Source organism: Pseudomonas sp. 21 (assembly GCF_000955805.1).
In the GTDB taxonomy this organism is placed as follows: domain Bacteria; phylum Pseudomonadota; class Gammaproteobacteria; order Pseudomonadales; family Pseudomonadaceae; genus Pseudomonas.
Map to the genome: position 1 here is coordinate 402221 of NZ_JYOA01000005.1, position 55981 is coordinate 458201.

The 55981-nt window shown below is 67.2% G+C and carries 50 protein-coding genes and 1 pseudogene (1 of these 51 only partly in view); 22 read left to right on the forward strand and 29 right to left on the reverse strand.

From position 1 onward, the window contains the following. Window positions 1-77 precede the first annotated feature (77 nt). The 4 genes from UB43_RS14685 to UB43_RS14700 form a co-directional block, all read right to left on the reverse strand. Complete coding sequence (locus UB43_RS14685) at window positions 78-1691, reverse strand: inorganic phosphate transporter (protein ID WP_045212172.1); 1614 nt, start codon at window positions 1689-1691, stop codon at window positions 78-80. A gap of 181 nt (window positions 1692-1872) precedes the next feature. Beyond that, window positions 1873-2790 carry a polyphosphate kinase 2 gene (gene ppk2 / locus UB43_RS14690; protein WP_045212175.1) on the reverse strand — a complete coding sequence of 306 codons (918 nt, stop codon included), beginning with the start codon at window positions 2788-2790 and terminating at the stop codon, window positions 1873-1875. Window positions 2791-2980: 190 nt separating this feature from the next. Beyond that, window positions 2981-5260, reverse strand: coding sequence for an acylase (locus UB43_RS14695; protein WP_082085843.1), 2280 nt, complete (start codon window positions 5258-5260; stop codon window positions 2981-2983). Window positions 5261-5605: 345 nt separating this feature from the next. Next, window positions 5606-6637, reverse strand: a complete 1032-nt coding sequence (locus tag UB43_RS14700) for an AraC family transcriptional regulator (RefSeq protein WP_045212178.1) — start codon at window positions 6635-6637, stop codon at window positions 5606-5608. Window positions 6638-6760: 123 nt separating this feature from the next. Between UB43_RS14700 and UB43_RS14705 the strand changes: the two genes are divergently transcribed. Together UB43_RS14705 and UB43_RS14710 are read left to right on the forward strand one after the other, a co-directional pair. Next, complete coding sequence (locus tag UB43_RS14705; RefSeq protein ID WP_045212180.1) at window positions 6761-7654, forward strand: TauD/TfdA family dioxygenase; 894 nt, start codon at window positions 6761-6763, stop codon at window positions 7652-7654. Between the two features lie 11 nt (window positions 7655-7665). Then, window positions 7666-8448 (forward strand): 2-keto-4-pentenoate hydratase, encoded by a 783-nt coding sequence (locus UB43_RS14710; protein WP_045212183.1) that lies wholly within the window; start codon window positions 7666-7668, stop codon window positions 8446-8448. A gap of 40 nt (window positions 8449-8488) precedes the next feature. On the opposite strand, the gene UB43_RS14715 is transcribed toward UB43_RS14710, so the two are convergent. Beyond that, window positions 8489-9391, reverse strand: coding sequence for a LysR family transcriptional regulator (locus UB43_RS14715; protein ID WP_045212186.1), 903 nt, complete (start codon window positions 9389-9391; stop codon window positions 8489-8491). A 106-nt stretch (window positions 9392-9497) separates the two neighbouring features. Between UB43_RS14715 and UB43_RS14720 the strand changes: the two genes are divergently transcribed. Together UB43_RS14720 and UB43_RS14725 are read left to right on the forward strand one after the other, a co-directional pair. Continuing rightward, entirely contained in the window at window positions 9498-10568 is a 1071-nt protein-coding gene (locus UB43_RS14720) for an AbrB family transcriptional regulator (protein ID WP_045212188.1), read from the forward strand. Window positions 10569-10839: 271 nt separating this feature from the next. After that, window positions 10840-12084 carry an NAD(P)/FAD-dependent oxidoreductase gene (locus tag UB43_RS14725; protein WP_045212191.1) on the forward strand — a complete coding sequence of 415 codons (1245 nt, stop codon included), beginning with the start codon at window positions 10840-10842 and terminating at the stop codon, window positions 12082-12084. A 60-nt stretch (window positions 12085-12144) separates the two neighbouring features. On the opposite strand, the gene UB43_RS14730 is transcribed toward UB43_RS14725, so the two are convergent. Beyond that, complete coding sequence (locus UB43_RS14730; RefSeq protein WP_045212194.1) at window positions 12145-12699, reverse strand: TetR/AcrR family transcriptional regulator; 555 nt, start codon at window positions 12697-12699, stop codon at window positions 12145-12147. Window positions 12700-12787: 88 nt separating this feature from the next. Here UB43_RS14730 and UB43_RS14735 point away from each other — a divergent pair, with 88 nt between their 5' ends. Then, the gene (locus UB43_RS14735) at window positions 12788-13984 is read left to right on the forward strand and encodes an MFS transporter (protein WP_045212196.1); all 1197 of its coding nucleotides are present in this window, start codon (window positions 12788-12790) and stop codon (window positions 13982-13984) included. Window position 13985: 1 nt separating this feature from the next. Here UB43_RS14735 and UB43_RS14740 read toward each other — a convergent pair whose 3' ends face one another. Further along, complete coding sequence (locus UB43_RS14740; protein WP_045212198.1) at window positions 13986-14780, reverse strand: LysR family transcriptional regulator; 795 nt, start codon at window positions 14778-14780, stop codon at window positions 13986-13988. 112 nt (window positions 14781-14892) lie between these two features. On the opposite strand from UB43_RS14740, the gene UB43_RS14745 reads away from it, so the two are divergent. Beyond that, the gene (locus UB43_RS14745; RefSeq protein WP_045212200.1) at window positions 14893-15618 is read left to right on the forward strand and encodes an SDR family oxidoreductase; all 726 of its coding nucleotides are present in this window, start codon (window positions 14893-14895) and stop codon (window positions 15616-15618) included. 151 nt (window positions 15619-15769) lie between these two features. On the opposite strand, the gene UB43_RS14750 is transcribed toward UB43_RS14745, so the two are convergent. After that, window positions 15770-17002 (reverse strand): NADH:flavin oxidoreductase/NADH oxidase family protein, encoded by a 1233-nt coding sequence (locus UB43_RS14750; RefSeq protein ID WP_045212202.1) that lies wholly within the window; start codon window positions 17000-17002, stop codon window positions 15770-15772. Window positions 17003-17081: 79 nt separating this feature from the next. On the opposite strand from UB43_RS14750, the gene UB43_RS14755 reads away from it, so the two are divergent. Beyond that, window positions 17082-17591 carry a MerR family transcriptional regulator gene (locus UB43_RS14755; protein ID WP_045212205.1) on the forward strand — a complete coding sequence of 170 codons (510 nt, stop codon included), beginning with the start codon at window positions 17082-17084 and terminating at the stop codon, window positions 17589-17591. 102 nt (window positions 17592-17693) lie between these two features. Here the strand turns inward: UB43_RS14755 and glcC are convergent, their stop codons facing one another. Further along, window positions 17694-18464: a transcriptional regulator GlcC gene (gene glcC, locus UB43_RS14760; protein ID WP_045212207.1), complete on the reverse strand. Its 771-nt coding sequence runs from the start codon at window positions 18462-18464 to the stop codon at window positions 17694-17696. A gap of 228 nt (window positions 18465-18692) precedes the next feature. Between glcC and glcD the strand changes: the two genes are divergently transcribed. From glcD to UB43_RS14785, 5 genes are all read left to right on the forward strand, one after another. Beyond that, complete coding sequence (glcD, locus tag UB43_RS14765) at window positions 18693-20192, forward strand: glycolate oxidase subunit GlcD (protein WP_045212210.1); 1500 nt, start codon at window positions 18693-18695, stop codon at window positions 20190-20192. Beyond that, entirely contained in the window at window positions 20192-21232 is a 1041-nt protein-coding gene (gene glcE / locus UB43_RS14770; RefSeq protein ID WP_045212211.1) for a glycolate oxidase subunit GlcE, read from the forward strand. Before glcD ends, glcE begins: the two co-directional genes overlap by 1 nt. Continuing rightward, entirely contained in the window at window positions 21232-22506 is a 1275-nt protein-coding gene (gene glcF, locus UB43_RS14775) for a glycolate oxidase subunit GlcF (RefSeq protein ID WP_045212213.1), read from the forward strand. Before glcE ends, glcF begins: the two co-directional genes overlap by 1 nt. Continuing rightward, entirely contained in the window at window positions 22485-22883 is a 399-nt protein-coding gene (locus UB43_RS14780) for a heme-binding protein (RefSeq protein ID WP_045212216.1), read from the forward strand. The genes glcF and UB43_RS14780 overlap by 22 nt, the downstream gene beginning before the upstream one ends. A gap of 253 nt (window positions 22884-23136) precedes the next feature. Continuing rightward, a complete protein-coding gene (locus tag UB43_RS14785; RefSeq protein ID WP_045212219.1) occupies window positions 23137-24825 on the forward strand; it encodes a lactate permease LctP family transporter in 1689 nt (562 codons plus the stop codon). Window positions 24826-25103: 278 nt separating this feature from the next. Here UB43_RS14785 and arfB read toward each other — a convergent pair whose 3' ends face one another. Beyond that, a complete protein-coding gene (arfB, locus tag UB43_RS14790) occupies window positions 25104-25517 on the reverse strand; it encodes an alternative ribosome rescue aminoacyl-tRNA hydrolase ArfB (RefSeq protein ID WP_045212222.1) in 414 nt (137 codons plus the stop codon). Window positions 25518-25886: 369 nt separating this feature from the next. Between arfB and UB43_RS14795 the strand changes: the two genes are divergently transcribed. Beyond that, a complete protein-coding gene (locus UB43_RS14795) occupies window positions 25887-26681 on the forward strand; it encodes a nucleoside-binding protein (RefSeq protein ID WP_256205166.1) in 795 nt (264 codons plus the stop codon). Between the two features lie 131 nt (window positions 26682-26812). On the opposite strand, the gene UB43_RS14800 is transcribed toward UB43_RS14795, so the two are convergent. From UB43_RS14800 to hppD, 4 genes are all read right to left on the reverse strand, one after another. Then, window positions 26813-27190 carry an MliC family protein gene (locus tag UB43_RS14800; RefSeq protein WP_045212227.1) on the reverse strand — a complete coding sequence of 126 codons (378 nt, stop codon included), beginning with the start codon at window positions 27188-27190 and terminating at the stop codon, window positions 26813-26815. A gap of 92 nt (window positions 27191-27282) precedes the next feature. Beyond that, entirely contained in the window at window positions 27283-28698 is a 1416-nt protein-coding gene (locus tag UB43_RS14805; RefSeq protein ID WP_045212230.1) for an amino acid permease, read from the reverse strand. A 112-nt stretch (window positions 28699-28810) separates the two neighbouring features. Continuing rightward, complete coding sequence (gene maiA, locus UB43_RS14810; protein WP_045212232.1) at window positions 28811-29452, reverse strand: maleylacetoacetate isomerase; 642 nt, start codon at window positions 29450-29452, stop codon at window positions 28811-28813. 51 nt (window positions 29453-29503) lie between these two features. Beyond that, a complete protein-coding gene (hppD, locus tag UB43_RS14815) occupies window positions 29504-30586 on the reverse strand; it encodes a 4-hydroxyphenylpyruvate dioxygenase (RefSeq protein ID WP_045212234.1) in 1083 nt (360 codons plus the stop codon). 302 nt (window positions 30587-30888) lie between these two features. Here hppD and UB43_RS14820 point away from each other — a divergent pair, with 302 nt between their 5' ends. The 3 genes from UB43_RS14820 to UB43_RS14825 all read left to right on the forward strand — a co-directional run bounded on the left by UB43_RS14820 (window position 30889) and on the right by UB43_RS14825 (window position 33377). Next, the gene (locus tag UB43_RS14820; protein WP_045212237.1) at window positions 30889-31656 is read left to right on the forward strand and encodes a helix-turn-helix domain-containing protein; all 768 of its coding nucleotides are present in this window, start codon (window positions 30889-30891) and stop codon (window positions 31654-31656) included. 567 nt (window positions 31657-32223) lie between these two features. After that, window positions 32224-32385, forward strand: coding sequence for a DUF1427 family protein (locus tag UB43_RS29190; protein ID WP_082085844.1), 162 nt, complete (start codon window positions 32224-32226; stop codon window positions 32383-32385). 35 nt (window positions 32386-32420) lie between these two features. After that, window positions 32421-33377 carry a zinc-binding alcohol dehydrogenase family protein gene (locus UB43_RS14825; RefSeq protein WP_045212239.1) on the forward strand — a complete coding sequence of 319 codons (957 nt, stop codon included), beginning with the start codon at window positions 32421-32423 and terminating at the stop codon, window positions 33375-33377. 217 nt (window positions 33378-33594) lie between these two features. Here the strand turns inward: UB43_RS14825 and UB43_RS14830 are convergent, their stop codons facing one another. After that, window positions 33595-34386 (reverse strand): TenA family transcriptional regulator, encoded by a 792-nt coding sequence (locus UB43_RS14830; RefSeq protein ID WP_045212241.1) that lies wholly within the window; start codon window positions 34384-34386, stop codon window positions 33595-33597. A gap of 76 nt (window positions 34387-34462) precedes the next feature. Continuing rightward, entirely contained in the window at window positions 34463-36913 is a 2451-nt protein-coding gene (locus UB43_RS14835) for an EAL domain-containing protein (protein ID WP_045212244.1), read from the reverse strand. 374 nt (window positions 36914-37287) lie between these two features. Here UB43_RS14835 and UB43_RS14840 point away from each other — a divergent pair, with 374 nt between their 5' ends. Both UB43_RS14840 and UB43_RS14845 read left to right on the forward strand, forming a co-directional pair. Then, a complete protein-coding gene (locus UB43_RS14840; RefSeq protein WP_045212246.1) occupies window positions 37288-38391 on the forward strand; it encodes a helix-turn-helix transcriptional regulator in 1104 nt (367 codons plus the stop codon). 124 nt (window positions 38392-38515) lie between these two features. Next, window positions 38516-39403 (forward strand): class I SAM-dependent methyltransferase, encoded by an 888-nt coding sequence (locus tag UB43_RS14845; RefSeq protein WP_045212248.1) that lies wholly within the window; start codon window positions 38516-38518, stop codon window positions 39401-39403. Here the strand turns inward: UB43_RS14845 and UB43_RS14850 are convergent, their stop codons facing one another. The 5 genes and pseudogenes from UB43_RS14850 to UB43_RS14870 all read right to left on the reverse strand — a co-directional run bounded on the left by UB43_RS14850 (window position 39404) and on the right by UB43_RS14870 (window position 43861). After that, window positions 39404-41197 (reverse strand): ABC transporter ATP-binding protein, encoded by a 1794-nt coding sequence (locus tag UB43_RS14850; RefSeq protein WP_045212250.1) that lies wholly within the window; start codon window positions 41195-41197, stop codon window positions 39404-39406. Continuing rightward, the gene (locus UB43_RS14855; protein WP_177329800.1) at window positions 41190-41792 is read right to left on the reverse strand and encodes a DsbA family protein; all 603 of its coding nucleotides are present in this window, start codon (window positions 41790-41792) and stop codon (window positions 41190-41192) included. The genes UB43_RS14850 and UB43_RS14855 overlap by 8 nt, the downstream gene beginning before the upstream one ends. A 36-nt stretch (window positions 41793-41828) precedes the next feature. After that, entirely contained in the window at window positions 41829-42764 is a 936-nt protein-coding gene (locus UB43_RS14860; protein ID WP_045212254.1) for a rhodanese-related sulfurtransferase, read from the reverse strand. A 174-nt stretch (window positions 42765-42938) separates the two neighbouring features. After that, on the reverse strand, window positions 42939-43250 hold the full coding sequence (locus tag UB43_RS14865; RefSeq protein ID WP_045212256.1) for a BolA family transcriptional regulator: 312 nt from the start codon (window positions 43248-43250) through the stop codon (window positions 42939-42941). Between the two features lie 52 nt (window positions 43251-43302). Beyond that, a pseudogene (locus UB43_RS14870) lies at window positions 43303-43861 on the reverse strand (DUF2059 domain-containing protein). Between the two features lie 121 nt (window positions 43862-43982). On the opposite strand from UB43_RS14870, the gene UB43_RS14875 reads away from it, so the two are divergent. The 4 genes from UB43_RS14875 to aqpZ all read left to right on the forward strand — a co-directional run bounded on the left by UB43_RS14875 (window position 43983) and on the right by aqpZ (window position 47987). Next, window positions 43983-44996 carry a DUF2804 domain-containing protein gene (locus UB43_RS14875; RefSeq protein WP_045212259.1) on the forward strand — a complete coding sequence of 338 codons (1014 nt, stop codon included), beginning with the start codon at window positions 43983-43985 and terminating at the stop codon, window positions 44994-44996. Window positions 44997-45130: 134 nt separating this feature from the next. Beyond that, window positions 45131-46525, forward strand: a complete 1395-nt coding sequence (locus UB43_RS14880; RefSeq protein WP_045212262.1) for a class II fumarate hydratase — start codon at window positions 45131-45133, stop codon at window positions 46523-46525. Beyond that, window positions 46518-47141, forward strand: coding sequence for an NAD(P)H-dependent oxidoreductase (locus UB43_RS14885; protein ID WP_045212265.1), 624 nt, complete (start codon window positions 46518-46520; stop codon window positions 47139-47141). The genes UB43_RS14880 and UB43_RS14885 overlap by 8 nt, the downstream gene beginning before the upstream one ends. Window positions 47142-47303: 162 nt before the next feature. Next, window positions 47304-47987 carry an aquaporin Z gene (aqpZ, locus tag UB43_RS14890; protein ID WP_045212267.1) on the forward strand — a complete coding sequence of 228 codons (684 nt, stop codon included), beginning with the start codon at window positions 47304-47306 and terminating at the stop codon, window positions 47985-47987. A 237-nt stretch (window positions 47988-48224) separates the two neighbouring features. Here aqpZ and UB43_RS14895 read toward each other — a convergent pair whose 3' ends face one another. From UB43_RS14895 to ssuC, 8 genes are all read right to left on the reverse strand, one after another. Continuing rightward, a complete protein-coding gene (locus UB43_RS14895) occupies window positions 48225-50783 on the reverse strand; it encodes a TonB-dependent receptor (RefSeq protein ID WP_045212269.1) in 2559 nt (852 codons plus the stop codon). 289 nt (window positions 50784-51072) lie between these two features. Continuing rightward, window positions 51073-52023 (reverse strand): FecR family protein, encoded by a 951-nt coding sequence (locus UB43_RS14900; RefSeq protein ID WP_045212272.1) that lies wholly within the window; start codon window positions 52021-52023, stop codon window positions 51073-51075. After that, window positions 52020-52541, reverse strand: coding sequence for a sigma-70 family RNA polymerase sigma factor (locus UB43_RS14905; RefSeq protein WP_045212275.1), 522 nt, complete (start codon window positions 52539-52541; stop codon window positions 52020-52022). Before UB43_RS14905 ends, UB43_RS14900 begins: the two co-directional genes overlap by 4 nt. Before the next feature lie 187 nt (window positions 52542-52728). Further along, window positions 52729-53688 carry a DMT family transporter gene (locus UB43_RS14910; RefSeq protein WP_045212278.1) on the reverse strand — a complete coding sequence of 320 codons (960 nt, stop codon included), beginning with the start codon at window positions 53686-53688 and terminating at the stop codon, window positions 52729-52731. 93 nt (window positions 53689-53781) lie between these two features. Next, window positions 53782-54201 (reverse strand): MAPEG family protein, encoded by a 420-nt coding sequence (locus UB43_RS14915; protein ID WP_045212281.1) that lies wholly within the window; start codon window positions 54199-54201, stop codon window positions 53782-53784. A 248-nt stretch (window positions 54202-54449) separates the two neighbouring features. Beyond that, entirely contained in the window at window positions 54450-54665 is a 216-nt protein-coding gene (locus UB43_RS14920; RefSeq protein ID WP_017517652.1) for a molybdopterin-binding protein, read from the reverse strand. Window positions 54666-54709: 44 nt separating this feature from the next. Continuing rightward, a complete protein-coding gene (gene ssuB, locus UB43_RS14925) occupies window positions 54710-55522 on the reverse strand; it encodes an aliphatic sulfonates ABC transporter ATP-binding protein (protein WP_045212283.1) in 813 nt (270 codons plus the stop codon). Further along, window positions 55519-55981: the 3' portion of an aliphatic sulfonate ABC transporter permease SsuC gene (gene ssuC / locus UB43_RS14930; RefSeq protein WP_045212284.1), read on the reverse strand. It continues 332 nt past the right edge of the window; the window shows 463 of its 795 coding nt (coding positions 333-795); its start codon lies off the right edge, out of view; it ends in the stop codon at window positions 55519-55521. Before ssuC ends, ssuB begins: the two co-directional genes overlap by 4 nt.

The following is a 55981-nucleotide window of genomic DNA, read 5'->3' on the forward strand; positions in this document are numbered from 1 at the left end:
GGCCCGCTCCTACAAGGGGCTCGGTGCCAAAGAAAAAGCCGCTCAGAGGAGCGGCGTTTTCACTGCATCACCCAAGGTCAGAACAGGTGGGTGAACAGCCAATACAGCGAAGCGGACAGCACGATGGCCGCCGGCAGGGTCAGCACCCAGGCCATCAGCAGGTTGCGGATGGTGCGCATCTGCAGGCCCGAGCCGTTGGCCGCCATGGTGCCGGCGACACCGGAGGACAACACGTGGGTCGTCGATACCGGCAACCCGTACATGTCCGCCGCGCCGATGGTCATCATCGCCACCAGCTCCGCCGAGGCGCCCTGGGCGTAGGTCAGGTGGGTCTTGCCGATCTTCTCGCCGACGGTCACGACGATGCGCTTCCAGCCGACCATGGTGCCCAGGCCGAGGGCGATGGCCACGGCGACTTTCACCCAGAGCGGGATGAAGCGGGTCGACTCGTCGATCTTGCCCTTGAACGCGGCCAGCTTGCTGGTGGTGTCCGCGTCGAAGTTGCCGACCTTGTCCTTGTCCATCAGGCGGATCGCCTCGCTGGTCAGGTACATGTCGTTGCGCACGTTGCCCATGGCTTCGGCCGGCACGCGGGCCAGGCTGCCGTAGCCCTTCACTTCTGCGCCGATGGCGCCGGTCAGCGCCGCCAGGGACGGGATCAGTTCCGCCTTGGCTTCCTTGGTGCGCACGTATTCCGAGAGCACCGCGCGCGGGTCGGCCGGGGCCGGCTGCGGCGCGGCGCGGACCAGCGCCTGCTGGGTCACTTCGGCCACGGCGACGAACTGCACGGTCTGGTCCGCCGGCATGGTGCGGTTCAGCGCGTAGGCCATCGGCAGGGTGCCGACCAGGATCAGCATGATCAGGCCCATGCCTTTCTGCCCGTCGTTGGAACCGTGGGCGAAGGACACGCCGGTGCAGGTGAGAATCAGCAGACCACGAATCCACCAGGGCGGCGGCGTCTTGCCCTTGGGCGCCTTGTACAGCGCGCGGTTCCTTACCAGCAGGCGCAGCGCCAGCAGCAGGAGCGCGGCGCAGACGAAACCGATCAGCGGCGAGAGCAGCAGCGAGTAGCCGACCTTGGTCGCCTGCGCCCAGTCGACGCCGCTGGTGCCGTCGCGGCCGTGCATCAGCGCATTGGCGATGCCCACGCCGATGATCGAGCCGATCAGCGTGTGCGAGGACGACGCCGGCAAGCCCAGCCACCAGGTGCCGAGGTTCCACAGGATGGCGGCGATCAGCAGGGCGAAGACCATGGCGAAGCCGGCCGAGGAACCGACCTGCAGGATCAGCTCCACCGGCAGCAGGGCGATGATGCCGAAAGCCACCGCGCCGCTGGAGAGCAGCACGCCGAGGAAGTTGAAGCAGCCCGACCAGACCACCGCGAAGTGCGGCGGCAGCGAATGGGTATAGATGACGGTGGCCACCGCGTTGGCGGTGTCATGGAAGCCGTTGACGAACTCGAAGCCCAGGGCGATGAACAGGGCGACCCCCAGCAGCAGGAACGGCGTCCAGGTGGTGACCGCAGTGGTGACGTCGTCGACGTCGCGCACCAGGCTCCAGGCCGAGAACAGCAGGCCGACGGCGAGCACGGCAAAGAAGATGAAGGCGGTAATGCGGCCGGGCTTGTGTTCCAGATGGGGCCGTTCTTCGGCGACGGGAAGGTCGCCGGCGGCCAGGGTATCGGTGGTCATGCTGGGAGTCCGCGTGGAGGGATGTCCCGGTCATGATCGGCGGGGAATGTTACAAGTTATGTCTCAACGCCAGACACCGGACGCTGTAGGAGCGAGCTTGCTCGCGAACCGCCTGACACCGCGGCAATCGGCCAGGTTCGCGAGCAAGCTCGCTCCTACGAAAAGCTCTGCCCAACCAGTCTCAGTAAACCTCCGGCACCACGATTTCCCGCGGGGTCGGCGTGCGCGAGTAATCCTCGTTGCGCTGCCGCGCGGGCAGGATCACCGACGGATGCTCGACGTCCTCGTAGGGAATCAGGTTCAGCAGATGGCTGATGCAGTTGAGCCGCGCGCGCTTCTTGTCGTCGGCCTGCACCACCCACCAGGGCGCCTCGGGGATGTGGGTGCGCTCGAGCATGATTTCCTTGGCCTTGGTGTAGGCCTCCCAGCGCCGCCGCGACTCCAGGTCCATGGGGCTGAGCTTCCACTGCTTGAGCGGGTCGTGGATGCGGCTGAGGAAGCGCAGGTGCTGCTCGTCGTCGGAGATGGAGAACCAGTACTTGATCAGCTGGATGCCCGAGCGCGCCAGCATGCGCTCGAACTCCGGCACGCTGCGGAAGAACTCCTCGTACTGCTCGTCGTTGCAGAACCCCATGACCCGCTCGACCCCGGCGCGGTTGTACCAGCTGCGGTCGAACAGGACGATCTCCCCCGCCGCCGGCAGGTGCGAAACGTAGCGCTGGAAGTACCACTGGGTCTGCTCGCGGTCGTTCGGCGCGGGCAGCGCGGCGACCCGGCACACGCGCGGATTCAGGCGCTGGGTGATGCGCTTGATCACACCACCCTTGCCCGCCGCGTCGCGGCCTTCGAAAAGGATCACTACCTTGTGGCCGGTCTTCACCACCCAGCTCTGCAGCTTCACCAGCTCGCCCTGCAGGCGGAACAGCTCGCTGAAGTAGCGACGGCGGGCGAGCTTTTCCTCGTCGACGTCGGCGTGTTCGTCGAACAGCTCGTCGAGGTTGCGCACGTCTTCCAGCAGCTCCAGCTCCAGCTCTTCGTCGCTGTGGTCGAGCAGTTCGCGGTGGATGCGGCGGATCACGGATTCATTGGTCAGGGGCATGGCATCGGCCTGGGCGTCGGGGCTTTGCCGCCAGACTAGGACGCGACGGTGTCAGGCTGGTGACAGCCGGAGTCGATCCGTCATCTCGGCTTTGCCGGAATTCGCGGGCATGGCCCGCTCCTACAACAGCACCATCACCTGTAGGAGCGGGCCATGCCCGCGAACAGCGCCCACCAGGGCGCTCTCCCCCTTACTGCTCCCGCAACTCCATCACCTTCAGCTCCGGATCGGCCTTGATCTGCTCGTCGGTGAACGGCAGTTCCGGCCATTGCTGCCGGGCGAACAGCTCGGTCTGGTCACGGTGATGCGGCGAGCCGGGTTCACTGGACTGCGAGAACGCCAGCAGCCCCCGCGCCTTCGGCCCGTCGGCGCTGAAGTCCACCAGCTGGATGTAGCTGCTGCCGCTGAGCACGCGGTAATGGTCGCCCTGCCACTCCGAGGTGATGGCGTTGTAAACACCCTCGTTGCCGGTGCCGCCGGGAATGCCCAGCGGGTTGGCGACATCGCCGGTCAGTTGCAGCTCGCCCCACTTCTCGTCCGCCCGGATGCGGCGGCCGTCGATCTCCTGCGCGGCGGCGACCAGCGCCTGCTGCACCTGCTGGCGCACCTCCGGCTTGTCCAGGGAGATACCCGCGGGCGTGGCCAGCGGCAGCTTGGGATCGAAAGGCAGGCGCCAGCCGCCGTCGATCTTCAGGAAGCGCGCGACGAAGGCCTGGAAGTAGGCGAAGCCCGGATTGCTGTCGAGGTTGACGTGGCGGTCCCAGGAGCCCAGCGCAGCGCACGCCGCCTCGCTGCCCGCCGGGGCCGGCTTGCACAGTTGCAGCAGGTCGTCGAGGAGCATGTCGGCCACGTAGACGCGGTTGTCGGTAACCATCTTCTGCAGGTCGTCCGGGCCGATCTTGCCGTCGCCCTTCAGGCGCTCCAGGGCGAAGCGCGCGCGGGCGCTGACCGGGATCGAATCGCGGCTCACCAGCGGCGAGAAGCCGGTCAGCGGCTGCGCCGGGTTGCTCAGCCAGGCGCTGTCGTTGGAGTTCTGCACGAAGTCCTCGCGCTCCAGCGCCGGCATCTGCTCCGGCGGCGTCAGCCCGGCATGACGCGCCCCCGGTGCGCTCGACCAGTTGCAGGCGCGGCGCCCGCCCTGCAGCACCGGCAGGCCCTGCTTCTGGAACTCGGGGATCGCACAGTCGGCCAATTGCTGCTGGCTCAGGTAAGGCACCACCGATTGATTGAGGTAGAGCACCTTGCCCTTGGCGTCCGTGGCCAGGGTGTTGACCCACGGAATGCCCTGCACGTGCTCCACGCTGTCGCGCAGCTCATCCAGGCTGCGCGCGTGATCGATGGCGTACCACTGCTGCAGCACGCGGTCGTTGCCCAGGTTGGCGTCGCGCACGGCGAAGGCTTCGCTGGCGTTCCAGGGGAATTTTCCGGGCACGCTGAGCAGCGGGCCATACTCGGACTCGTACAGCGTATGACTGCGCGTACCGACTCGGCCATTGGGCTCCAGCACGCGAACGCGCAGGGTGATTTCCTTCAGCGGCCGCGACTGGCCATCGACGCGGTAGCTGTGCGGGTCCTGCGGATCGAGGTCGAGACGGTACAGGGTGAAGTGGCTGGAGGTGTCCACCGTGTGGCTCCAGGCCAGGTCCTTGCTGAAGCCGATGTTCACCAGCGGCATGCCCGGCAGCGAAGCACCCATCACGTCGAGCTGGCCGGGAATGGTCAGGTGCATCTGGTAGAAGCGCAGCGCGCCGGACCAGGGGAAGTGCGGGTTGGCCAGCAGCAGGCCGTTACCATCCGCCGAGCGTTCGCAGCCCACGGCGACGGCGTTGCTGCCGTGATCGCGATGAAAATTCTCGCGACGGTCCATTGCCGCCAGCACTTCGCCGTCGCTGACAACAGAGGATGTCGCCTGCCCCGGCGGTGTGGCCGCCATCATCGCCTCGGCGAACTGCCCGGCACCGGATTGAACCAGCAGCCGGCGGGTCAGGCGCAGCAGGTCGTCGCTCTCCAGCGGGCGCAGCCAGGCCTTGCCCGCGCACTGCGTGCCGGCCGCCTGGGTATCCCAAAGCCAGCGGTTGTAACCGGCGGCATAGCCATCGAGCAGGTCGCGGATCGGCTGCGGCTGGGCGCTGCGCAGGCGGCGCAGGGATTCGTTGTCGTTGAGCCAGGTGTAGAAAAAGTCCGAGGGCAGGTTGCCGATGCCGGCAGAGGACTTGCCGTCCACGCCGAAGTAGCGCGAGCGTTCGCCCCGCGCGGTGAGGACTTCCTCGGCCAGCAGGCAGGCGTTGTCGCGGGCATAGGCGTAGCCGATGCCGTAGCCCAGGCCGAGTTCGTCCCTGGCCTGGATGTGCGGGATGCCGAAGCGGGTCCAGCGGATCTGCGCCTGGAGTTCGGCGCCATAGGCCAGCGCGGGCAGTCCGGCAGCCAGCAGGCTGCCGGCCACGGCGGCCAGTCGGAAGGTCTTGCTCATTGATTCCCTCAATGCTCGGATGACGGCCGGATGCCCGGCCAGGGGCACGCGGCCGCGCCGCTCGCGCGGTGCCGGTGCAGGGGTTGGAGGGCGGCTCACGCCGGCCAATGCAGTGCGCTGAAGGTCATCGCGTCGCGCCTTCCGAGGCACGCGCGCAGGCAGGTTGCTGAGGACATGGGTTCTCCTTTTTCTTGTCGGTCGCCTCGCGAAAAAAGCGACGCGCCTCTTCAGGGGAACGGATGGGCCGCGCGCGAAATTAACCCGCGACCGATGGCAATCGGCCACACAGCAAGGCTCTATCTCGCGGCTTTCGCCCGTTCCAGAGGCGTCGCGGGCGGTTCGACTTCAGGGCGCCGGGAGGGTTCCGGACTGACGCTTCCAACGACCGGGCGACTGCCCTGTCCAGCGCTGGAAAGCGCGGGAGAAACTCGCCGCCTCGGCGTAGCCCAGGCACTGCGCGATGCCATGCAGATCCATCCGCGATTCGCGCAGCAGGCGTTCGGCCAGACGCCGTTTGATGCCGTCGTTCAGCCCCTGCAGGCTCTGTCCCTCCTGCGCCAGACGGCGTTGCAGCGTGCGCTCGGAAAGACCCAGTCGCTCGGCCACCGCGGCAGCGCCGAGCAGGCTGGCGGAATCACGCAACAGCAATTGCTGGACCTGCCGCGCAGTAGGCGTGGCAGCCAGGGTCAGCGCCAACTCTCCACAGAGGCGCTCGCAGAGTTGCTCGCCGCTGTCGCGGGCGCTGATCTGCGCTTGCGGCAACGGCGCCTGCAGGTCTTCCAGGGCAAACAGCATGGCGTTGCGTGGCGCCTCGAACAGCGGCTCGATGCCGAAGATGTCGCGGAACACGCTGGCATCGGCGGGCGCCGGGCAGCGCAGTTCGATGGCCAGGGGCTGCAGCGGCCGCTGCAGCAATTCGCCGGACAATTGCCAGCAACCGGCAATGCCGCGCTCCACCACGAAGGCACGGGCATCCTCGGGCAGCACGCGATCGTCGTACACCAGCCACACCCCGCGCGCCTCCGCCTCGCTGCTCACGGGGCAAAGGGTCAGGGCCAGGCTCTGGTAACGACCGAAGGTTTCGAAGGCTTCCTGCAGGGTGCGGCTGGCGAGCATGGTGAAACCCAGCAGCCCCAGCGACGTGAGGTGATAGCGCCGCCCGGTGGTCAGCCCCAGGCCCGGCCTGTCCCTGCGCTGCAACAGGTTACGGATCACCGCCAGCTCCTGCCACGCCTGGATGCGCCCGGCGCGCGCCTGCAGGTCGGCGGGCGAGATGGCGCTGCCCACCAGGCAATCATCGGCGCCGATGCCTTCGTCGCGGGCGCTGTCGAGCAGGTACTGCACTCCGGTGATTTCGCGGGTCTGGCGCCAGTCCATCACGAATTCCTCGTTGGCCGCTGCATGGCGGGAAAGGTCAATTTTTGGCGGACTTGATCATGGAAGAAAGTGACGGCGCTGACCATGCTTGAGGTGCCAATAACACTCACAAGAGGCTTCCCCATGTTCGAGTTCTTCTACGCGTTGCCCAGCCAGAACCGCGCCGCCGAGTACAAGCACTTCCGCATCGTCCCGGCCACCGGCGCTATCGGCGCGGACGTCAGTGACCTGGACCTGACCACCCTGGGCGACGACGGCTACGCCGAGCTGCGCCAGGCGCTGCTGGCGCACAAGGTGCTGTTCATCCGCGGGCAGGACCTGAGCGTGGAAAACCTCGAAGCCGTGACCCTGCGCTTCGGCGAATTCGGCCGCGAGCCCTATGTGGTCGGCATGGAAGACCACCCGCACGTGGTGCGGGTGGTGAAGGAAGCCAACGAGAAGACCCCGGTGGTGTTCGGCGGCGCCTGGCACAGCGACTGGTCGTTCCAGGAGCGCCCGCCCGCCTTCACCCTGCTCTACGGCCACGACATCCCGCCGTTTGGCGGTGACACCCTCTACGCCAACCTGGCGCTGGCCTACGAATGGCTGTCGCCGAAACTGCGCGCGCAATTGGAAACCCTCGACGCCATCCACAGCCCGGAGCGCGCCTACGGCGCCGAGGCCAAGCACAACGACCTGATGGAAAACATGGCGGTGCGCTACGGCAGCCACGATGGCGAGGTGCGCTCGCACCCGTTGGTGATCCGGCACCCGGAGACCGGCAAGAAAGTCCTCTACATCAACCCGGCCTACACCAGCGGCATCAAGGGCATGCGCCCGGCCGAGTCGCAACCGCTGCTGGACTACCTGTTCGGCATCGCCACCCAGCCGGCCTTCACCTGCCGCATGCGCTGGACCGCCGGCACCCTGGCGATCTGGGACAACCGCAGCACCTGGCACTACCCGGTATCGGACTACCACGGCATGCGCCGGGAGATGTACCGCACCACCGTGGTGGGCGAAGTACCGAGCCGCTGAGGAGCCCGACGATGAACACGGACAAGCTCCACGCCGCCGCCCACGCCCTGGCCGAGGCGCGGGCCAGCCGAACGCCCATCGCCGCGCCGGCGGCACACTATGGGCTCACCGGGCTGGACGACGCCTATCGCGTGCAGGCGCTGGGCATCGACCTCGCGCTGGCCGGCGGCGAACGCCTGGCGGGCGCCAAGGCCGGGCTGATCTCGCCGGCGATGCAGGCGGCACTCAAGGTCGGCGAACCGGTTCATGGCCGCTTGCTCGCCGGCCTGCGCTGTCGATCCGGCACGCTTATCGCCCGCGAACGCCTGCTGCAACCCCGAGTCGAGGCAGAACTCGCCCTGCTCATCGGCCGCGACCTGCCGGCGGGAGAGCTCGATCTGGCCACTTTTCGCGCCTGCATCGAAGGTGCGGTCCCGGCCATCGAGATCAACGACTGCGCCGTGGCCAACTGGCAGATCGGCCTGCTCGACTCGGTGGCCGACAACCTCTGCGCGGGCCTTTACCTGACCAGCGACCAACCGGTGGCGCTGGAAAGACTGGAAGACGCCGCGCTGGCAGTGCAACTGCTGCGCAACGGCGCGCCGGCCTTCCCGCCGACCCGGACGACCCTCGGGGCGATGCTCGACATCGGCCTCTGGCTGGCGCGGCGCATGGCGCGCCTGGACGCGCCGCTGAAGGCCGGCGACGTCCTGCTGTGCGGGGCCCTGGCGCCGATGTCGCCGGTTGCGCCGGGGGATGTATTCGAGCTGGACATCGAGGGGCTGGGACGCGTCGGCTGTCGCTTCGAACGATAAGCCGTTGACCGGGCACGCTCGCGACTCGCGGGCCCGGTTCCTACAGATCCGCGCCGAACCGCCCCGCATGCTCGCGCAACATCCCCCGCAGCAACTGTGCGGCCGGTGACAGGTAGGCGCCCTCGCGCACGGCCAACCCGATGGTCCGCGTCAGCGTGGTCTCGGCCAGCTGGACCTCGCGCAACTGGTCCATGCCGTGCCCGCCGGCCAGCGCCTCGCGGGCGATGAAGCTGAGCAGGCGGGTACGGGCGATCAGGTTGGGCAGCATGGGGATCGCGTTGGTCTCGATCTGCACCTGCGGCATCGGCAGCTGGTGGGCCTGGAAGGTGGCGTCCATCCAGCGCCGCGAGGACACCCCGGTGGCCGGCAGCACCCAGCGATAGCGGCACAGGTCGGCCATGACCACCGGGCCATCGAAGATCGGGTGGTCGCGGCTGGCGACTACCACCACCTGATCCTGCAGCAACGGCTCGCTGCTCAGTTGCGGGTCGTCGACGATCCGCGAGCAGATCGCCATGTCCAGCCGCCCGCTGCGCAACGCTTCGCGCAGCACGTCGTCCTGGCCCAGCACCAGGCTCATGGTGATCTCCGGCGCACGGGCCAGCAGGTCCTCGGTGAGACGCGGCAACAGGTACTCGGCCATGGTCGCCGCGCAGCCCAGGCGGATATTGCCTACCACGCCGCTGGCGAAGTCGCGCACCTCGCGGCGGGTTTCCTCGATGTCCTGACGCAATTGCCGGGCACGCTGGAGCATCAGTTCGCCGGCCGGCGTCAGGCGAATCCGTCGCCCATCGCGCTGGAACAGTCGCGCGCCAAGGGACTCTTCCAGGCGCTGGATGCTCTTGGTCAGCGCCGGCTGGCTGCGCCCCAGGCGCTCGGCGGCACGCCCCAGGTGGCCGAGTTCGGCGATGGTTTCGAAGTAGGCGAGATCACGCAGGTCCATGGCGGCCAACCGATAAATTTCAGGAATGGATTCATGACTATTAGAAAATAGACTTGATCGATCCGGCTACCGATAATTCCTCCGTCTTCCCCGTCCGGAGCCGTCCGTGTCCAGTCGCCCCGCCCTCTTCGTCGCCCGCATCCCCGCCAGCCTGCAATGGCTGACCCTGGCGCTCGGGGCCGCAGGCGCCGGGCAACTGCTCACCTGGCTCGGCATCCCTGCCGCGCTGTTCCTCGGGCCCATGCTGGTGGCCATCGCCTTTGGTGTCAGCGGCGCGGACATCCGCCTGCCGCGTAGTGCCTTCCGCCTCAGCCAGGGCTGCATCGGCCTGCTGGTCGCCCACGCCATGAGCTGGTCGGTGCTGCAGGCAATGGTCGTCTCCTGGCCATTGATGCTCAGCGCCACGGTGCTCACCGTGCTGCTGTCCGCTGCGGTCAGCTATGCCATGGTGCGCTTCGGCGGCATCCCCGGCAGCACCGCCGCCTGGGGCACCGCGCCGGGCGGCGCGGCGGCCATGGTGTCGATGGCCGAAGCCAACGGCGCCGACCCGCGGGTGGTCGCCACCATGCAGTACGTGCGGGTGGTTTGCGTGGTCATGGCCGGTGCACTGGTCGGCCGCCTGCTGGGAATCGAGGGCGGCGGATCAGTGGCACACAGCACGCCGATCCTCGACACCGCCACCCTTCCCGACCTGATCAACTGCCTGCTGCTGATCTTCGTCTGCACCACCGCCGGCGCGAAGTTGCCGGCTGGCCCCCTGCTGGTGCCGCTGGTGGCCGGCGCCGTGCTGCAACTGACCGGCGTACTGCAGATCACCTTGCCGCACTGGCTGCTGGCCTCGGCCTACGGCGTCATCGGCTGCTACATCGGCCTGCGCTTCGACCGCGAGAGCCTTGCCTACGTCGGCCGCCACCTGCCGGCGATGCTGGTCAGCGCGCTGGCGCTGATCGCCAGCTGCGCGCTGTTCGCCTGGGCGCTGGCGGCCATCACCGGGATGGATTTCCTCTCCCTCTACCTCGCCACCAGTCCCGGCGGACTGGATGCCATGGCGATCATCGCGGTGGACACCCATTCCGACGTCGGTCTGGTCCTGGCGATGCAGACGCTGCGGCTGTTCGTGGTGCTGTTCACCGGCGTTTCCGTCGCCCGCACGGTGATCCGCCTGAGCCGCGCCTGAGGCCGGGTCTGGGCCTGCAGGAGCAGCCGTCTTCTTCGGTGAATTTGTGCCAATGACTTCCCCTCACCCCAGCCCTCCCTCTGGGAGAGGTTCGGGCGAGGGGCTCTTGATTTTGTAGGAGCGAGCTTGCTCGCGAACGGAGTCAGCTGGCAGCTCCAGGGTTGAGCGGTTCGCGAGCAAGCTCGCTCCTACAATCCATGCCCATCCGTGACCTTGTGCCGGCGAACCCACCGCCGCTAAGGTCGTCGCTCCTTCACCGAGCGAGCCCGCCATGGATAGCCTTCGCCACCGCCCCATCCGCTTCCACGTCACCCACTGGAGCGACGACCCGTTCAGCCGCGGCGCCTACAGCACCCTGCTGCCCGGCGGCACGCCGGAGCATCGGCGCCGGCTGGGTGAGGTTCTGGGCGGCAAGCTGGTGCTGGCCGGCGAAGCCTGCAATCCCGTTGCCCCCGCCATGACCCACGGTGCCTGGGACGATGGCCTGCGCGCCGCCGAAGCGGCCATCGAAAGCGGCGCTCGTCGGGTGCTGGTGATCGGTGCAGGTTTCGCCGGGCTGGCTGCAGCACGCCGCCTGCGGGAAGCCGCTATCGAGTGCGTGGTGCTGGAAGCCCGTGATCGTCTCGGCGGCCGCGTGCACAGTATTTCGCTCGGCTCGATAAAGGCCGACGAAGGCGCCGCCTGGTTGCAGCAGTTCGACGACAACGCACTCGCCGCGCACGCACAGCAACTGGGCCTGCCGTTGCAGGCAACCGACTTCAGCCAACCCCTGGCCGCTGCGGCCGACGGCCCGGTGCCGGACATCGATGCCGCCTGGGAAGCCCTGCGCACCGGGATCGACCGCCAGTTGCCGCTGGCGGAAGGCGTCGCGCGCTATCTGCAGGATCGCGACAAAGCGACCCGTCGCGCCACCCGTTTCGCCCTGGACGCCAACCTGATCCTGGAAGCCTGCCTGCCGCTGGAATCGCTGTCGGTGGATGCGCTGGACGAGGAAGGCGTCGGCGCCGGCGACCGCTTCCTGCCGCAAGGCTATTCACAGCTTGTCGCGCACCTCGCCCAAGGGCTGGATATCCGCCTGAACCAGCCAGTGGCAGACATCGACTGGTCAGGTGCCAAAGTGCGCGCAGGCGACGAAAGCTGGGACTTCTGCATCTGCACCGTGCCCATCGGCGTGCTAGGCGATATCCACTTCAATCCGCCTTTGCCGCCCACGCAGCAGGATGCGCTGGAGCACCTGGGCATGGGGCAATTGGAGAAAGTCGTGCTGCAGTTCGAGCAGCGCTGGTGGCCGGTGTCGCCGTCGGGGTATCTGCGCTGGTACGACACGCCGGCCAGCTTCGGCGAGTGGCTCGACCTCACCGATGCGGTGGGCACGCCGACCGTTGCCGGGCTGATCGCGGCGGATGCGCTGAAGCGGATGTTTGCCGGGCGCAGCGATGAGGAGATTGCGCTCGCGGCCTGCGACACTCTCAAGTCATGGGCGGATGCCATTCGAAGCACCGGTGCCGGCCTGTAGGAACGCGCCATGCGCGCGATCGCGGNNNTGGCCCGCTCCTACAGGGGGACTGAGCGGTGCTCAGAGCCCTTCCAGCGTCAGATCGACCAACCGCTCGACATAGCCCGTATCCAGCTCCTCGCCGGAAAACAGGATGCGGTACACCAGCGGCGCCATCAGCCGGTCGACGATGCGGTCGACCTCCGGCAGCTTTTCGCCGCGCCCCTTGGCGCGCAGCAGGATGATGTCGAACTGGCCGCAGGCAATCGCCATGCAGCGCCCGGAGCAGCCGCCGCCGGCCGCCAGCAGGTCGAGTACCACCGCGCGGCCGGGCACCGAGGCGGTTTCCTCCATGTACTGCTCGCCCCACGCCAGGAGGTCGCCGCGCAGGCTGCCGGTGTCCGCCGGCTCGGCATCCGGGCGGATGCGCTCCAGCGCGACATCGCCGAGCAGCTCACTGAGGTCGCCCCAGCGCCGGTAGATGGTCGAGGGCGTGACACCGGCGCGCGCGGCGATCAGCGGCACGGTCACTTCCGCGCGGTCGCGCTCTTCCAGCAATTCCTGGACAGCCTTGTGCACCGACGCCTGCACCCGCGCGCTGCGGCCGCCCGGACGAACACCCTGATTGATTGCCATAAGCACCTTAACGCAAAGAATTTGCTTTTATCCGAAAACGGGTCCAGCATCTCACAAAAGCAAAATCTTAGCCTTTGCGAGCTGAATCATGGCACAGACCTTACCCAAAAGCGCGCCCGGCTTTTTCCCGGCCCTGCTGCTGACCGCGATCCTCATGGCCTTCCTCGCCGCCGCTGCCGCGCCCACGCCGCTCTATGCGCTGTACCGCGAGTCCTGGCAGTTCTCCGCCGCACTGCTGACGCTGGCATTCAGCATCTACGCCGGCGGGCTGATGCTGGCGCTGCTGGTGTTCGGTTCGCTGTCGGACTACCTCGGCCGCCGCCCGCTGATCCGCGCGGCGCTGATCATCGAGTTGCTGGCGATGAGCGTATTCCTCTACGCCAACTCGGTGGAACTGCTGATCGCCGGGCGGCTGCTGCAAGGCTTCGCCACCGGCATCGCGACCGCCGTGCTGGGCGCCGCCATGCTCGACATCGACCGCGAGCGCGGCCCGCTGATCAACAGCGTCGCGCCCATGCTCGGCATGGCGCTGGGCGCGCTGGGCAGCAGCGCCCTGGTGCAGTTCGGTGGCGACCCGCTGCACCGCGTCTATGTCTGGTTGCTGGCGGTGTTCGCGCTGGCCCTGGTGCTGTTGCGCTGGCTGCCGGAAAGCGTCAGCAGGCAGCCCGGCGCGCTGGCCTCGCTGAAGCCGCGCATCCGTATTCCCCCGCAGGCGCGCCGCGCGTTCTGGAGCGTGGCGCCGCTGAACGCCAGCCTCTGGGCGCTGGGCGGTTTCTACCTGTCGCTGGGCCCGACCCTGGCTCGGCAGGTGACGGGCCTGCAGGTTCCGATGATCGGCGGCGGGCTGGTCTCGCTGCTGTGCTTCTGCGGCGCAGTGGCGATCTTCGGCCTGCGCAACCAGCCGGCGCCGGTGATCCTGCGCCGCGGTGGCCTGGCGCTGATCGTCGGCCTGCTGGTCACCCTGCTCGGCGTGGACTCCTCCAACCTCTGGCTGTTCTTCCTCGGTACCGCGGTGGCGGGCCTTGGCTTTGGCGGCGCCTTCCTCGGCGCGTTGCGCTCGGTGGTGCCGCTGGCCCACGCCCACGAACGCGGTGCGCTGATGGCGAGCTTCTACGTGCTCAGCTACCTGGCCTTCAGCGTGCCGGCGATCCTCGCCGGGCTGGCGATCCAACGTTATGGCCTGGTCGCCACCACCAATGGCTACGCCAGCCTGCAGATTCTCGCGGCGTCGCTGGTCCTGCTGCTGTCCTTGCGCGCACCCGCTGCGCGGAAAGCGCCGGCCTGAATCAGGCCGCTTCGCGGGCGCGCAGGAAGTCGTAGAGCGCGCGCACGGCCGGCTGCTCCAGTGCCTGGGCGGCGTGGCAAAGGCCGATGCGGCGCACAGGTAGCGGCAGGTTCAAGGTTCCGCTGCGCACGGCCGAAGCACCGCTCAGCAACGATGCCGGCAGGATCGCCGCACCAACTCCCGCGCTGACCAGACGCAGCGCCAGGTTCAGGGTGCTGGCCTGCGCGACCACCGGTGCGCTGCCGTAGGCCGTCATCAAGCGCTGGTGGGACGGGTGCGCCGGACAGGTGATCCACGCGTCGACTGGCGCACTCTCGGCGCCGGGCGGCAGCGCCAGTAAGTAGGGATCGTCCCATACCGGAACGAACAGTTCGTCCTCGCAACAGAACTCCTCCGCCGCCAGCCGCGCCTCCCCCACACAGCCTTCCTCCAGGTGCAGCTGCAGGTTCGGGATCGCCTGCCGGGCCAGGTCGACGAAGCGCTCGATCTGCTCGGCGCTGATGTCCCCTTCCACGCCCAGGTGCAGCGGCTGCCGCTCCGACGACTGGCGGAACAGCTTGCGCAAACCCTCCGCCTCGGCCAGCAGGGCACGGGCTCGCGGGTACAGGGTGCGCGCCGCTTCGCTGACATCCACGCCGCGCGGTTGGCGCACGAACAGCTCGGTGCCCAGGCTCTCCTCCAACTGGCGCACGGTGGCGGACAGCGTGGGTTGGCTGACGAACAGGCGCTGCGCGGCGGCGGTGATGTTGCGCTCTTCGAAAACGGCGACGAAGGCGGCGAGCTGTCGAATATCCATAGGAATTCCCGATACCAGGCACAGGAATAAGCCATTTTTCAGGCAGGTAAGCGCTAAATATACTTCACTGCATCGTCCAGGCATCCAGATTTTCGATTGCAGGAGAACCACCATGAGCAAGCCCCTGATCATCGTCACCGGCGCCAGTTCCGGCATCGGCGAAGCCACCGCCCGCCTCTTTTCCCAGCAGGGTCACCCGCTACTGCTGCTGGCCCGGCGCATCGACCGCCTGGAAGCGCTGAAGCTGCCCAACGCCTTGTGCCGAGCAGTGGACGTGACCAACCGCGAAGCCCTGCTGGCCGCCGTGGCGGAAGCCGAGAAGCGCTTCGGCCCGGCCGATGCGCTGGTGAACAACGCCGGCGTGATGCTGCTGGGCAACATGGTCGAGCAGGACCCGGCCGAGTGGGAGCGCATGCTCGACGTCAACGTGAAGGGCCTGCTCAATGGCGTGCACGCCGTGCTCAAGGGCATGGTCGAACGCAACCAGGGCACCGTGATCAATGTCAGCTCGGTGGCCGGGCGCAAGACCTTCCCCAACCACGTCGCCTACGTCGGCACCAAGTTCGCCGTGCACGCGATCTCCGAAAACCTGCGCGAGGAAGTGGCGGCGCACAACGTCCGCGTGGTGACCATCGCCCCCGGAGCGGTGGAAACCGAACTGCTCAGCCACACCACCGACGCGGCGATCAAGAGCGGCTACCAGGACTGGAAACGCGAGATGGGCGGCAAGGTGCTCAGCGCCGAGGACGTGGCCAACGCCATCGCCTACGCCTACAACCAGCCGCAGGGCGTGTGCATCCGCGAGATCGTCCTGGCGGCGACTCGGCAACAGGCTTGATCGGCGCCAGGCCCGCCCACCCGCCCCTTGAGGGAGAGGCCCAGGAATTTGTTGGAGCGGACTCCGTCCGCGATCGGCTGATCCCATCGCCAGGATCATCCTCAGAGCGGACGATCAGACATCGCGGACGGAGTCCGCTCCTACGCTCCGATCAACCAAGTTGCCGCGCCGCCCAGCGGCGGTACTGCTTGGCCCGGCGCAGCGTGCGCCACTGCTCCATCACCAGCGTGCGCCACGGCGAAGCCTGCGGGTTGGGCGCGCGGTGGGCGCCGATGCGGTGCAGCTGCAACTTGACCAGCGCCATGTAGGCCAGCGCCGCCAGTGGCTTGGAGCGCCAGCGGATCGGCGGCAGTTGCGGCTGGGTCTGGCTGCCACGCTGCCAGTGCAGCACCAGCTGCGGCTCCAGCGCCAGTGCGGTGCCGATGCCGACCATCTCCAGCCCGCTGTCCAGCACCTGCTCCGCCACCGGCAGACGGCGGATGCCGCCAGTGACCATCAGCGGCATGCGTGCCGCCTCACGCATCTCGCGGGCGAATTCGAGGAAGTAGGCCTCCCGCGCCAGGGTCCGGCCGTCACGGGCGTCGCCCTGCATCGCCGGCGCCTCGTAGCTGCCGCCAGACAACTCGACCAGGTCGACCTTCTCGTCGTTCAGCCACTCGATCACCTGGCGCGCGTCGCTGGCGTCGAAGCCGCCGCGCTGGAAGTCGGCCGAGTTGATCTTCACCCCCACGCAGAACTCTGGCGACACCTCGGCGCGCACCGCACGCACGACTTCCAGCAACAGCCGCGCGCGGTTTTCCAGCGAGCCGCCCCAGCGGTCCTGCCGCTTGTTGGCTAGCGGCGAGAGGAACTGGCTGAGCAGGTAGCCGTGGGCGGCATGGATCTGCACGCCGGTGAAGCCGGCCTGTTCGGACAACTGCGCGGCGCGGACGAAGCGCCGGATCACCTCGGCGATATCGGCCTCGGTCATCTCGCGGGCGACGGCGAACAGCTTGGAGAACTTGCCCATCTCCAGCGGCACCACCGACGGCGCGATGGCGCCCTGGCCGAGGTTGGTCTGCACCTGGCGACCGGGGTGGTTCAGCTGCAACCAGAACTGCGCGCCGCGGGAACGGCCGATGCGCGCCCATTCGCGGAAGCGCTCAAGATGCTGCTCGTTTTCCAGCACCACGCCGCCGGGGCCGGTCATGGCGCGACCGTCGATCATCACGTTGCCGCTGAGGATCAGGCCGACGCCGCCGTCCGCCCAGGCCTGGTAAAGGCGCAGCAAGGCAGCCGAAGGCGCCTGGTCGGCGTCGGCCATGTTCTCTTCCATGGCGGCCTTGGCGATACGGTTGGGGACTTCGCCGCCGTTGGGCAGGCGCAGGGGCTGGAAGGGCGACATGGCTAGGCTCCGAGGTTGTGGTGCGAGCAAGGCTAAGTTTAAAGTTCACTTCAAGGTCAAGCCCCTTTCGGAGCCCAGCATGAAAATCGGTGAACTGGCCAGCCTCAGCGGCCTGGCTCCCTCGCGTATCCGCTTCTACGAAGCCAGCGGGCTGATCGCGCCGGCGCGGCGCCTGGCCAACGGCTACCGCGAGTACCCGCCGGAAACCCTCGACCTGCTGGAAATCATCCGCAGCGCCCAGCAGACCGGTTTCACCCTGGAGGAAATCCGCAGCCTGCTGCCGCACTCCAATCCCATCGAGAACGGCCACGGCGAACTGGTCGCCGGCCTGCGCCGCAAGGTCGCGGAGATCGAGGCGATGGAGCGGCAACTGCAGCAGAACCGTTTACGCCTGCTGGAAGTGATCGAGGGTATCGAGAACAAGCCCGAGGGCATGGGGTGCGCGGCGAATGCCGAACGCATGCTGGCGGAGATGCGCGAGCGCAAAACCCGTAACCACCCCGCCAAACCTGTAGGAGCGGGCCATGCCCGCGATGGGCGGACAACGTCCGCTGCTTCAGCGAAACGCCCTGCCCCCAGCGAATCCTGAGTTCGCGTGCCGACCGCCGGCCGGCCCGTTACGCTATCGCGGGCATGGCCCGCTCCTACACCGAGAATGCCGGCGAGCGTAGGAGCGGACTCCGCTCCTAAGTTACCTCCAACCCTCGAGCCGCAAGGTCGCGCGCACCAGCCGCTGCTCTTCCTGCTCGATCTCCCGCAGGTTGTCGCGCACGCCGTGGATATGCTCGCGGGCGGCGCGCTGGGCCTGTTCCGGCTGGCGCTCGACGATGGCGCGGTACAGCCGCGCATGCTGGCGGTCGATCTGGCGCTTCTGCGGCGGGCGGTTGTAGAGGTTGTTCACCGAGGCGAACACGGTGCTGAGCATCAGCTCGTTGAGCGATTGCAGCGTGTGCACCAGCACCGGGTTGTGCGAGGCCTCGCTGATCGCCTGGTGGAAGGCATGGTCGCGCCGTGCATGTTCGCGTGGGTCCAGCGGTTGCGGTTCGTCGAAAGCCGCATGCATCTCCTCGAAGCGCCGGCCGATCAGCAACAGGTCGACCTCGGTGGCGCGCAGAGCGGCCAGCCGGGCGGACTCGCCTTCCAGCAGCGCGCGCACTTCCAGCAGGTCGTAGAGCGTGCGCGGCTGCGAGCGGAACAGGTGCATCAGCGGCGAAACGTCCTCGGCGCCGGTCAGGTCGGCGACGAACGAGCCCCGCCCCTGCTCGGTATCGACGATGCCGCGCCCGCGCAACGCACGCAGCCCCTCGCGCAACGCCGAGCGCGAGCAGCCGAGCTTCTCCACCAGGCGCCGCTCCGACGGCAACGCCTGGCCGACCTTGAGTACGCCATCGACGATCAGGCGCTCGATCTTTTCTGCCACCTGGTCGGCGACACGCTGCTTGCCCTGCTGGAGGCTGGTCATCGAACGGCTCCACAACTGGTAGGACCAGCAGGTATCCACCTGCCTCGTGCCCAACAACCCTAGCCGCCATGACTGGGCCTTTCCAGCGCAGCGGCACGCAACAACTGGTCGGACCAGTGCGAAAGCCGATGGACGCCTGCGAAGCGGCGGCCGCATGTTCACGGCGCTGTGGCTCATGAAGCCCGCCTGACGGGCTCGTCCAATAACAAGATCAGAGCACCGTGGCCCATGAATATCCTCTATGACGAGCGCGTCGATGGCGCGCTGCCTGCCGTCGACAAGTCCGCCCTGCTCGCCGAGCTGCGCGCGACACTGCCCGACCTCGAACTGCTGCACCGCGCCGAAGACTTGAAGCCCTATGAGTGCGACGGCCTCTCCGCCTACCGCACCGTGCCGATGCTGGTGGCGCTGCCCGAGCGCATCGAGCAGGTGCAGGCGCTGCTCAAGCTCTGCCATGCGCGCCAGGTACCGGTGGTGGCGCGTGGCGCGGGCACCGGGCTCTCCGGCGGCGCGCTGCCGCTGGAGAAGGGCATCCTGCTGGTCATGGCGCGCTTCAACCGCATCCTCGAAGTGAACACCGCCGGCCGCTTCGCCCGCGTGCAGCCCGGCGTGCGCAACCTGGCGATCTCCCAGGCCGCCGCGCCGCACGGCCTGTACTACGCACCCGATCCGTCGTCGCAGATCGCCTGCTCCATCGGCGGCAACGTCGCCGAGAACGCCGGCGGCGTGCATTGCCTCAAGTACGGCCTGACCGTGCACAACCTGCTGAAGGTGGACATCCTCACCGTCGAGGGCGAGCACCTGACGCTGGGCAGCGACGCCCTCGACAGCCCCGGCTTCGACCTGCTCGCGCTGTTCACCGGCTCCGAAGGCATGCTCGGCATCGTCACCGAGGTCACCGTCAAGCTGCTGCCCCGGCCGCAGGTGGCGCGGGTCCTGCTGGCCAGTTTCGATTCGGTGGAAAAGGCCGGCCGCGCGGTGGCCGACATCATCGCCGCCGGCATCATCCCCGGCGGACTGGAGATGATGGACAACCTGTCGATCCGCGCCGCCGAGGACTTCATCCACGCCGGCTACCCGGTGGACGCGGCGGCCATCCTGCTGTGCGAACTGGACGGCGTGGAAGCCGATGTGCAGGACGACTGCCAGCGCGTCGACGGCGTGCTGCGCGCGGCCGGCGCCACCGACGTGCGCCTGGCCTGCGACGAGGCCGAGCGCGTGCGCTTCTGGGCCGGGCGCAAGAACGCCTTCCCGGCGGTGGGGCGCATCTCCCCGGACTACTACTGCATGGACGGCACCATCCCGCGCCGCGAGCTGCCGCGCGTGCTGCATGGCATCGCCGAATTGTCGAAGGAATTCGGACTGCGCGTGGCCAACGTCTTCCATGCCGGCGACGGCAACATGCACCCGCTGATCCTCTTCGACGCCAACGTGCCCGGCGAGCTGGAACGCGCCGAGGCCATCGGCGGCAGGATCCTCGAACTCTGCGTGGCGGTGGGCGGCAGCATCACCGGCGAGCACGGCGTGGGGCGCGAGAAGATCAACCAGATGTGCGCGCAGTTCAACAGCGACGAACTGACCCTGTTCCATGCGGTGAAGGCGGCGTTCGACCCGGACCGCCTGCTCAACCCCGGCAAGAACATCCCGACCCTGCACCGCTGCGCCGAGTTCGGCGCCATGCACGTGCACCACGGCCAGTTGCCCTTCCCCGACCTGGAGCGATTCTGATGGCCGACGCCAGCGCCGACCTGCTCGAACAGGTGAACCAAGCGCTCCACGCTCAAACGCCGCTGCGCATTCGCGGCGGCGACAGCAAGGCCTTCCTCGGCCACCCGGTGAACGGCGTGGAACTGGATACCCGAACCCACTGCGGCATCGTCAGCTACGACCCGACCGAGCTGGTGCTCACCGCCCGCGCCGGCACGCCGCTGGCGGAGATCGAAGCGGCGCTGGAGGCGGCTGGTCAGATGCTGCCTTGCGAGCCGCCCACTTATTCCGATGCCACCTTCGGCGGCGTGGTCGCAGCCGGGCTTTCCGGCCCGCGCCGGCCCTGGTCCGGCTCGGTGCGCGACTACGTGCTGGGCACGCGGCTGATCACCGGCCACGGCAAGCTGCTGCGCTTCGGCGGCGAGGTGATGAAGAACGTCGCCGGCTACGACCTGTCGCGCCTGCTGGCGGGCAGCTTCGGCTGTCTGGGGGTGATCACCGAAGTCTCGATGAAGGTGCTGCCCAAGCCGCGGATGTGCGCCAGCCTGCGCCTGGAAATGGACGTTCATCAGGCGCTGGGAGAACTGGCGGAATGGGGCGCGCAGCCGATCCCGATCACCGCCGCCTGCTACGACGGCACCGCGCTGCACCTGCGCCTGGAGGGCGGCGAAGGCTCGGTATGCTCCGCGCGCCTGCGCCTGGGCGGCGAGGAAATCGACAGCAGCTACTGGCAGGACCTGCGCGAGCAGCGCCTGGGCTTCTTCGCCCGCCCCGGCACGCTCTGGCGGCTGTCGCTGCCCAACGCCACGCCGGCGCTGTCCCTGCCGGGCGAACAGCTGATCGACTGGGGCGGCGCGCAACGCTGGCTGAAGTCCGACGCGGGCGCCGAGCTGATCCGCCACAGCGTCGCCGAAGTCGGCGGCCATGCCCTGCGCTACACGCCGGGCGACGACGGCTTCCACCCGCTGCCCGCCGCCCTGCTGCGTTACCACCGCAACCTCAAGCAGCAGCTGGACCCGCAAGGCATCTTCAACCCCGGCCGGATGTACAGGGAGCTCTGATGCAAACCAACCTGAGCGAACAGGCCAGGCACCTGCCGCGCGCCGAGGAAGCCGAGCGCATCCTGCGCTCCTGCGTGCACTGCGGCTTCTGCACGGCCACCTGCCCGACCTACCAGTTGCTGGGCGACGAACTGGACGGCCCGCGCGGGCGCATCTACCTGATCAAGCAGGTGCTCGAAGGCGCCGAGCCCAGCGCCAGCACCCGCGAACACCTGGACCGCTGCCTGAGCTGCCGCAACTGCGAGAGCACCTGCCCTTCCGGCGTGGACTACCACAACCTGCTGGACATCGGCCGCGCCGTGGTCGAGCAGCAGGTGCCGCGCACCTTCGGCGAGCGCGCGATGCGGCGCGGTCTGCGCGCCGTGGTGCCGAATGCCGCGTTGTTCGGCGCGCTGGCCAAGGCCGGGCGGACCTTCTACCCACTGCTGCCGGAGAGCCTGCAAAGCAAGCTGCCGCGCCATCCGCACCCGCCCGTGGAGCGCCCGAAACCACGGCACACCCGGCGCATGCTGATGCTCGAAGGCTGCGTACAGCCGGCCCTTTCACCCAACACCAATGCCGCTGCCGCGCGGGTGCTGGATCGCCTGGGCATCAGCGTGATCCCGGCGGCGGACGCCGGTTGCTGCGGCGCCGTGGACTATCACCTGAACGCCCAGGAGGACGGGCTGGACCGCGCCCGGCGCAACATCGACGCCTGGTGGCCGTCCATCGAAGCCGGCGCCGAGGCCATCGTGCAGACCGCCAGCGGCTGTGGTGCCTTCGTCCGCGACTACGGCCACCTGCTGGAACGCGACGCCGCCTACGCCGCCAAGGCAAAACGGATCAGCGAGCTGTCCCGCGACCTCTCCGAAGTGCTGCGCGACGAGCCACTGGAGGAGTTTCACCTGCAGGGCGACCGCCGCCTGGCCTTCCACTGCCCCTGCACCTTGCAGCACGCGCTGAAGCTTGGCGGCGCGGTGGAAAGCGTGCTCACGCGCCTGGGCTTCAGCCTCACCGCCGTACCCGACAGCCACCTGTGCTGCGGCTCGGCCGGGACCTATTCGCTGACCCAGCCAGAGCTGTCCCGGCGCCTGCGCGACAACCGCCTGAAGGCGCTGGAGAGCGGCGCCCCGGAAGTCATAGTCACCGCCAACATCGGCTGCCAGACGCACCTGGGTGGCGCAGGCCGTACCCCCGTCCGGCACTGGATCGAACTGGTGGAAGAGGCGCTCGCCGATGCGCCGCTGGAATCCCTTCAAGGCGAGGTGCAGGCATGCTCAGCAAAGCCGTTCTGACCCAGCAGGAAGTTGGCCGCATCCTCGCCGCCGCGCGCACCGAAGCGCAGCGCAATCACTGGGCGGTGTCCATCGTGGTGGTCGACGACGGCGGCCACCCGCTGGCCCTGGAACGCCTCGACGGCTGTGCGCCGGCCAGCGCCTACATCGCCACGGAGAAGGCCCGCAGCGCGGCACTGGGGCGGCGCGAGACCAAGGGCTATGAGGACATGGTCAACGGCGGGCGAACCGCCTTCGTCACCGCGCCGCTGATCACCTCGCTCGAAGGCGGCGTGCCAGTTGTCCTGGACGGCCAGGTGATCGGCGCGGTGGGCGTCTCCGGCGTGAAAGCCGGGGAAGATGCGCAGGTCGCCAGCGCAGGCGTGGCGGCGCTGTGAAGTCGTCCACGCGGCCCCGGCGGCAGGTGCCCAGTGGCCGAGTTGCGGTCGCCGTCGGTTTCGAGCGAGCCGGCGGCGACGCCCGCGAAAGCTTGCTCGCATCGTTGTTCAAAAGCCCCGTTACGCGCCGCGTGCCGGGGCTTTTTCCATGGGCGCCGGCACATCGCCGACCGCCGTCCAACGCACCACCGAAGAAAGTTATCCACCGCTGACGCTTTGCCGTGTGCATCCACAACAACAAGGGACAATCCCCATGCAAACCTGGCAGCAGCTCTATACCCCGCTTGGCAGCCTCGGCCTCTCGGCCCTGGCGGCCCTCGTGCCGATCATTTTCTTCTTCCTCGCCCTGGCGGTGTTCCGCCTCAAAGGCCATGTCGCTGGCGCCATCACCCTGGTGCTGTCGCTGCTGATCGCCATCACCGTCTACCACATGCCGGTGGACAAGGCGCTGGCCTCGGCGGTCTACGGCTTCTTCTACGGGCTCTGGCCAATCGCCTGGATCATCGTGGCGGCGGTGTTTCTCTACAAGCTGACGGTGAAGAGCGGGCAGTTCGAGATCATCCGCAGCTCGGTGCTGTCGATCACCACCGACCAGCGTTTGCAGGTGGTGCTGATCGGCTTCTCCTTCGGCGCGTTCCTCGAAGGCGCGGCGGGCTTCGGCGCGCCGGTGGCGATCACCGCGGCGCTGCTGGTCGGGCTGGGCTTCAACCCGCTGTACGCCGCCGGGCTGTGCCTGATCGCCAACACCGCGCCGGTGGCCTTCGGTGCACTGGGCATCCCGATCATCGTCGCCGGGCAGGTGTCAGGGGTGGATGCCTTCAAGATCGGCGCCATGGCCGGGCGGCAGCTGCCGATCCTGTCGGTGATCGTGCCGTTCTGGCTGGTGGCGATGATGGACGGCTGGCGCGGCATTCGCGAAACCTGGCCGGCGCTGCTGGTGGCCGGCGGTACCTTCGCGATCAGCCAGTTCCTCACCTCCAACTTCATCGGCCCGGAGCTGCCGGACATCACCTCGGCGCTGCTGAGCATGGTCTGCCTGACGCTGTTCCTGCGGGTGTGGCAACCGGTGAACCTGCGCGAAACGGAGTTCTCCAGCCTCAATGCCGATGGCACGGCGACGCTGGGTAATTTCGGTGGCGGCGGCCAGCGCCAGGAATCGCAGTACAGCCTGGGGCAGATCATCAAGGCCTGGTCGCCGTTCCTGATCCTCACCGTGCTGGTGACCATCTGGACGATGAAGCCGTTCAAGGCGCTGTTCCTGCCCGGCGGCGCGCTGGAGAACTGGGTGGCGGTGATCGCCGTGCCCTACCTCGACCAGCTGGTGCTCAAGGCCGCGCCCATCGTCGCCAACCCGACGCCGATGCCGGCGATCTACAAGTTCGACCTGGTGTCGGCCAGCGGTACGGCGATCTTCTTCGCCGCGCTGATCTCCATGGCGATCCTGCGCATCGGCGTGAAGAGCGGTGCGGCGACCTTCGGCGAGACCCTGAAGGAGCTGAAGTGGCCGGTGCTGACCATCGGCATGGTGCTGGCCTTCGCCTTCGTCACCAACTACTCGGGGATGTCCACCACCCTGGCGCTGGTGCTGGCCGGAACCGGCGCGGCCTTCCCGTTCTTCTCGCCCTTCCTCGGCTGGCTGGGGGTGTTCCTGACAGGGTCGGACACGTCATCCAACGCCCTGTTCGGCTCGCTGCAGGCGACCACCGCGCACCAGCTCGGCGTGAGCGACACGCTGCTGGTGGCAGCCAATACCACGGGCGGAGTCACCGGCAAGATGATCTCGCCGCAGTCCATCGCCGTGGCCTGCGCGGCCACCGGGATGGTCGGCCGGGAGTCGGACCTGTTCCGCTTCACGGTCAAGCACAGCCTGATCTTCGCGGCGTTCATCGGCTTGATTACCCTGGCGCAGGCGTATGTGTTCACGGGGATGCTGGTGCACTGACGGTGCGATCCAGAAGGAGCAGGCAGCACACGTGGGGCGCATAACGCACCAGCGTTATCCGCCCTACAGTACTGCGCCTGCCGCCGGGGACTCCTGTAGGAGCGAGCTTGCTCGCGAAGCGATTCCGCTGCGGGGCCTAGTTCGCGAGCAAGCTCGCTCCTACGAAGGCCAGGAGCCCCTCACCCTAAGCCTGGCTACGCGCCCCGCTCCTCAAGCAGGAGAGGGCTGGGGTGGGGGATTGGCCCGAGCGTCGATATTCCCAACGGCCCGGACCGCGCTCAGTAATCCACCTTCCCCCGCCCCGCCTTGATCGACCCACGCTTGCTCTTGCCCTCCAGCCGGCGCGTCTTCGAGCCCAGCGTCGGCTTGGTCGGGCGGCGCTTCTTCTCCACTTTCGTGGCGCTGCGGATCAGCTCCGCCAGGCGGTTGAGCGCGTCCTCGCGGTTCTGCTCCTGGGTACGGAACTGCTGCGCCTTGATCACCACCACGCCGTCGCTGGTGATGCGCTGGTCGCTGAGCGCGAGCAGGCGTTCCTTGTAGAACTCCGGCAGGGATGAGGCGCGCACGTCGAAGCGCAGGTGCACTGCGCTGGACACCTTGTTGACGTTCTGCCCGCCGGCGCCCTGGGCGCGGATGGCGGTCAGCTCGATCTCTGCGTCGGGGATCTGCACGGTATTGGAAATCTGCAGCATGGGAAGCATTCAAAGTGGAAATGAACGTCAGGATACCGCGCAGCGCCGCTGGTGTCCCAAAGCCATCTAGCCCGCCGCGGAGCGCCTGTTCCTGACTTTTGCGTCAATTTTTGTATACGAACTTGTGTACAAGTTTTTCTTGCAATGTCATCAATTCACCATTAGAACCCAGCCTGTCACCGACCGCAGTTCCTCCTGCGGGACGCCGGCCCCCAAGCCACAAAAACAAGAAAAAGACAGAGGTGCAGCATGGCTTCATCCGCGACGACGGCCTTTGGCGCCGCCCGCCCCCAACCGCGTTCCAGCCGCCGCCTGAGCAACGGCCGCCGGATCGCCCTCGGTACCGCACTGGTCCTCGCCCCGCTGGGCATGGCGCAGGCCGAGGAGGATCGCTTCTTCGAATGGACCAGCAACACGCTGGGCTTCCGCTACGGCAAGGGCTTCACCAACCCGAACAACCCGCACGACATCAGCAAGCGCATCTTCAGCTTCAGCCACGCCGACGGTTACCGCTACGGCAGCAACTTCTTCCACCTCGATGTGCTGCAGTCCGACAGCGATGACCCGCGCAAGGGCACCGACCACGGCAGCAGCGAGGTCTACGGGGTATTCCGCAGCCAGCTGTTCGCCTCGCGGGTGTTCGACCTGCCGCAGGGCAAGGGCCTGGTGAAGGACCACGCCTTCACCTTCGGCTTCGACGCCAGCCGCAACAACAACCTCGGCTCGGCGAAGAAGCGCGCGCTGGTGTTCGGCCCGACCATCAAGTTCAACGGCCCCGGCGTGCTGGACCTCTCGCTGTTCTACTACCGCGAGAAGAACCACTCCGGCATCCCCAACGTGAAACACCCGGACCACACCTTCGACACCACCTACATGCTCAACCTGACCTGGCTGCGGCCGTTCCAGCTGGGCGACCACGGCGCGAAGTTCCAGGGCTTCCTGAACTACACCGGGGAGAAGGGCGAGGACTACAACGACAACGACACCGCGCCGGAAACGCTGGTGCGCACCTCGCTGATGTTCGCCACCCTGCCGGGTGCCAAGCGCCAGCCGAACCTGTGGCTGGGCGTGGGCTACGAGTACTGGCACAACAAGTTCGGCGTGGATGGCGGACGCGGCACCCGTACCTCGACGCCGACGGTGAACCTGGAGTTCACCTTCTGACCCGGCCCGAATTGTAGGAGCGCGCCATGCGCGCGATTCGCGGGCATGGCCCGCTCCTACAAGAGCACTTACCCGCCCATGAAAAAGCCCGGCATCTGCCGGGCTTTTCCTTTCGTGCCTTTCCGGAGGAATCAGTTCTCCTTGCAGGCCACGCCATTGCTGGGCTCACCACCGGTCCACTCGTTGTAGAGGGTGGCGTCCTCGCCCTTGGTCCACCACACATAGCGCCCCGCCGCGTAGCGGGCACCGGAAGCGGCGATCACGTTGCTGAACACCAGCGTCGAGGCGTCCGTCACCGGCACCACGGCCAGGCTGTTGTCGCCCTTGTTCAGGTACTGCACGCTGATCTTGCGGCCGTCCTCGCACTTGTACGAGACGCTGCGCGAGTCCAGCTTGGCGTCGCCGGGCAGGACCAGCGCATCGACCTGGGGTGCTTTCTTCTCTTCGCCGCCGCAGGCGACGAGGATGACCGGCACGGCGGCCGCGAGCAGCCAAAGTGCTTTTTTCATGAGTATCCCTCTGACGAAAAATGGCCCGGTCACTCTAGGAAAGGTCGGGCCGCACGGTCAATCTCGGGCGGCCCGTCTCAAAGTCGGGCGACTCAGTCCGCCAACGCCGTCCGCACCTCGCCACGCGCAGCGCCCTGGCGCTTCAGGCGATAGCAGCCGTACATCACCAGCAGCCATACCGGAATCGCGTAGACCGACACCTGGATGCCCGGCGTGAGCAGCATGACGCCGAGGATGAACACCACGAAGCCCAGGCACAGCCAGTTGGCCGCCGGATAGGCCACGGCGCGGAAGGCCGTGCGCTGGCCCTCGGCATCCATGTGCGCGCGGAACTTCAGGTGCGCCAGGCTGATCATCGCCCAGTTGATCACCAGCGCGGCGACCACCAGGGACATCAGCAGCTCCAGCGCGCGGGCCGGCACCAGGTAGTTCACCAGCACGGCGAGGAAGGTCACCGCCGCCGAGACCATCAGCGAGCGCACCGGCACGCCACGGCTGTCCACCCTGGCCAGCGCGCGCGGGGCGTCGCCCTGCTCCGCCAGGCCCACCAGCATGCGGCCGTTGCAGTAAGTGCCGCTGTTGTAGACCGACAGCGCGGCGGTGAGCACCACGAAGTTGAGGACGTGCGCCGCGGTGCCGCTGCCGATCATCGAGAAGATCTGCACGAAGGGGCTGCCGCTGTAGGAGTCGCCGGAGGCGTTGAGGGTCTGCAGCAGGCTGTCCCACGGGGTCAGCGAGAGCAGCACGGTGAGCGCGCCGATGTAGAAGATCAGGATGCGGTAGATCACCTGGTTGATCGCCTTGGGGATCACCTGCTTCGGCCGGTCGGCCTCGGCGGCGGTGAAGCCGAGCATTTCCAGCCCACCGAAGGAGAACATGATGATCGCCATGGCCATCACCAACCCGCTGATGCCGTTGGGGAAGAAACCGCCATGGGCCCACAGGTTGCTCACGGTTGCCTGCTCGCCGCCGGTGCCACTGGCCAGCAGGTAGCAGCCCAGGGCGATCATGCCGACGATGGCGGCGACCTTGATGATGGCGAACCAGAACTCCGCCTCGCCGAAGGCCTTCACGTTGAACAGGTTGATCGCGTTGACCACCACGAAGAAGATCGCCGCCGTGGCCCAGGTCGGCACGTCCGGCCACCAGTAGTGGATGTACTTGCCCACCGCGGTGAGCTCCGACATGCCCACCAGGATGTACAGCACCCAGCAGTTCCAGCCCGAGAGGAAGCCGGCGAAACCGCCCCAGTACTTGTGCGCGAAATGGCTGAAGGAGCCGGCCACGGGCTCCTCGACGATCATTTCGCCGAGCTGGCGCATGATCAGGAAGGCAATGAAGCCGGCGATGGCGTAGCCGAGGATCATCGACGGGCCGGCGGACTTGAGCACCCCGGCCGAACCGAGGAACAGCCCGGTACCGATGGCGCCGCCGAGGGCGATCAGCTGGATATGGCGATTCTTCAGGCCGCGCTGGAGCTGGCCTGCGTGTTGAGTTTCACGCGTCATGCGTCACCTGTTGTTTTTATCTGTGACGGGATTCGGCCGCCCGGCTTGTGGCCAGGCGGTGCGGGCAAGGCAAGGCTAAAGAGCGGTGGAGCGGGAAGGCTGATTGACGGGATTACTGGGCGTCGGGCTGCACCTCCGGGGCGGCCTGCTGGAAGGCTTCGAGGAGCTCGCAGCGCGCGGCGATGGCGAGCAGGCGCGGGCAGCCGGAGAGGTCGCAGTCGAAGCGACGGGCGTTGTACAGCTGGGGGATCAGGCAGGCCTCGAAGTAGCCGGGGCGCTCGCCCAGGGACAGCGGGCCGCTCCAGTTGGAAACGCCCGCCTCTACCGCGTGCAGGCCGGTTTCGACCCAGTGGCGAATCCATGCAGTCTTCGCCTCGTCCGCCACCGCCAGCGGGCCGCTGAGGTACTGCAGCACGCGCAGGTTGTTCAGCGGGTGGATATCACAGGCGATGTGCAGGGACAGCGCGCGGACCTGCGCACGTTGCAGCGCATCGCGCGGCAGCAGGCCGGGTTGCGGATGGGTTTCGTCGAGGTATTCGAGGATGGCCAGGGACTGGGCAATGCGGGCGTCGCCGTCCACCAGCAGCGGCACCAGTTCCTGCGGGTTGAGCGCCTGGTAGTCGGCGGCGTGCTGCTGGCCGCCGTCCTTCACCAGGTGCACCGGCACCTGGCGGTAGGCCAGGCCCTTGAGGCCGAGGGCGATGCGCACGCGGTAGGCGGCGCTGGAGCGCCAGTAGGAATACAGGGTGAGCATGATGTTCTCCGGGGGCGACCACGCTCTGCGCGCGGCCGCCCTGCAGGCGAGTTACTGGTCGGAGATCACGCCACGGCGAATCTGGTCTTCCTCGATGGATTCGAACAGGGCCTTGAAGTTGCCCTCGCCGAAGCCCTGGTTGCCCTTGCGCTGGATGATCTCGAAGAAGATCGGGCCGATCACCGTGTTGGTGAAGATCTGCAGCAGGATGCCGTCGTCGCCCGGCGCTCCGTCGATGAGGATGTTCAGCTCGCGCAGCTGCTCCAGCGGCTCGCCGTGGCCGGCGACGCGGGTGTCGACCTTGGCGTAGTAGGTGTCCGGGGTGGTCATGAAGTCCACGCCGTTGGCGCGCAGCTGGCGCACGGTGGCGTAGATGTCTTCGGTGGTCAGGGCGATGTGCTGGATGCCTTCGCCGTGGTACTCGCGGATGAATTCCTCGATCTGCGACTTGTCGTCCGCCGACTCGTTGATCGGGATGCGGATCTTGCCGCAGGGCGCGGTCATGGCGCGGGACAGCAGGCCGGTGAGCTTGCCTTCGATGTCGAAGTAGCGGATCTCGCGGAAGTTGGCGATGCGCTCGTAGAAGCCGGACCAGACGTCCATCTGGCCGCGCTTGACGTTGTGGGTCAGGTGGTCGATGCACAGCAGGCCGACGGCATTGTCGGTGGCGCTGCGGCCTTCGATGAACTCGAAGTCGACGTCATAGATGCTCTTGTCGCCATAACGGTCGACGAGATACAGCAGCGAACCGCCGATGCCTTCCACGCAGGGTATGTTCAGCTCGCCGAAGTTGGCGTGGCTGCCCACCAGCTTGGCGCCCTGGGATTCGACGTAGGCGGCGGCCTGGGCGGCGTTCTTCACCCGGAAGGCCATGGCGCAGGCGCTCGGGCCGTGCTTCCTGGCGAACTCGTGGACGTGGCCGGTGGGGCTGCCGTTGAGCACGATGTTGATGTCGTTCTGCTGGAACAGGAAGACTTCCTTGGAACGGTGCTTGGCAGTCTCGGTGAAGCCCATGCCGGTGAACAGCTGGCGCAGTTGCTCGATGCCCTGGGCGTCGGGGGCGGTGAATTCGACGAACTCGAAGCCGTCGGTGCCGATGGGGTTGTGTTGCTCGATCTTGGTCACGGCGTTCATCCGGCCTCCTCGTTGTCGTTATCGGCTGGTTCGGCGCAGGGCCGTCCAGGCGTCTGGAATGTCTCCATCTCACCCGTCGGCAGGCGCCGGGACAAGCCAGGGGCAGGCCGCCCGCTTGGCGCCAGCGCCGGTAGCCCGGCAAGAAATCCTTACGCCGCGCAAAGCCCCGTGCGGCATGCCGCCGCACCGTAAAGAATTCGTGACAAGGTGGTGCGCCAGCCTGCCAGTGCGAGTGCCGCGGACTCGTCAGGGCGCCGTGCGGCGACTACCATGCGGCCCATCTCCCCTGCCCGGATCGTCCCATGGCCCGCGCCGCTCCCCCTGATTTCGACGCCACGCCGGCGACCTTGCGTGCATTGGCCCGCAGCTATCCGCGCGGCCTGCACATCGAGCCGCACTCCCATGACTGGGGGCAGGTGCTCTATGCGATGTCCGGGGTGATGTGGCTGGAAACGCCCTCCGAAGCGCTGCTGGTGCCGCCCAACCGCGCCGTGTGGCTGCCGCCGCAGGTGCCCCATGGCATCCGCGTGGTCAGCGAGCTGCAGATGCGCAACATCTACCTGCGGCCAGGCACAGCGGATTCACTGGGCGAGCAGGTGCAGGCGTTCGAGGTGGGCGGGCTGCTGCGCGAGCTGATCGTCACCCTGGTGCAGCACGAGCACGAACCGAACACCGACTATTACCAGGCGCTGTCGCAACTGGCCGTGCTGGAGCTGCAACGCGCTCGCAGCCTGCTGCTGCGCGTCCCGCTGCCGGACGATTCCGACCGCCGCCTGCTGAGCCTGTGCCTGGCGGTGATGGCCGAGCCGAGCCAGGAGATTTCCTTCGAGCAGCACGCCGCCGACGCCGGCGCCAGCGTGCGCACCCTCGCCCGCCTGTTCCAGCGCAGCCTGGGCATGGGCTTCGCCCAGTGGCGGCGGCAGGTGCAGTTGGCCACGGCGGTGGCGCAGCTCAACGAGGGTATGCCGGTGAGCCAGATTGCCCATGGTTTGGGGTATCAGCCGGGGAGCTTCAGCGAGATGTTCCGGCGCGAGCTGGGCGTGGCGCCTTCGGAGTATTGCGCGCGGTAGCGCGCCGCTCTTGCAGGACCGAGAGGGCGCCTAGCCCTTGCTCGCGAACCTGGCTTGTCCAGGGGAGCTGTGCCGCAGAGTGATACTGCTTCCGCCCAGGTGTGTACACGCCGCATCAGCGTGCGCTTGGGCTTTTTGTTTCGCCCCCTCGGGCGAGTCCCTTTTGGCAAACGCCCCAAAAGGAACCAAAAGGTCTCGCCCCTGCATCCGGTTTTTCGCTTCGCGAAAAATACCCTCGGTTCCTCGAAGTTCCAGGGGCCCGCCACGAAGGGCCATCCCTGGCCCATCGTGGCTCTCGCGACATCCATGTCGCTCAACCCCTGAAACTCCGATCACCTTCGGCCTCCTGAAAGGGGCACTCCGGAGCGCGCGGAGGTTTCTCTGGAAGCCCCAAGACCAAAAAAGCACGTGCAACGGCACCAGGCAAATCTGGCACCTGACACGCCCATCCAATACTCCCCGCCGACATCTGTCCGATATTCCGAAGTCCCTGACCGGCGACGCTCTCCAGCAGTCCCTAGACTGCCCCCATCCCATCCAGCCGCCGGAGCGATCCACGGAGGACACATGAGCTACCTGATCTCCCTGGCCATCGGCATTGCCGTCGGCCTGGCCTACCACTTCCTCGACTTCCGTTCGCCAGCGCCGCCGCTGGTGGCGCTGGTCGGCCTGCTGGGCATGCAGATCGGCGAGAACGCCTTGCCGCTGCTGACCCGCTGGCTGCACTGATTCCTCTCTCCCACTGCTTGCCAAGGACCCGTGCCATGAAAGCCCTGCAATTCGACCGCACCGGCGACCTCGCCGCCCTGAGCTTCACCGAAATCGCCGACCCGGTGCCCGCCGCCGACGAAGTGCTGGTGGAAGTCCATGCCGCCGGCTTGAACCCCAGCGACGTGAAGAACGTCCTCGGCCGCTTCCCCTACACCACCCTGCCCCGCGTACCCGGCCGCGACTTCGCCGGCACCGTGGTGAAAGGCCCCGCCGAGCTGCTGGGCAAGTCCGTCTGGGGCACCGGCCGCGGCCTGGGCTTCACCCGCAACGGCAGCCACGCCCAGTTGATGAGCGTGCCGGTCGGCGGCGTGGCATTGATGCCCGAGCGTATGAGCTTCGCCCAGGCCGCCAGCTGCGGCGTGCCCTTCACCACCGCCTGGGATGCGCTGGAGCGCAGCCAGGTCGGCGCCGGCACTCGCCTGCTGGTGATCGGCTCCGGCGCCGTCGGCGCAGCAGCCATTTCCCTGGCCAAGGCCCGTGGTGCCCAGGTGCTGGGCGCGGTGCGCCGCGCCGAATCGCAGGTGGAACTGCAAGCCCAGGGCGTACCGAGCATCCTGCTGGGCTCGGCGGACACCCTGGCGGCACAGGTGGAGGAGCACTTCCCCGGCGGCGCCGAGGTGATCTTCGACACCACCGGTTTCTGGCTGCCGGCCGCCGTTTCCGCCCTGGCCACCTTCGGCCGCATCGCCATCATCGCCGCGCCGGTGGACGGCCATGTGCAACTGCCGGCCCTGGCGCTGTACCGCCGCGGCGGATCGGTGGTGGGAGTGAATTCGCTGCTGTACGACACGGTTGCCTGCGCGGCGATGCTGCGCCAGTTCGGCCAGTGGTTCGACGACGGCAGGTTGCCGCTGCCCACTGGCCTGCGCGAAGTGCCGTTGAGCGAGAGTGTGCAGCGCTACCACGAGATCAACGAGGGCAGCAGCGAAAAGATCATTCTCGTGCCTTGAGCCTGAACTTGAGGTCGCCGGAGAGCCCCTCTCCCCAGCCCTCTCCCTGAAGGGAGAGGGAGCCGTCCGAGCGGGCTGAACAAGACGTCTTTATCCTGCAACCTCAGACTGTGCACGCCAGTCAGCGACGATATCAATCCGATCCCCCTTTCCCTCTGGAGCGGGGCGCGCAGCCAGGGTTGGGGTGAGGGCAAAGCCCTGTCGAGTGGCGGTGGCCCTACCCCGCTGCCTTCATCGAAGAGTCCCGCCGCGCCCCACCCTGCACCTGTTCCAGCGCCAGGCACTGGTCGAGGAACAGGCGCATGTAGCCGTAGCTCTTGCAGATCGCCTCGCGCAGCGCCAGGCAACGCGGCATCGCGAGCTGCGGGCCGCAGAGGGTGCAGATGATCTCCAGGGCTTCCCAGGGATGATCGTCGTCGTAGCGCGCGTGCATCTTCAGCCAGCGCATGGCGTCCTTGCGGGCGCCGGGCGGCAGGGTGCGCTCGTAGGTATCGGTGGAGCAGACCAGCGCCGACCAGTCGCCGGTCGCGCCTTCGATGGCGTAGTTGGTCGCGGCCATGGCCAGCGCCAGCTCCTCGGTGGCGCAGCTGTGCCAGCACCAGTGGCCGAGGGCATGGAGTTCGGCGGGTACCAGCTGGGTCTTGAGCTCGGCCAGGGTCACGCCGTAGGCCTCGGCCCAGCGCACCCAGTAGTCGGCGTGGTTGAGCTCGACGCGGATATTGCGCATCAGCCAGCGTCGCGCCATGTCTTCGCCGGGGCTGCGGCCGAATCGGGTCTTGAGCAGGTTGTGGGACATGTACAGGGGGAACTGCTCCACCACCTGCCAGCCGCCGATGAGGAAGGCGCGCATGGTCTGTCGGCTCAGTTGGCCGTCGCGCATGCGCGCATAGAGGGGATGCTCGACCACCGACAAACGGCTGGTTTCACACTCCTGCACCAGGCGCTGGGCCCAGTGCGGATAGCTGGAAAGCTCCTTGAGCGGCCCACTGCGAACAAAGGTGTCGTTCATCCAAGGCTCCGTTGCTGGTCGATCCATGCAAGCACCGGTAAATCAGGCCTCAGGTTAGTCCTGTCTTGGCTGCGCGTCACCGTCCGGAGGTTGTGTCGGATGCCACAGCTGCGACGTGCGTCTCACGCAGGAAGCTCCGATTGAAGGGTTGCGGCCGCGCCAACCCGTACCCCTGGGCGTAGTCGATGCCGATTTCCCGCAGCACTTCGAGGATTTCCTGGGTTTCGACGAACTCCGCCACCGTGCGCTTGCCCATCACGTGGCCGATCTGGTTGATCACCTGGACCATGGCGCGGTCGATGGGGTCTTCGAGCATGTCCTTGATGAAGCTGCCGTCGATCTTCAGGTAGTCCACCGGCAGGTGCTTGAGGTAGACGAAGGAGGACATGCCGGCACAGAAGTCGTCCAGCGAGAAGCGATAACCCAGCGCCTTCAGCTCCTGGATAAAGCGCGTGGCGTTGACCAGGTTGGCGATGGCGCTGGTCTCGGTGATCTCGAAGCACACGCTGGCGGGCTCGATGCCGTAGCGCGGCTGCACGTCGCGGAGGAAGTCGAGGAAGGTGTCGTCACCGATGGTAGCGCCGGAGAGGTTGATGGCGCAGGTATGGATCGGTTCGTAACCGCCCTCGGCGATGCGCTCGGCCAGGGTCCGGAAGGCGTTCTCGACCACCCAGCGGTCGATGTCCGGCATCAGCCCGTAGCGCTCGGCGGCGGGGATGAAGTTGATCGGCGCCACCAGCCGGCCGCACTCGTCGTTCAGGCGCAGCAGCAACTCGACGTGGGCGCCCTCCATCACACGGTCGTCGACGGGGTAGATCGACTGGGCATAGAGACAGAAGCGCTCCTCCTCCAGCCCCAGGCGGATGCGCTGTACCCAGGCCATCTCGCCAACGCGGTTGGACAGCTCGGTATCGTCCGGGCGGAACACCTGGGCACGGTTGCGGCCCTTTTCCTTGGCCATGTAGCAGGCCATGTCGGCGCAGCGCAGCGCCTCCTCCACCGACACCAGCATGGCGGAGATGTGCACTACGCCGATGCTCACGGTGATGTTGAAGCCGCGCCCCTCCCACATGAAGTGCAGCGCCTGCACGGTCAGGCGGATACGTTCGGCGATCTGTACCGCCATGTCCGGCGGGCAGTGTTCCAGGAGGATGCCGAACTCGTCGCCGCCCAGGCGCGCCAGGGTATCGCCGTCGCGCAGGCACTGCTGCAGCACGGAGCAGACCTGGCGCAGCAGTTCGTCGCCGGCGGCGTGGCCGCAGGTGTCGTTGACCAGCTTGAACTGGTCCAGGTCCAGGTACATCAGCGAGTGCTGGTCGTGGGAGTCCGCCGAGCTTTCCAGGGCCTGCTTCAGGCGGAACTCGAACTCGCGGCGGTTGGTCAGGCCGGTCAGCGCGTCATGGGTTGCCTGCCACGACAGGCTGGCCATGTACTGGCGCTCGCGGGTCATGTCGTGCAGCACCAGCACCACGCCGACCACCCGTCCATCGGCGTGGATGGGCGTGGCCACCAGCGTCACCGCCACGCTGGTGCCGTCCAGCCGCTGGATCAGCTTGCTGGTCTCGCTGCCGCCTTCCACCTCGCCGCGCAGGATCTGCCCCACCAGCGGCAGGCCCTCGATCTGTGAGTTCTCGTCGAGTATCCGCAGCAACGAACGCAGCGGCAGGCCGACAGCCATGGAGTTGTCCCAGCCGATCAGACGCTCCGCCGCCGGGTTGAAGTAGGCAATGCACTCGTGCTCATCGAGGGTGACCACGCCGTCGCCGATGGCCGCCAGGGTGGTCTGCGCACGCTCCCGCTCGGTGTCCAGGGCGCTTTCGAAGGCGCGCTGCTGGTGCAGCAGCTTGCGCGTGCGCCATACCGCCAGGAGGATCAGCGCCAGGCCAGTCAGCCCGTTGGCCACCAGCAGCACCCACATGATCATCCGCGAGCCCTGCCCCAGCGCGGCGGAGAAAGCCATGGCGGCCGGCGTGACGCCGTCGTTGATGGCCTGGATGCGGCTGTTCCAGTAGCTCAGGTCGCCCGGGCGGACGTCGCCCCCACGGATCTTCGCGCTCATCTCGTCGGACAGCTGCTCCAACTGGTCGAGGTAGGCGTCGCCGATGATCCACATCTTCACGGCCTGGTCGAAGTAGCTGTACTCGTGGAAATAGCGGTACAGCCAGATCAGCGCGCCGACATCGTCGGGATGGATGCCGCCCTGCAGGGCGCCGGCGCGGGCCAGCTCCAGGTCGGGCTGGCTGAGGTCGAGGGCGGCGCGGAAGGTACGGTCGCCCTGGGGGATGGCGATGGCGGTGCGGTAGCGCTCGTAATCCGCCGTGTCACGGCTCTGGCCGTAGAGTTGCAGGTAATGGATGGCGTCCTTCTGGCCCTTGGACCAGAGGCTCTCGCCGCCGACATAGGCGCGCACCCCCGAGAGGATAAAGAAGCTGCCGCTGCCGATCAGCGTCTGTAGCAGGACCACGACCATGAACGGCCAGACCAGCTTGAGCAGACGCGTCGTACGCCGGGTCGGCAACAGTCCCATTGCATCCATAACCAGTTTCGACTTCCTTCTTTCAATTCCTGGCAGGCCACAGGGGGTGCAGTGAAGGCTCACCCCGGGACTTTTCTGTCAGGCCGCCCCTTCCTTAACTTCTAGCCGATCGGGAGAAATCCTCAAATCATCCTGTGTGAGCTTGGACACGGGATGCCCGCCGTCCGGCGGAAAAATGCCGTTTCGCTGCCTGAAATGTCTTTTGTCGCTCCCCGGTGGCACCTCCCCGGCAGCCGATTAGTGGCCTTGCGACAGCTAAGGCCATGTGCCATACCTCAGTCGATCGTGCAATCTGCAAAGTGCAATCTGCAAGATGACGAGCCCAGGGTCGAAAGTGCAATCCGCAAACAACCGATGGAGCGGCCATGCCACGGCAGGATATGGACAGGCGGTACGACCGGCTGGTGGGCCTGACCTACGAGTGCGTGCTCGAAGAGGCCAACTGGCTGCCGCTGCTCACCGAGCTGATCGCCGCCAGCGGCCGCCAGCAGGGTGCCCTGCTGTTCTGGGACCAGACCGAGAGCGGCGCGCTGGCCAGCGAGATCAACCTCTGCGATCCCGGCGCCATCGAGACCTACAACCGCGAGTTCTGCACCATCGACCCGTCCAAGGGTTTCATGCTCCACCGCCCGGTCGGCCACTGGTACCACGACCGCGAGGAGTACGGCCCGCAGCGCATGGCGCGCGACCCGTACTACCAGGAATTCCAGCGCCCCAACGGCATGCACAACGTGTCGTGCCTGAAGCTCAACGAGCAGGCCAACTCCGGCGTCTACCTCTCGGTGCTGACCAGCCTCGGCGCACGCTACCCCGATCCGCAGGAACAGACCCTGCTGACCCGCCTGAGCGAACACCTGACCCGCGCCGCGCGGATGTTCGGGCGCATCGACGAGATGCGCCAGCAACTGGCCCACCGCGACCTGCTGCTGGATCAACACCCCACGCCGCTCTGGCTACTGGAAGGCAACGCCCGTGTGCTCTACGCCAATCAGGCCGCACAACAGCGGCTCGGGCTGCGCGCCGGGTTGTTCCATGAAGTGTTCGGCCGCCTGCACTGCCGCCAGCACGACGCGAAACTCCAGGCCCTGGTGCGCAATGCCGCGCCCCGCACCGGCAAGGGCAAGGCCGGCTGGCTGCCGCTGGGCGATGGCAGCGGGCAGGAATTGCTGGTCACCCCGGTGCCCGCCGAAGCCAGCTTCAACCAGCCCTTCCAGCGCCCACTGGTGCTGCTGGCGCTGCTCGACGCACATCGCCAGAGCCGCCTGCTGGGCGAACTGTTCGGCCTCACCCCGGCCGAGCAGCGCCTGGGCGGCCTGCTGGTCCGCGGGCTGACGCCCGAACAGTGCGCCGACCAGCTCGGCACTTCGATCAATACGGTGCGCAGCCAACTGCGTGCGTTGTTTCGCAAGACCCAAACCAGCCGCCAGGCCGAACTGGTCAGCCTGCTGGTGCGGCTCGGGCAGCGCTGAATTTTCGCGGCCGTCATTCATTCAGATGATGGCCCGGGGCCAAGCGCCCCCTAAGGTGTTGGACGGATCACCGGCATGGCCGGTGGCGCTTTCTCATCACTGAGCGGTATCCCAGGTGGACGGCATGGACAACGGCACCCAGCAGAATCCGAACTCGCTAACCGAAGCCATCGAGCAACTCGAACAGCAGCTGCGTCACCTCAGGGATGACGAGACCGACCTGCTGGCGCTCGCCACGGGCAGCGCGCCGCCCGCCGAATCCCCGCGCGTGGTGCCCTTCCCCCGGCGCCGCGAACGGCCGATGGGTGAAGGCGCCGGCAACGCCGTGCTGATGGACTACCTCTACGGCATCGACAGCACGCTACGCTCGCTGCTGCCCGACGGGCCGACCGAGGAGCTGTTCCGCTACGCCAGCTCCGCCCCCGCCTCCCGCGCACTGCGCTCGCGCCGCCAGTTGCTGGCGCGGGAGATCGACCGCTGCTGCGACCAGCTCAGCGGCCAGGCGCGCATCCTCTGCGTGGGCTGCGGACACCTGCGCGAGGTCGAGTTGGCGCGCTCGCTGCGCCACGGCCAGTTCCGCCAGTTCACCGCGCTGGATGCGCAGGCGCTGTCCCTGCAGACGGTGGAGGCCAGCTACGCCGCGCTCGGTGTGCAGACACAGCAATGCAACCTGGACGACCTGTTCTACGGACGCCAGGACCTCTGCCATTTCGACCTGATCTACTCGCCGGGCCTCTACGAGGTGCTGGACGACCACGACGCCCGCGACCTGACCCGCAACCTGTTCGCCCGCCTGCTGCCCGGCGGGCGCCTGCTGATGGGCAACTTCCTCCCCGGCGTGCCGGATATCGCCTACCTCGAAGGCCTGCTGGACTGGCGCCCGCACTACCGCAGCGACGCCTGCCTGCTCGACCTGCTGCTGGGCATTCCCTACAACGACATCGGCAGCGCGCGAGTCTTCCACGACCTGGGCAATTGCGTGGCCTTCCTCGAAGTCACCCGCTACGGCTGATCAGCCCTGCTGCAGGTGACCGTACAAGCGCGCGTAGAGCCCGCCTTCGGCGATGAGTTGCTGGTGGTCACCGTCCTCGGCGATGCGCCCGCCGTCGAATACCAGCACGCGGTCGGCCTGTTTCACGGCGGACAGGCGGTGGGCGATGATCAGCGTGGTGCGCCCTTCGAGGAAGCGTTCCAGCGCCTGGTGCAGGGCGTATTCGGTGGCGGCATCGAGGGCCGAGGTCGCCTCGTCGAGGATCACCACCCTGGGTTCGGCGAGCACCATGCGGGCGATTGCCAGGCGCTGCCGCTGGCCACCGGAGAGGCGCACGCCGGAACGCCCGACCACGCTGTCCAGCCCCTGTGGCAAGGCGCGAATGGTATCCGCCAGCTGCGCCACTTCCAGTGCGCGCCAGCACGCCTCGTCGCCACGTTCACGGCCCATCGTCAGGTTGGCGCGCACCGTGTCGTTGAACAGCGCAGGGTGCTGCAGCACCACGGCGACATGCTCGCGCACGCAGTCCAGGCCAATCTCCTCCAGTGCCGCGCCGCCATAGCGGATGGTCCCGGACTGCGGCTGGTAGAGGCCCAGCAGCAGTTGCACCAGGGTGCTCTTGCCGCCGCCACTGGCGCCGACGATGGCGACCTTCTCGCCGGGAGCGATGTCCAGGTCGAGGCCATCCAGCACGAGTTCATCGCGGTAGGCGAAGCTCAGGTCACGCACCTGGATGCCGACGCTGGTGTGCCCGGCGAACGGATCACGGCGGTGTTGGTAATGGGGTTCGTCGGCGCGCGCCAGCAGCTCGTTGATGCGGGTCAGCGCGCCACCAGCGGCGTAATAGGCGTATTGCAGGCTGAGCAACTGCTCGACCGGGCCGATCATGAACCAGAGGTAACTGAACACCGCCAGCATCTGGCCGATGGACAGGTCGGAGAACAGCACGGTGACCATCGCCGCGGCGCGGAACAGGTCGATTCCGAACTGGAACAGCAATCCACTGGCGCGCCCGGCGGCGTCGCTCTTCCACTGCGAGGCGACGGCGTAGTCGCGCACTTCGCGGGCGCGCACGCCGAGGCGGCCGAGGAAGAAGCCCTGGCGGTTGCCGGCGCGCACTTCCTGGATGGCTTCGAGGGTTTCGGTCAGCGCCTGGGTGAAGCGCGAGGTGCTGTCGTTCTCCAGCTTCTTCAGGTGCTTGACGCGCTTGCCCAGCTGCACCGTGGCGAAGATCACCAGCGGGTTGAACAGCAGGATCAGCAGCGCCAGCTTCCAGTGCATCCAGATCAGGATGCCGGCGGTGCCGCAGAGCGTCAGTAGCGCCACCAGGAAGCGACTCAGGGTGTCGCCGACGAACTTGTCGAGGGTGTCGAGATCGGTCACCAGGTGCGCGCTGACCGAGCCGCTGCCGAGGGTCTCGTATTCGCCCAGGGCGATGCGTTTCAGCCGCTCGATCAGGCGCAGGCGGATGCGGTACACCACGTCCTTCGACAGCCGCGCGAACAACTTGGCCTGCAGCACGTTGAACACCAGCGCGCAGCTGCGCAACACCAGGGTCACCAGCAGCATCAGGCCGATATAGCCGGCGGGTTTCTGCCAGCCGTCCGGCAACCAGTGGTTCATCACCTGCAGGGCGGCATCGCCCTTGCCCAGCAGCACTTCGTCCACCAGCAGTGGCAGCAGCAGCGGAATCGGCACGCTGCAGGCGGTGGCCAGCACGGCAACCAGGTTGGCGAGCAGCAGGGCCTTGCGATGACGGAAAGCGAGCCGGCGAATCTCCGCCCAGCTCAGGCGGTCAGCGGACAGCTCAGGCATGCCGCCCGCGCTCCAGCCAGCGCTCCAGCAGCGGAGCGAGTTCGCCCAGCGGCTGGTAGCCGTTGGTCAGCAGGGCCAGCTGGCCGTCACGCTCGGCCAGCAGCGTGGGGAAGCCGGCGATGCCCAGGTCGCGGGCCCAGGAAAAGTCGGCCAGGGTCGCCAGGTGGCTGTCCTGGCTGTCGAACGCTTCGGCGAATTCGATACGCGGCAGCCCGACCTGTTCGGCCAGCTCGCTGAGCACGCTGGCCTGGGTGACGTCGCGGCCTTCGGCGTAGAACGCCCGCTGGATTTCGCCGACCAGCGCCCAGGCGCAGTTCTCGTCCAGGCGGCGCGCGGTGACGATGGCCCGGCAGGCCGGCTCGGTGTCGTAGACGAAGCCGTCAGGCAAGGCGTCTTCGAAGCGGAACGGCTGGCCGGTGGCTTCATGCACCGCCTGCCAGTGTTCGAGGATGTAGCGCTTGGTGGTCGGCTCCAGCGCCGCCCCCTGCCCCGTGCGCAGCCCGCCCATCACCAGCGCCAGCGGCACGCCGGCGGCGCGCGCCTGCTCTTCCAGCTTCCCGGCCACCGGGGCGAAACCCCAGCACCAGGAGCACATCGGGTCCATCACGTAGAGCAGGCGGCTGGTCATGGATCAGTTCTCCGCGCGGGGATCACGGCCAATGGGGTGCGGCTGGTTGCGCTGGCGCGCCAGTTCGATCTGCTTCTGCCGCTCGCGGGCGCTGGCGCGGGTCTTCTCCGACAGCGTGTCCCAGCAGTGCGGGCAGCTGATGCCCGGTGCGTAGTGCTCGGAAGCGCGATCCTCGACCGAGATCGGGTTGCGGCAGGCGTGGCACTGATCGTAGTCGCCTTCGGTCAGGTCATGGCGCACCGTCACGCGGTTGTCGAATACGAAGCAGTCGCCGCGCCAGAGGGTGTCGGCCTCGGGCACTTCCTCCAGGTACTTGAGGATGCCGCCCTTGAGGTGGAACACCTCTTCGAAGCCTTCGCTGAGCATGTAGCTCGAGGCCTTCTCGCAGCGGATGCCGCCGGTGCAGAACATCGCGACCTTCTTGTGTTTCGCCGGGTCGTAATGCTCGCGGATGTAGTCGGGGAATTCGCGGAACGACTTGGTCTTCGGGTCGATGGCGCCCTCGAAGGTGCCGATGGCCACTTCGTAGTCGTTGCGGGTGTCGATCAGCAGGACTTCCGGATCGGAGATCAGTGCGTTCCAGTCCTGGGGCTCGACGTAGGTGCCGACCTTGGCGTTCGGGTCCACGCCCGGCACGCCGAGGGTGACGATTTCCTTCTTCAGCTTGACCTTGGTGCGGTAGAAGGGCTGCTCGTCGCAGTAGGACTCCTTGTGGTCGACATCGGCCAGGCGCGCGTCAGTGCGCAGCCAGGCGAGCAGGCCGTCGATGCCGGCGCGGGTGCCGGAGACGGTGCCATTGATGCCTTCCTCGGCGAGCAGCAGGGTGCCCTTCACGCCGTTGTCCAGCAGGGTCTGCAGCAGGGGTTCGCGCAGGGCGACGTAGTCGGGCAGGGAGACGAACTTGTACAACGCCGCGACGACGATTCTTTCGGTGGTCATGCATCACTCCAGTGGTCGCCCGCGTAAAGGGCGGACCGGGTTTCTTTGGATCGACAGCCTGAAACGACAGCGGAATCAGAAGCTGAAAATGACAGCGCCGGCAGAAGCCGGCGCTGGGTGTCGCATTCTACCGGAGCGGGGCGAACCCCGCACGCGGTTGGTCAGCCGAGCCGATCAGTGAGGAAGATCGTGCTTGCTGCCGCCACGGCAGGTCGGCGAATCCGGTGCCACGCCCTGCTGCGCCCACTCCTCGGGGGTGTAGGTGTGCATGGCCAGGGCGTGGAACTGGCTCATCAGCTCGCCGAGCGTGGCGTAGACCTTCTGATGCCGCTTCACCGCGTTCAGCCCGGCGAACACCGGGCTGACGATCACGGCCTTGTAGTGCGTTTCCTGTCCGCGGCTGTGCATATGGCTCTCGTCGAGCACCTCGAGGTGTTGCGGTTCGAGGGCGCCCAGGGCGGATTGGAGTCGGTCACGCATGCTCATGTCGGGTCTCGCTGGCAGTCAGTACGGTTCAGGCAGGTGGAAATCAGGCCGATCAGGGCTTCTTGGCCGGAGCGGCCGGGGCCTTCACGCCCAGTTCCTTGTCCATGTCGGCCATCAGCTTGTTCACCGGCTCCACCGCGGTCTGCAGTTTGGCCTGGGTCAGCTGGGCGGATTCGGCGGTCAGGCGCGGCATCTTCTCCAGTACCTTGCGGCCCAGGGGCGATGCGTAGAAGTCGTTCAGCTGCTTGAGCTCGGACTCGCTGAAGTTGCTGGTATAGAGCTTGACCAGTTCGGGCTTGAGCTTGTCCCAACCCACCGCGCGGTCCAGTTCGGCATTGGCCTTGGCCTGGTAGCGGTCGAGCACGGCCTTCTTGCTGTCCGGCGCCTTGGCCTGGGCGAAGCGCTGGGCGAGCATCTGCTGGACTTGCGCGTAGACCGGCACGGTCAGCTTGTCGGCATGGACCTGCTTGAGGAATTTCTCCGCCTCGGCGTTGGCGTCAGCCAGTGCCACGGAACTGAAGCCAACCAGAAGTGCTGCGGTGCAGAGGGAACGAAGAACGGTCATGGGGCAGTCCTGTGAGTCTGAAGGGTGTCCGGGTGGGACCCGCCATTCTGCGCCTAAGTTCGGAATGCGCTCAAGAGACTGCCAAATGGCCGGGAAGTGACCGGCTTCTCTTGTAGGACAGTTCATGAAACGTCATGCTGCGGCGCGTTGCCACATGGATGTGACCGATGAACACCCTCACCCACCCGCCGACGCTCGTCGCCGCGCCGCCCCTGTGCGATGCGCGCGGTCGCCTGAACAGCGCGGCCGTGGGCTGGTCATCGCGGCCACAGACGCTCTGCCGGCTCTCCGGCAACGCCGGCCGGCGCAAGCGCTGGAACCACTGGTGCATCAACGCGCCGGGCTGGATGCTCTCGATCACCATCGCCGACCTCGACTACCTGGGCTACGGCGCCGTGTACTTCCTCGACCTGGAAACCGGACAGTCGGTGCACCGCACCCAGTTCAGCCCCTTCGGCCTGGGCTGCCACCTGCCGGACATGCCCAACCAGAGCCATCGCTTCGAGCACGGCCAGCTGTGCCTGGGCTTCGACGAACAGCCCGGCCAGCTACGCATCACCGCCTGCGCGCCGAACCTGGGCGGCCAGCCGCTGAACCTCTCCCTGGAAGTGCAGCGCCCGGCGCACCTGGAGTCGGTCAACCTGGTGGTGCCCATGGGCGGCAAGTGCTTCCATGCCTGCAGCCGGCAGATGGGCCTGCCGATCAGCGGCAGCCTCACCCTCGGCCACAAGACCTACCGCTGCACTGACGGCCAGAGCTTCGCCGCGCTGGATTTCGGCCGGGGCGTCTGGCCTTTCAATACCCAATGGACCCGCGCCGCCTTCGCCGCGCCCGGCGGCATCGCCGGCAACTTCGGCGCCGGCTGGACGGAAAACAGCCACCTGAGCGAGAACGCCCTGTGGTTCGGCGGCGAACTGCAGGCGCTGGGCGGCCCGGTGGATATCCGCCAGGTGCCGCACGACCCGCTGTCGCCCTGGCAACTGCGCGGCAGCGATGAGCGCGTCGACCTCACCTTCACCCCGCGCAAGCTGCACCGCGCCAGCCCGCGGCTGGGCCCGCTGTTCGCCGAGACCAGCCAGTGGTTCGGCCGCTTCGACGGCTCCCTGCGCGAAGCTGGCGGCGAGCTGGTGCCGGTCAATGGCGCGCTCGGCTGGATCGGTTCGACCCACGCCCGTTGGTGACGGCCGGTCGGTGATTGGCGGTCAACGCAACGGCACACCACTGAAACCGCTCTATCACGGCCATTGAGCCAGCGTGGAACCCGGAAGCCCCGTAGCGGCCTAAACTGGCCGAGACCCTTTCCGGAGAATGCACCATGAGCCGCACCGAAACCGACAGCCTCGGCCCTATCGAAGTCCCTGAAGACGCCTACTGGGGCGCGCAGACCCAGCGCTCGCTGGAGAACTTCGCCATCGGCGGGCAACGCATGCCCTTGGCCGTGGTGCATGCCCTGGCCCTGATCAAGAAGGCCGCCGCGCGGGTCAACGCGCAGCTCGGCGAGCTGCCGGAGAACATCACCAGCCTGATCGAGGAAGCCGCCGACGAAGTGCTGGCGGGCGAGCACGACGATCAGTTTCCCCTGGTGGTCTGGCAGACCGGCAGCGGCACCCAGAGCAACATGAACGTCAACGAAGTGATCGCCGGGCGCGCCAACGAGATCGCCGGAAACGGCCGCGGCGGCAAGAAGCCGGTGCATCCCAACGACCACGTGAACCGCGCGCAGAGCTCCAACGACAGCTTCCCCACCGCCATGCACATCGCCGCCGCCCAGGCGGTGCAGAACGACCTGCTGCCGGCCGTTGCCGAACTCAGTGGCGGCCTCGCCCAGCAGGCCGCGCGCCACGCCAACCTGGTGAAGACCGGGCGTACCCACCTGATGGACGCCACGCCCGTCACCTTCGGCCAGGAACTGTCCGCCTTCGTCGCCCAGCTCGACTACGCCGAACGCGCCCTCCGCGCGGCGCTGCCGGCTGTCTACGAGCTGGCCCAGGGCGGCACCGCCGTCGGCACCGGGCTGAACGCACCGAAGGAGTTCGCCGAGGCGATCGCCGCCGAACTGGCCGACCTTTCCGGCCTGCCCTTCGTCTCCGCGCCGAACAAGTTCGCCGCCCTCGCCGGCCACGAACCGCTGGTGACCCTGGCCGGCGCCATGAAGACCCTCGCCGTGGCCCTGATGAAGATCGCCAACGACCTGCGCCTGCTCGGCTCCGGCCCGCGTGCGGGCTTCGCCGAGGTGAAGCTGCCGGCCAACGAGCCGGGCTCCTCGATCATGCCCGGCAAGGTCAACCCGACCCAGTGCGAGGCGCTGTCGATGCTCGCCTGCCAGGTCTTCGGCAACGACGCCGCGATCACCTTCGCCGCCAGCCAGGGCCACCTGCAGCTCAACGTCTACAAGCCGGTGATCATCCACAACCTGCTGGAATCCGCGCGCCTGCTGGCCGACGGCTGCCGCAACTTCAACACCCACTGTATCGCCGGCATGGAGCCGGACGCCGCGAAGATGCGCGAGCACCTCGACCGCGGCCTGATGCTGGTGACCGCGCTCAACCCGCACATCGGCTACGACAAGGCCGCCGAGATCGCCAAGAAGGCCTACGCCGAAGGCAAGACCCTGCGCGAAGCCGCGCTGGAACTGGGCTACCTGAGCGACGCCGAGTTCGACCAGTGGGTGCGCCCGGAGACCATGCTGGAGGCCGGGCAGAATGGTTGAGCCGACCCGCTCCGGCGCCACCCCCATCGAGGGCGACGGCAAGCGCGTGCTGCTGGTGCTGGGCTCGCCCAAGCCCGGCGGCTTCTGCCATGCAGTGGCCGAGGCCTACGCCCACGGCGCCCGCGCCAAGGGCCATGTGGTGCACACGCTCAAGCTCGGCGAGATGAACTTCGACCCGGTGCTGCGCGGCGGCTACGAACAGAGCCAGAACCTGGAGCCGGACGTGCTCGAAGCCCAGCGGCAGATCCACTGGGCGCAGCACATCGCCTTCGTCTACCCGATCTGGTGGGGCGGCCTGCCGGCGCTGCTGCAGGGCTTCTTCGACCGCGTGCTGCAACCCGGCTTCGCCTTCCGCTACCGCTCGATGGAGTCCCGCGAGTTCGAACCCTTGCTGGGCGGGCGCAGCGCCGACCTGCTGGTCTGCCACGACCAGACCCACTGGCATTACCGCCTGCGCCAGGGCGCCCCGGCCCACCGACAGATGACCCGCTGCATCCTCGCGCCCTGCGGCATTGCCCTGCACCACCTGGAAGAATTCAGCCCGGTGCGCGGTTCCAGTGAAGAGCAGCGGCAAACCTGGCTGCGCCGGGCGGAACAGCTGGGCACGCAGGCCTGAGGGGATGGCGGATAGCGCGTGACATGCTATCCGCCATCCCATCGACACCCCATTCGGAATGCATTCCCTACGCCTTGGGAAATCCCCTACACCGCGCCAACCCTCGACTTCCCTAGCATGCGCTCGCCCCAATCCGGGGTTCCTCTTGCCTCTGGAGGCAGCATGCTTCGCAAACTTTCCGCCGAAATGATCGGCACGTTCTGGCTGGTGTTCGGTGGTTGCGGCAGCGCCATCTTCGCGGCCCACGCCATTGGCGTGCTGGGTGTTGCCCTGGCCTTCGGCCTGACGGTCGTGACCATGGCCTATGCCATCGGCCCGATCTCCGGCTGTCACCTCAACCCTGCCGTCACCCTCGGCCTGTGGGCCGGCGGTCGTGTCCGCACCCTGGACGTGGTGCCGTACATCGTTGCCCAGGTCATTGGCGGCGTGCTCGCCGGCGCCGTGCTGTTCTATATCGCTTCCGGCAAGCCGGGCTTCGACGCGCTGGCCGGCTTTGCCGCCAACGGCTTCGGTGAGGGCTCGCCCACCGGCTACAGCATGCAGTCGGCGCTGGCCATCGAAGTGCTGCTGACCGCCTTCTTCCTCTTCGTGATCATGGGCGCCACCGACAGCAAGCTGGCCCCGGCGGGCTTCGCGCCGATCGCCATCGGCCTGACGCTGACGCTGATCCACCTGATCAGCATCCCGATCGACAACACCTCGGTGAACCCGGCGCGCAGCCTGGGCGTGGCGATCTTCGCCGACCCACTGTTCATGAAGCAGCTGTGGCTGTTCTGGGTCGGCCCGCTGGTGGGCGGCGTGATCGGTGCGCTGGTTTACCGCGTGGTGCGTCCGGCTTCTGCCTGATTCATCCTGCATTGCTGACACGAAACGGGCGCCTTATGGCGCCCGTTTTCATGGGTGCTCGGCCTGTCTGTAGGAGCGAGCCTGCTCGCGAACCCGCCCTGCTCCGCTGCTGCCGGGCAATCCGTTCGCGAGCAAGCTCGCTCCTACAATCGATCACGTGCCAAAGCGCAGGCGTTGTCGGCAGGTAAAGCGTTCCGTTCTACCGGGCCGAAAGCGCGATCACATACCGAGCAGGGCTCAGAAGTACTGGGTAAGGCTGAACTTGGCGTTGCGCCCCTGGCTGTAGACGCTGTCGCCGGCCAGCGCGGGGTGGTAATCGCGGTTGAACAGGTTGTCCACGGTGAAGTTCAGCTCGGTGTTTTCCAGGCCCAGGCGGCGCGGCTTCCAGCTGGCGAAGACGCGCTGGGTGTCGTAGCTGTCGTTGACCGTCTGGTCCCAGAAGATGTCGCCGACGCTGGTGCCCATGCCGCCGGAATACTTGTCGCTGGGCAGGCGGTCGGTCTGGCGGACGAACTCGCCCTGCCAGCCGATCTGCGCGTCCCACGCCGGGATCTTGGTGCCCAGGGTGGCGACCCACTTGGCCGGCGGCACATCGCGTGCCCACACGTTCGGGCCCCAGGGGTTGCTGTAGGCCCCGTCGTGCTTGCCGGTCACCCACGAATACGACAGCCCGCCGAACAGCCAGGGGCTGTCGTAGAAGCTCTCGATTTCGAAGCCCTTGTAGGTCACGCCCGGCAGGTTGCGGTAGTTGGAGAGCGGCAGGTAGTCACCGCAACTGCCGGAGATGGTGCCGTTGTCGATGGCCTGCTGTTCGCAGCCGACGCTGCGGGTGCGGAAGATTTCGTCCTTGATCTTGTTCTGGAACAGCGTGGTGCGTACCTGCAGGTTGTCGCCGTTGATGAACAGGTCGGGCAGGTTGACCAACGAGCCGAAGCGCAGCGCGTGGATGCGCTCGGGGTCGAGGTCGCGGCTGGTGGCGCTGACCGTGCTGCTGTTCTGCACCTCGTACATCTCGTCGATCACCGGCGCGCGCCAGGTACGGCTGTAGTCGGCGAAGAAGCCCAGGCGCTCGGTGGCGGTCCAGAACAGCGACAGGCGCGGCGACCAGCCGCTGTAGGTCTGCGAGCTGTAGTCGTGGCCTTGGGCGGCGTTGTTGTAGATCGGCGCGTCGTTGTCCTTGCCCTGGTTGCGCACGTGGTCGAAGCGCAGCGACGGGGTGATGGTCACGCTGCCCAGGGTCAGCGCGTCCTGGATGTAGGCGCTGTTGGTGTTCTGCTTGCCGCTGGGCATGAAGGTCGGCTGGAAGTGGCCGTAGTTGTAGCGCGCGGTGTTGTAGGTGGAGCCGGGGATGTACATGTCGGTGGTGCGGGTATGGCGGTGGAACTGCGTCCCCACGGTGAACGCGTGTTGCACCGGGCCGGTGGCGAACAGGCTGGTGTTGCGCAGCTCCAGCACCTTGTCCTTGTAGTCCGTGTCCATCTTGCGGCCACCGGTGGAGACCTGGAAGAAGGCGTCCGGATTGCGCTCGTCGGTCTGGTCGATGTGCGACTCGGAGTACTGCACCATCAGGTCGATCAGCGGGTTGTCGATCGGGTGGTATTCGTACTTGCCGGACCAGGTGGTGTCGGTGGTGTCGCGGTGCGCCAGCAGGCGCTTGAGCGCCGCCTCGTAGCCGTAGCGATCGATGCTCGACTGGGTCGGTGGCGTCGGGTAGGAGGCCGAGGAGAACGGCGTCCAGCGGGTGCTGTGGGAGCGGCTGTAGGCCAGGCTGATGTCGTTGTCGAGGTTGGGATGCAGGTTCAGCTTGAACAGCCCGGCATCCAGGTCCTGGGCGCTGTTGGGCAGGCGGCTGGGGTTGATCGGGTAGTTGTTGTTCGGGTCGGGAATGTGCCCGGCGAGCTTGATGTCGCGGCCGTCGCGGGCGGTGACGTAGGCCAGCGCATCGACCTTGCGGTCCTCGGTACGGCCGTAGACGGCACCGCTGTAGATCTTCTGCTGGTCGTTGGAGTGGTAGCCGTACTTGAGCATGGCGCCGACGTTCTGGTCGTCACGCAGCATATCCGGTGCGTCCTTGGTCTCCATGTGCACGGTGCCGCCGAAGCCGCCGTTGCCGTTGTAGACGGAGTGCGGGCCCTTCTCCACTTCGATGCGCTTGATCAGCTCCGGCTCGATGAACACGGTGCCCTGCTGGTAGCGCTCGAAGCCGCTCTTGGTGGCGCCGTCGAGGGTGAAGGGTACGTCCTCGGCATCGCCCAGGCCCCAGATGTTGACGGTCTGCCCGCCCGGCTTGGGCGAGCCGCCCATGGTCACGCCGGGCAAGGTCTGCAGCAGGGTGGGAATGTTGTCGGCCTGGATGCGCTCGATGTCCTTGCGGGTCAGGGTCGAACGGCCGACATTGCTGGAGTCCACCGACAGGCCGCTGCCGACGATGGTCTGCGAGTCCAGCTCGATGGCGTTGTCGCTGAACTTGTCGACCTTGCCGGAGCGCCGCACGACAAAGCCGTCGCCCGCCTCCACCAGCTCCAGCGACGAGCCCTTGAGCAAGTGTTCCAGGGCTTCGCGCATGCTGTAGCGGCCGGCTACCGCGGGCGCCGTGAGACCTTCCAGCTGGGAGGCGTCATAGAGCACCTGCACGCCGGCCTGCTGCGACAGGCTGCCGATGGACTCGCTCAGCGCCTGCGCCGGCAGGTCGACCTGCCAGTCGGCGGCGCGGCTGTACTCGGCCATCATCAGGCTGCCGAGCAGCACGGCGCAGCCCAGCGGGCGCGCGAACGGGAAGTTGAAACGAGACTGCATGCAAGGCCCTCCCCAGGGTCGAAAAGCGCTGCGCGTTTCGCAGCGAATGACGGGGAAGACCTTCATTCGAGAAAAACCCACACCTGCAAATAAAAATATTTCTCAAGAAAGATTTTCGGCACGTGTGAGCCGGTTGGGTAGGAGCGGACTCCGTCCGCGATCGGCCCCGCCTCGCGCTGGAAGTCATCGCGGACAAAGTCCGCTCCTACGCTCGTGGCAGCGCCGGTGCACCCTGTAGGAGCGGGCCNNNCCCGCGATCGCGCGCATGGCCCGCTCCTACAAGGGGAAATCAGCGTGGGAGGATGACGGCGCTGCCATCGGCCTTGCGCTGCACGCGCACATCCAGCAGCACCGGCAGGGCGGCGAGGAAGTCGTCCGGGCGCGCCAGGCGCACGTTGCCGGAGATCGGCTTCTGCGCCAGGCGCTCGTCGCCCAGGCGAATGGGCGCGGCGCGGTATTGCGACAGCTCGTCCACCAGCGCCCCCAGCGGCTGGTTGCGGAAGGCGAGCATGCCGTCGCGCCAGGCGGCGATGGAGGCGACAGGCACGCGGTCGATCTGCGCCGCCCCTGCCCCGGCGGCAAGCTGGGCGCGATCACCCGCGGTCAGGGTCTGCTCGTCCCGCGCAGCGAGTTTCGCCTGCAGGGCCACCTTGCCGTGGCGTACCGCGACAGTCAGCCCTGCGTCTTCTCGGAGTACATCGAAGCCGGTGCCGAGGACACGCACACGGCTGTCACCGGAGGTCACCCGGAAGGGCCGGCCAACATCGTGGGTGACTTCGAAATAAGCCTCGCCGCGCAACAATTGCACGTCGCGAAAAGCATCCGAGAAGTCCACGCGTAACGACGAATCCCCCGCGAGGAAAACCCGCGTGCCATCGGCCAACGTCACCTCGCGCTGCTCGCCCGCAGCGGTGGTTTGCACCTGTTGTGGATCGGCCAGGCGGCCGCCGCTGAAGTCGTTGGCCAGCAGCAACGCCGCGCAGAACACGCTGGCAGCCGCGAGCCCGCGCCAGGGCAATGCCGGGCGACGGCTAGATGCGATGGCGGGCCGACGAACCTGGTCGAGATCGCGCCACAACTGCTCGATCTCACGGTAGGCGGATTCATGGGCAGGGTCTTCCGCCAGCCAGTCGGCGAAGGCCTGGCGCTCGCGGGCATCCCAGGCGCCCGCGCGCTGGCGGCTGAACCACTTGGCGGCCAGTTCGTCGATCACCTGCTGGCGTTCTTCCTGCGGCGTCATGCTTCGCCCTCTCCCTGAACCTGACGCTTGCAATGCAGCAGCGCGCTGGCAACGTGCTTCTCCACCATGCTCAATGAAATCCCCATGCGCCTGGCCACCTCCGGCTGCGACAGGCCATCGAACTTGTGCAGGATGAAGGCCTCGCGGCGCCGCGGCGGGAGGCTGTCGAGCGCCTTCGAAAGCTGGCGAAGATAGCGTTGTCGCTCGAACTGCACCACGGGTTCGCCTCCTTCGGCGGCCGGTTGCTGGTCACTGTCGAGGGCCTCTTCCGGCTCGCTGGAGAAGCGCCGGGAGCGCTGCCAGTGGTCGCGCAGCAGGTTGCGCGCGACCTGGAACAGGAAGGCGCGCGGCTGCTCCACTTCATGCCGCGAGGAGGATTTGAGCCACTGGGCGAAGGCGTCCTGGGCGAGGTCGGCGGCGTCCGCCGAACTGCCCAGTTGCTTGCGCAGGAAGCGCAGGAGTTCGCCGTGGAAGGAGCGATAGGCCTGGGACACCGAACGGGAGAAACGCTCATCCATCGACCCACGCCTCCCGGCGTCGCCGCCCTGCCCCGCTGTTGCCCGCTACCACGTCGCCCCCGAACCGAGGCACTGGGCCTCGACAACCATCGAATTGCACAAATGATAATACATATCATTTGCGAAAATGAAGCCGAACGCGAGCGCTGGATAGCAGAAGGCCGCCTCACGGCGGCCTTCGGGGGATTCAAAGGTTGGCGATGCGCGCCCTGCGCGCCCGGTAACTGCGCAACAGTGAAGGCGCCAGCGCGGTCAGTGCCGAGCCGCTGACCACCAGCAGCGCGCCGACATAGGCCAGCCCGTTGAGGTCTTCGGGCAGGACGAACTCGGGCCACAGCGAGGCAGCCAGCGCCACCGAGGCGAAGGTCACCAGCGGGGTGATCGCCAGGGTCGCGCTGACCCGCGAGGCTTCCCAGTGCGCCAGCGCCTCGGCGAAGGCGCCGTAGGCCACCAGGGTGTTCAGGCAGCAGGCCAGCAGCAGCCAACCCTGCAGCGGCGAGAGGTCCAGCGCTTCCAGCGGATGCGCCCAGGGCGTGAGCAACGCGCCGCAGCCCAGGTAGATCACCATCATCACCTGCACCGAAGTCCACTGGGTCAGCAGTTGCTTCTGTGCCAGGCCGTAGAACGTCCAGATGAAGGCAGCGAAGACCACGATCAGCACGCCGGTGGTGTACTCGCCCAGCGAACTGAACAGTTCCGCCAGGCGCTGGTTGAAGAACAGCCCGAAACCGAAGATGAGTACGGCAAGCCCCAGCGCCTGGCCGATGCTGAAGCTCTCCTTGAAGACGAACAGGCTGCCCAGCAGGAGCAGGATCGGCGCGATCTGGATCACCAGCTGGGTGGTGCCCGGCGTGAGCATGCGCAGGCCGATCAGGTAGCACACGTAGTTGCCGGTCAGGCCGAGAATGGCCAGCAGCACCAATCCCTTGCCGCGCGCACCAAGTGGCGAGAAACGTGGCAGCTGGCGGGTGAAGGCCAGGTAGATCAGCAGCAGACCACCGGACACCACCAGGCGAAACCAGGTGACGGTGATCGGGTCCATGACCTTCAGGACCTCCTTGAGCTTGATCGGCAGAATGCCCCAGAGAACGGCGGTGACCAGGGCCAGGAACAGGCCGAATTGCCAGCGGCCGGATGAAACGTGCATGGGAGCCTCGACGCGTGTGCGGTCCGCCATGCTAAGTCATGGCGGTATCGCCCCATAGGAACAGTTGCGTTGCGCAACTGTTCCGGTCCCCACTCAGATCAGGGTGGAAAGACGCAGCAGCCACCAGATCAGGATGATCAGCTGGACGAAGAAAGCAGCGAAGCGCACCCACACCGCCAGCGCGGAAGTGCTGAGCAGATGCACCACCGACTGGACGATGCGCGCCACCAGCAGAGTCGGCGCCAGGGGGTCGGTGATCAGCACCTGGTCGGTGACCATCGCATAGAGCAGCACCGCGCAGAACAGCGGCACGTTCTCCACGCAGTTGGCGTGGGCACGCACCAGGCGCTGGCCGAAAGTGCCGGGGGTGTTGCTGCCGTCGGCGGCGAAGACGTTGACCTTCATGCGGCCACTCATCACCAGCAGGCCACGCTGGTTGACCAGCAGCAGGACCAGCAGCACGGTCCAGGCGACCAGGCCGAGCAACGCGAAGGCAGAGGGACTCAGGGACATGCGGGACTCCTTTCTCTTGTTGGTTTGAGCGGAGTCTAGGGGAAGTAGAGCAATTGCTCTAGCCCGCACAAAGGTGGGCTTGGGGTAGGAGCGGACTCCGTCCGCGATCGATTTCCGGCCGCTCCGAGCGGGCCGGTGGCACATCGCGGACGGAGTCCGCTCCTACGCCCATTGGGAAAACCACAAGCGGCCCAGAAAGAAAACGGGCAGCCCGTTTCCGGACTGCCCGTTGTCTTCCAGCGCCGCATTCAGAGCTTGGCGATGGACACCTCGGTGGATTTCACGAAGGCGATCACTTCGCTGCCGATGGCCAGTTCCAGTTCTTTCACGGAACGGGTGGTGATCACCGAGGTGACGATGCCGGCGGCGGTCTGCACGTCGATTTCCGACAGCACGTCGCCTTCGACGATTTCCTTGATGGTGCCTTTGAACTGGTTGCGGACGTTGATGGCTTTGATGGTCATGGCGTTTCTCCTTGGGGAATGGCGTTACACGTGTGAACGTTGGATCAGAGTGCCCAGCGCAGTTGCGTGGGCAGTGGGGATACGGGTTCCGGCTCGGGCGGCTGCGCCGGCAGCGACAGCACGCGTTCGAGCACTTCGGCTTCCAGCGCGGCCAGGCGTGCCGAACCACGGGCGCGCGGGCGGTGCAGTTCGACATTCAGGTCCAGGCCGATCTCGCCGTCCTCGATGAGGATCACCCGGTCGGCGATGGCCACGGCCTCGGCGACGTCGTGGGTGACCAGCAGCACGGTGAAGCCGTGCTGCTGCCAGAGCCCTTCGATCAGTTGCTGCATCTCGATGCGGGTCAGCGCATCCAGCGCACCCAGCGGCTCATCGAGCAGCAGCAGGCGCGGCTGGTGGATCAGCGCGCGGGCCAGGGCCACGCGCTGCTTCTGGCCACCGGACAGGCTGGCCGGCCACTCGTTGGCGCGGTCGGACAGGCCCACGGCTTCCAGCGCTTCCAGCGCCTTGCCGCGCCAGTCGCCCTTCAGGCCGAGGCCGACGTTGTCGATCACCCGCTTCCAGGGCAGCAGGCGCGAGTCCTGGAACATCAGGCGGGTTTCTTCGCGGGCGCTTTCCAGCGGCGCGGAGCCGGCCAGCAGTTGGCCGTCGCTGGTTTCATCCAGCCCGGCCAGCAGGCGCAGCAGGGTGCTCTTGCCGCAGCCGCTGCGGCCGACGATGGCGACGAACTGGCCGGCGGGAATCCGCAGGTCGATGCCCTTGAGGACTTCGCGCTCGCCGAAGCGCTTGCGCACGCCTTCCAGCACCAGCGGGATGCCTTTCTTGAGTTGTTGCGGCAACTGATTCACTGCGTTCATGCCGCACCTCCTTTCACCTGATACGCCGGGTGCCAGCGCAGCCAGACGCGTTCCAGGCCACGAGCAGCGAGGTCAGCCAGCTTGCCGAGCACGGCGTAGAGCAGGATCGCCAGCACCACCACATCGGTCTGCAGGAATTCGCGGGCGTTCATCGCCAGGTAGCCGATGCCGGAGTTGGCGGAAATGGTCTCGGCGACGATCAGGGTCAGCCACATGAAGCCCAGGGCGAAGCGCACGCCGACCAGGATCGAGGGCAGCGCGCCGGGCAGGATCACCTGGCGGAACAGCGCGAAGCCGGACAGCCCGTAGCTGCGCGACATTTCCAGCAGGCCCGGGTCGATGTTGCGGATGCCGTGGTAGGTGTTGAGGTAGATCGGGAACAGCGTGCCAAGGGCGACCAGGAAAATCTTCGCCGACTCGTCGATGCCGAACCACAGGATCACCAGCGGGATCAGCGCC

Excerpts from the sequence above, each read along its gene's own strand:
- UB43_RS14920 (WP_017517652.1), bottom strand. The coding sequence starts at position 54,665 with ATGACCATCAAAGCCATCAACGTCCGCAACCAGTTCAAAGGCACCATC.
- UB43_RS14840 (WP_045212246.1), top strand. The coding sequence starts at position 37,288 with ATGCCACGGCAGGATATGGACAGGCGGTACGACCGGCTGGTGGGCCTG.
- UB43_RS14745 (WP_045212200.1), top strand. The coding sequence starts at position 14,893 with ATGAGCAAGCCCCTGATCATCGTCACCGGCGCCAGTTCCGGCATCGGC.
- glcC (WP_045212207.1), bottom strand. The coding sequence starts at position 18,464 with ATGACCAGCCTCCAGCAGGGCAAGCAGCGTGTCGCCGACCAGGTGGCA.
- UB43_RS14685 (WP_045212172.1), bottom strand. The coding sequence starts at position 1,691 with ATGACCACCGATACCCTGGCCGCCGGCGACCTTCCCGTCGCCGAAGAA.
- ssuB (WP_045212283.1), bottom strand. The coding sequence starts at position 55,522 with ATGAACGCAGTGAATCAGTTGCCGCAACAACTCAAGAAAGGCATCCCG.
- UB43_RS14725 (WP_045212191.1), top strand. The coding sequence starts at position 10,840 with ATGGATAGCCTTCGCCACCGCCCCATCCGCTTCCACGTCACCCACTGG.
- maiA (WP_045212232.1), bottom strand. The coding sequence starts at position 29,452 with ATGCTCACCCTGTATTCCTACTGGCGCTCCAGCGCCGCCTACCGCGTG.
- UB43_RS14800 (WP_045212227.1), bottom strand. The coding sequence starts at position 27,190 with ATGAAAAAAGCACTTTGGCTGCTCGCGGCCGCCGTGCCGGTCATCCTC.
- UB43_RS14705 (WP_045212180.1), top strand. The coding sequence starts at position 6,761 with ATGTTCGAGTTCTTCTACGCGTTGCCCAGCCAGAACCGCGCCGCCGAG.
- UB43_RS14780 (WP_045212216.1), top strand. The coding sequence starts at position 22,485 with ATGCTCAGCAAAGCCGTTCTGACCCAGCAGGAAGTTGGCCGCATCCTC.
- aqpZ (WP_045212267.1), top strand. The coding sequence starts at position 47,304 with ATGCTTCGCAAACTTTCCGCCGAAATGATCGGCACGTTCTGGCTGGTG.
- UB43_RS14730 (WP_045212194.1), bottom strand. The coding sequence starts at position 12,699 with ATGGCAATCAATCAGGGTGTTCGTCCGGGCGGCCGCAGCGCGCGGGTG.
- UB43_RS14795 (WP_256205166.1), top strand. The coding sequence starts at position 25,887 with ATGGCGCAGGCCGAGGAGGATCGCTTCTTCGAATGGACCAGCAACACG.
- UB43_RS14750 (WP_045212202.1), bottom strand. The coding sequence starts at position 17,002 with ATGTCGCCCTTCCAGCCCCTGCGCCTGCCCAACGGCGGCGAAGTCCCC.
- UB43_RS14785 (WP_045212219.1), top strand. The coding sequence starts at position 23,137 with ATGCAAACCTGGCAGCAGCTCTATACCCCGCTTGGCAGCCTCGGCCTC.
- UB43_RS14805 (WP_045212230.1), bottom strand. The coding sequence starts at position 28,698 with ATGACGCGTGAAACTCAACACGCAGGCCAGCTCCAGCGCGGCCTGAAG.
- UB43_RS14700 (WP_045212178.1), bottom strand. The coding sequence starts at position 6,637 with ATGGACTGGCGCCAGACCCGCGAAATCACCGGAGTGCAGTACCTGCTC.
- UB43_RS14755 (WP_045212205.1), top strand. The coding sequence starts at position 17,082 with ATGAAAATCGGTGAACTGGCCAGCCTCAGCGGCCTGGCTCCCTCGCGT.
- UB43_RS14885 (WP_045212265.1), top strand. The coding sequence starts at position 46,518 with ATGGTTGAGCCGACCCGCTCCGGCGCCACCCCCATCGAGGGCGACGGC.
- UB43_RS14830 (WP_045212241.1), bottom strand. The coding sequence starts at position 34,386 with ATGAACGACACCTTTGTTCGCAGTGGGCCGCTCAAGGAGCTTTCCAGC.
- UB43_RS14835 (WP_045212244.1), bottom strand. The coding sequence starts at position 36,913 with ATGGGACTGTTGCCGACCCGGCGTACGACGCGTCTGCTCAAGCTGGTC.
- glcE (WP_045212211.1), top strand. The coding sequence starts at position 20,192 with ATGGCCGACGCCAGCGCCGACCTGCTCGAACAGGTGAACCAAGCGCTC.
- UB43_RS14880 (WP_045212262.1), top strand. The coding sequence starts at position 45,131 with ATGAGCCGCACCGAAACCGACAGCCTCGGCCCTATCGAAGTCCCTGAA.
- UB43_RS14905 (WP_045212275.1), bottom strand. The coding sequence starts at position 52,541 with ATGGATGAGCGTTTCTCCCGTTCGGTGTCCCAGGCCTATCGCTCCTTC.
- UB43_RS14910 (WP_045212278.1), bottom strand. The coding sequence starts at position 53,688 with ATGCACGTTTCATCCGGCCGCTGGCAATTCGGCCTGTTCCTGGCCCTG.
- hppD (WP_045212234.1), bottom strand. The coding sequence starts at position 30,586 with ATGAACGCCGTGACCAAGATCGAGCAACACAACCCCATCGGCACCGAC.
- glcD (WP_045212210.1), top strand. The coding sequence starts at position 18,693 with ATGAATATCCTCTATGACGAGCGCGTCGATGGCGCGCTGCCTGCCGTC.
- ppk2 (WP_045212175.1), bottom strand. The coding sequence starts at position 2,790 with ATGCCCCTGACCAATGAATCCGTGATCCGCCGCATCCACCGCGAACTG.
- UB43_RS14715 (WP_045212186.1), bottom strand. The coding sequence starts at position 9,391 with ATGGACCTGCGTGATCTCGCCTACTTCGAAACCATCGCCGAACTCGGC.
- arfB (WP_045212222.1), bottom strand. The coding sequence starts at position 25,517 with ATGCTGCAGATTTCCAATACCGTGCAGATCCCCGACGCAGAGATCGAG.
- UB43_RS14695 (WP_082085843.1), bottom strand. The coding sequence starts at position 5,260 with ATGAGCAAGACCTTCCGACTGGCCGCCGTGGCCGGCAGCCTGCTGGCT.
- UB43_RS14865 (WP_045212256.1), bottom strand. The coding sequence starts at position 43,250 with ATGAGCATGCGTGACCGACTCCAATCCGCCCTGGGCGCCCTCGAACCG.
- UB43_RS14845 (WP_045212248.1), top strand. The coding sequence starts at position 38,516 with ATGGACAACGGCACCCAGCAGAATCCGAACTCGCTAACCGAAGCCATC.
- UB43_RS14895 (WP_045212269.1), bottom strand. The coding sequence starts at position 50,783 with ATGCAGTCTCGTTTCAACTTCCCGTTCGCGCGCCCGCTGGGCTGCGCC.
- UB43_RS14825 (WP_045212239.1), top strand. The coding sequence starts at position 32,421 with ATGAAAGCCCTGCAATTCGACCGCACCGGCGACCTCGCCGCCCTGAGC.
- UB43_RS14735 (WP_045212196.1), top strand. The coding sequence starts at position 12,788 with ATGGCACAGACCTTACCCAAAAGCGCGCCCGGCTTTTTCCCGGCCCTG.
- UB43_RS14900 (WP_045212272.1), bottom strand. The coding sequence starts at position 52,023 with ATGACGCCGCAGGAAGAACGCCAGCAGGTGATCGACGAACTGGCCGCC.
- UB43_RS14855 (WP_177329800.1), bottom strand. The coding sequence starts at position 41,792 with ATGTGCTCCTGGTGCTGGGGTTTCGCCCCGGTGGCCGGGAAGCTGGAA.
- UB43_RS14710 (WP_045212183.1), top strand. The coding sequence starts at position 7,666 with ATGAACACGGACAAGCTCCACGCCGCCGCCCACGCCCTGGCCGAGGCG.
- UB43_RS14850 (WP_045212250.1), bottom strand. The coding sequence starts at position 41,197 with ATGCCTGAGCTGTCCGCTGACCGCCTGAGCTGGGCGGAGATTCGCCGG.
- UB43_RS14860 (WP_045212254.1), bottom strand. The coding sequence starts at position 42,764 with ATGACCACCGAAAGAATCGTCGTCGCGGCGTTGTACAAGTTCGTCTCC.
- UB43_RS29190 (WP_082085844.1), top strand. The coding sequence starts at position 32,224 with ATGAGCTACCTGATCTCCCTGGCCATCGGCATTGCCGTCGGCCTGGCC.
- UB43_RS14740 (WP_045212198.1), bottom strand. The coding sequence starts at position 14,780 with ATGGATATTCGACAGCTCGCCGCCTTCGTCGCCGTTTTCGAAGAGCGC.
- glcF (WP_045212213.1), top strand. The coding sequence starts at position 21,232 with ATGCAAACCAACCTGAGCGAACAGGCCAGGCACCTGCCGCGCGCCGAG.
- UB43_RS14875 (WP_045212259.1), top strand. The coding sequence starts at position 43,983 with ATGAACACCCTCACCCACCCGCCGACGCTCGTCGCCGCGCCGCCCCTG.
- UB43_RS14915 (WP_045212281.1), bottom strand. The coding sequence starts at position 54,201 with ATGTCCCTGAGTCCCTCTGCCTTCGCGTTGCTCGGCCTGGTCGCCTGG.
- UB43_RS14820 (WP_045212237.1), top strand. The coding sequence starts at position 30,889 with ATGGCCCGCGCCGCTCCCCCTGATTTCGACGCCACGCCGGCGACCTTG.